Raw genomic sequence first — 41,534 nt, 5'->3', positions numbered from 1 at the left:
CCCGCCGGCGTGGCATTTCCAATGAGCAGGTCTGCATCCTGGTGGCGCGCGACCGTACGGGACAAACTCTCGATTTCGTCACCGGAAAAGGGGCGCTGACGAAGGCGCAGGTGCGCCATTATTTATTGCCCATGATCGACAAGGATATCCTGTTGCTCACCGATAGCCATGCCGCCTATCGCGCCTTTGCCAAGGAAGCGGGGATCAGCCACCAGGCCGTCAATGTGCGCGCAGGCATCCGCGTGCAGGGCGCCGCGCATGTACAGAACGTCAATGCATATCACAGCCGCCTGCGGGCATGGCTACGCCCCTTTCACGGCGTGGCGACGCGCTACCTGCCGAATTACCTGGGCTGGCGCTGGATACTGGACGCCGGGCGTATCCGGTCGCCGGAAACATTATTGAAGGCAACGCTAGGAGCATTCCCACATCTGATGGTGACATAGCCAATGAAAAAGGCCCCGCTGCATCGCTGCAGCGGGGCGCTTGCCGGCAAGAACCGGTTTTATTTTTCCAGCTGCGTGCGCACGCGGGCGATCGCTTCGCGTACCTGGCGTGGCGCGGTGCCGCCCACGTGGTCGCGCGCGGCAACGGAGCCTTCCAGGGTCAGCACCTCGAATACGTCTTCGCCGGTCAGCGGCGAAAACGCGCGCAGCTGCTCCAAAGACAGGTCGGCCAGGTCGCAGCCGGCATCGACGCAGGCGCGCACGGCCAGGGCCACCGCTTCATGGGCGTCGCGGAACGGCAAGCCTTTCTTGACCAGATAGTCGGCCAGGTCGGTCGCCGTGGCGTAGCCTTGCAGGGCCGCCGCGCGCATCGCTTCCGGTTTCACCGTGATGCCGCCGGCCATGTCGGCGAAGATGCGCAGGGTATCGATGACGGTATCGACGGTGTCGAACAGCGGTTCCTTGTCTTCCTGGTTGTCCTTGTTGTAGGCCAGCGGCTGGCCTTTCATCAGGGTCAAGAGGCCAATCAGGTGGCCGTAGACGCGGCCCGTCTTGCCACGCGCCAGTTCCGGCACGTCCGGGTTTTTCTTTTGCGGCATGATCGACGAGCCGGTGCAGAAGCGGTCGGCGATGTCGATGAAGCCGATGCGTGGGCTCATCCAGATCACCAGCTCTTCGGCCATGCGCGACACGTGCATCATCAGCACGGCGGAGGCGGCGCAAAATTCGATGGCGAAGTCGCGGTCCGAGACGGCGTCGAGCGAGTTGTGGCACACGTCGTCAAAGCCCAGCGTTTTTGCCACGCGCAGGCGGTCGATGGGGAAGGTGGTGCCGGCCAGGGCGGCGGCGCCCAGCGGCAGGCGGTTGACGCGCTTGCGGCAGTCGGCCATGCGCTCGGCGTCGCGGCCGAACATTTCGACATACGCCAGCATGTGGTGGCCGAAAGTGATCGGCTGGGCCACCTGCATGTGGGTGAAGCCCGGCATGATGGTGTCGGCATGCTGCTCGGCCAGGTCCGTCAGCGCGCTGCGCAACGTCGCCAGCAGGGCGCTGATGTCGTCGATGGCGGAACGCACGTACAGGCGGATGTCGGTGGCCACCTGGTCGTTGCGTGAACGGCCCGTGTGCAAGCGCTTGCCCGCATCGCCTACCAGTTCGGTCAGGCGTTTTTCGATATTCAGGTGGACATCTTCCAGGTCCAGCAGCCATTCGAACTGGCCGGCGGCGATTTCCTGCGAAATTTGCGCCATGCCGCGCTGGATTTCCGCGTAGTCGGCCGGGCTGATGATGGCTTGCGCATGCAGCATTTCCGCATGGGCCAGCGAACCTTCGATGTCGAACAGCGCCAGGCGCTTGTCAAAAAATACAGAAGCTGTGTAGCGCTTGACGAGGTCCGAGACCGGTTCGGAAAACCGGGCCGACCAGGCTTCGCCCTTTTTGGAGAATTGATCAGTCATGAAAGAAGTCCTTTAGTGTACGGCGATTATAAACAAGGTTGGCCGGCGGTAGGGCTTTTAGGGGTTTGCAGGGCGCTGAAATGGCCAGGAATGGGGCTGGCCAGCCTCAAATGCCACGCCGGGTGCCTGTTGTGCGTTTCATCGGGGCTTTTTGTATTCTGTCCCGCGAATCGTGCGTTTGGTCGCAATCCGATGGCGGTTCAGGGAGGATCGGCCTACAGTTCAATCATCGCAGCACACAACCACCCACTCACAGGACACCATCATGAACATCGCTAAAAACATGGAAGCCATCTTCGTTGCCATCATCGCCGTCGCCGCCGCCACCAGCCTGGCCACCGCTGCCGTGCCGAAGTTCCGCGCCGCGCCGGCCCCCATCGCCGCCAGCGCCGATCAAGCCACCATGCACACCGTGTACGTCAGCGCCAAGCGTTTGAGCGCCGAAGAAAAAGCTGCCCTGTAAGCGTGGCGATGGGATTGCAGGCAGTACAAGAAGCATCGGCAGCAAACAGCAACACCGCATCACGGACAGGCAGAACGGGCGGCGCCCCTGGTTCTCTCGAGCCCTGGTGACAGCCGCAGCAAAAAGGCCGATGATCGTGTTTTTCAACGATAGCAGGGCCAGCGCGATGTCACATTTGATGATCCGCACCGACAAGGCGGAACTCGACGTTCCAGCCATCCACCATTTTCTCAGCACGCAATCGACATGGGCCATCGGCATCCCGTTGGCTACCGTACAGCGCGCGATCGACCATTCGCTCTGCTTTGGCGGCACGCTGGACGGCCGTCAGGTGGCGTTCGCCCGCGTGGTCACCGACTACGCCACGTTTGCCTATCTGGTCGACGTGTATGTGCTGGAAGAATACCGCGGCCGTGGCTACAGCCAGCGCCTGATGGAGGCCGTGACGGCGCATCCCGGCTTGCAGGGCTTGCGCCGTTTCATGCTGGCCACCAGCACGGCGCATGATTTGTATGCGCGCTACGGCTTTACGGCGCCGCTCAGGCCGGAGACGCTGATGGAGCGGTATGTGCCGGATATCTACCAGCGTTGATTGCCTGAGCAGCTGGACCGGCGCTCACTGCCAGTGCATCAGGCAGGGCGGAATCAAGAGCAGCAGCGCCAGCACCAGGTAGATCAGCTGCAGCGGGATCATCCATTTGGCCCACGTGATCCAGGGCACGCGCGCCAGCGCCAGCACGCCGACGGTGATGCCGGACGTGGGGATCATCGGCGTGGTGAATTCGCCGAACTGGAAGGCCAGGATGGCCGTCTGGCGCGTCACGCCGACCAGGTCGGCCAGCGGCGCCATGATGGGCATGGTCAGCGCCGCCTGGCCGCTGCCCGAGTGGATGAAGAAGTTGATCACCGACTGCATGAAGAACATCTTTTGCGCGGCGAAGACGGGGCTCGACGAGGCCACCAGGGGCGTCAATGCATGCAGTATGGTGTCGATGATCTGCGCGTCGCGCGCCAGGATCATGGTGCCGCGCGCCAGCGCGATGACCAGCGCCACGCTGACCATGTCGCGCGCGCCCTGCACGAAGGAGGCGACCAGGCTGTCCATGTCGAGCCGGCCGACCAGGCCGACGATGATGGCCATCACCAGGAACAACGCGGCGATTTCATCGATGAACCAGTCGTACTTGACGACGCCGACGACCATCGTCAGCAAGGTCGCCATGAAGATCCACAGTACGGCGCGGTGCGTGCGCGTCATGCCGGCAAAGCTGTCCAGGTCCATCGAATGTTCGCTGCGCTTTTCGATATCGAGCAGGTAGGTCGGGCTTTTTTCCGGATGGCGCTTGATGCGCGCCGCATACCACATCAAAAACACGATGCTGACGGCAGTGGCGATGGCCCACACGATCAGGCGGTAGCCGATGCCGGAAAAGATCGGCACGCCGGCGATGCCCTGCGCAATGCCGACGTTGAACGGATTTAAAAAGGCGGCGGAAAAGCCCACCTGCGAGCCGATGAAGGGAATCGACACGCCCGTGATGGTGTCGTAGCCCAGGGCCAGGGCCAGCGGCACGAAGATCAGGATGAAGGGAATCGCTTCCTCGTTCATGCCGAAGGTGGCGCCGCCCAGCGAAAACATCGTAAAAAAGACGGGGATGATGGCGGCGCGCACGAAGCGCGAACTGGTGTGCGCCTTGGCGATGGCCTTGATCAGCGAATCGAAGGCTTCCGTTTTTTGCAGCACGGCGAAGGCGCCGCCGACGATCAGCACGAAGCCGATGATCAGGCTGGCGTCGACGAAGCCCTTGATGGGCGCCATCATCAGCGCGGCCAGTCCCTGCGGCTTGTTGGCTACGTAATGAAACGTGCCGGGGATGATCAGCTGCTTGCCGTTGACCAGCTGGGTGTCGAATTTCCCGCCCGGCACCAGCCAGGTCGCCAGGGCGATCATGGCCAGGATGGCGCACAGCAGGACGAAGGTATTGGGAAGCTTGAATGTTCTCATGGCGCTTTTTTGTGACATTTATTGGCTCAACAGGCTGCCGCCGCGGAAGGCGATGCTGCCTGCGACCTTGCCGACGTTCATGCCGCGCAGGACGTGGCGGTGGGCGCTGCGCGCAAAAAAGACACCGGCGACGGTGCAGCGCAAGGTCGTCGTCTCGCCGCTGACGGGGTCGATCAGGTCGGCCACCGCGTCGCCGGCGGCCAGCACGTCGCCCATTTCGCGCAGGTAGACCAGCACGCCGTGATGCGGCGCGAGAATCGGTTCCACGCCCGCCAGCGGCGTTGGCGTACATTGCGGCGCGGGCAGGTCGTCGCCGGCGCCGGCGATGTCCAGCACGCCCTCGATGGCGAGAAAGCGCAGCAGGGCGGCGGCGTCGCGTTCGGCCAGGGCGTAGCTCACCTCCACCTCGCCGCGCAGTTCGACGGTGGTCGACAGGCAGGCGGCGGGAATCGGATAGCGGCCGCCGAAGTGCGCGTCGAGATCCCACCACAAGCGGCTGCAGGCTTCGTCGAACGGCTCTTCGCCTGCCGCCAGTTCCAGCAGCACGGCGCGCGCACCCAGGAGCGCGGACAGGGGCGCGATCTGTGCCGCCAGCGGCGTGCCCGTATAGATGTGCAGGGCTGCCTCGTTATCGCAATGCAGGTCGAGCACGATGTCGGCGTCGATGGCCATGCCCAGCAGGGTTTTCTTCAGCGTCTCCGCATCCGTGCCCGGCCGCCAGGCGGCGACGGCGGCGCGCGCGTGCTCGCGTATCAGCGCCACGTTGGCTTGCGCATCCTGCCCCAGCTGGCCATCGAGCGTGGTTTTCAATTCATCAGCCACGTGGCGGTAGGCGCGGTTGAAGTTGATGCCGGTGGTCAGGTCGAAACGGCCGAACGGCGCGCCATGGATGGCTTGCGCCAGGCCGATCGGGTTGGCGGCCGGTACCAGGATGATTTCGCCGTGCACCTTGCCGGCCGCTTCCAGCGCCAGCAGTTCGCGGCGCAAAAATTGCGACACCAGCATGCCCGGTACCTCGTCCGCGTGCAGGGCCGCCTGGATGTAGACCTTCTTGCCGCTGCGGCTGGTGGCGGCCGCGCTGCCGAAGTGGAAGCTGCTCAATTGGCATGACATGCTGGCGTGCGCGGTGGAGATGGAATGCTGCTGTACTTGCATGGTGGGCGCCCCGAAAAGGTGCATGGTTGATGGATTCCGGTCGATTATGTAGCAATATTTTCACGAAGTAAATCAATGAAAATCCTTTTACAAATATTTGTTGAGTTTTCTTTTTGATATGAGTACAGTAAGTTCCAGCGACCCGATTTCCCCCTCCGCCAGTGATCAGCAGTGCCCAAGAATACAGGCCGCCAGTGATATGAGAGCATCCGCCAGTCCTGCCAGAAGCAGCGCCCCCACGCCACTTGCCACCTCGCTGGCGTCGCCCGATGCCGCCTTCGCGCAATCGCCGCTGGGGCAGGCGCTGATGCACGTGCTGGCCGGCGGCTCGGCTTCGCAGCGGCAGATCGCCGATTACCTGCTGCGCAACCAGATGCGCGTGACGGCGCTGGGCATCGAGGAACTGGCCGACAGCTGCCAGGTGTCGACGGCCACCATCAGTCGCTTCGCGCGCGATATCGGTCAGAAGAATTACTCGGCCATGCGCGGCGCCATGGCCGAAACCCTGCAATCGCTGCTGCAGCCGGTCGACAAACTGCGCCGCACGATAGAACGGCGCGCGCGCGCCACCTCGCCCATCACGGAAAGCCTGGAATATGCGGCCGCGAACATCGCCGCCACGTCCGATGCCCTGTCGCCGCCCGCCATGCTGGCCGTTGTGCGCCGCCTGACGCGCGCCAAGGTCGTGTACGTGATGGGTTTCGGCCTGTCGGCCAACCTGGCGGGCATGCTGGTGCAGCATCTGCAGCCGTTTTGCCCGCACGTGGTGGAAGTGGTGGGCATCGGCGGCTCGGAAGTGGCGGCCGGTCATCTGGTCAACCTGACGGCGCAGGACGTGCTCGTGGTGATCTCGTTCCCCCGCTACACGCTCGACTGCATCGGCCTGGCCAGCTTCGCGCGCGACCGCGGCGCCTGCATCGTGGCGCTCACCGACTCGCCCGCGTCGCCCCTGGGCGAACTGGCCGACCACGCGCTGTATGCGCAAAGCACGCATCCCGTCCTGCCCAGCAGCGCCAGCACGGCGCTGGCCATGATCGAGGCGCTGGCCGTGGCGCTGATGGTATCGAACAGGAAGAACGTAGAAAAAGCGGCCCGCTTGAGCGAAGTCATCTCCGCCTATCTGTATGGCGGCGAACATGGCGTGCAAGGCGCGCGGAAAACAGCTTCAAAGCAACGCAAGGCAGTCCCAAAATCATTATAAAAATCAGGCATCAACATCCGGGGAGAATGACAATGCAGATGAAAAAACAGGACGGCGGCTCCTTGCCGCGCGAATCGGTGCTGGCGCAAGGCGTGCGGCTGGCGCTGGGGGCCCTGAGCGTGTCGGCGGCGCTGGGCATGCTGGCCGGCGGCGCGCAGGCGCAAGAGCAGGGGCCGGATGTGGAGCCGGCGCCGAAAAAAATGCAGCGCGTGGAAATCACGGGGTCGGCCATCAAGCGGCTGGAGTCGGAGACGGCGCTGCCCGTGCAGATCATCACGCGGGCCGAGATCGAAAAGGCGGGCGTGACGACGGCGGCCGAGCTGATGGCGCGCGTCTCGGCCAACGTGGGCGGCCTGACCGATGGCGTCAGCATCAACGTGGGCGGCGACCAGCGCGGCTTCAACAGCGCCAACCTGCGCGGCGTGGGCACCTCGTCGACCCTGGTGCTGCTCAATGGCCGCCGCATGGCCAACTTTGCCTCGCCCGGCGACGATGCGGGCGTGGACCTCAATAACATTCCCGCCGCCGCCCTGCAGCGTGTGGAAGTGCTGCTCGACGGCGCCTCGGCCCTGTACGGCACGGACGCCATCGGCGGCGTCATCAATTTTATTACGCGCAAGGATTACCAGGGCGTGGAACTGAACGCCTACGGCAGCGGCACGCAGGAAGGCGGCGCCGGCAAGCGCACGGCCAGCATCACGGCCGGCACGGGCGACCTGGCCACGGATGGCTACAATATCTTTGCCGTGGTCGACCTGCAAAAAACCGACCGTCTGAGCACCTCGCAGCGCAAGTTCATTCCGCACCTGCAGGTGCCGGAACGCCTCGGCCATTTGCTGTCCAGTTACACCAGTCCGGCAAATATCCGCCTCTCCAGCGACCAGCGCGACTACCTGCAGGAGCAGGGCTTCCTGCTCAATGGCCAGCCGATCACGAATCGCCTGATTAATCTGTCGATTCCGGGCTGCAGCGGACCGGCCAATGTGTACCTGCCTGCCGGCACGGGCGGCGTCGATGCGTGTACCTATAACTACATGGGCGACACCGAGCTGTATCCGAAAACGGACAAGCAGAACCTGCTCACGCGCGGCGTCCTCAAATTGAACAACGATCACCAATTGTATGCGGAGGTGGCGCTGAGCCGCTCGCGCAGCTATTACGTGGGATCGACAGCGCGGCCGGATGGCGAAATCGACGCCAGCATGGTGCCGCAGCTGAACGCTGCCGGGTTGACCGGCACGCTGGCCCTGCGCATCCGCCTGAACGAAGCGGGCATGCGCACCAGCGAATTGACCAGCGAAAGCCAGCGTTACGTGGTGGGCGCCACCGGCACCGTGGGCGGCTGGGATTACGACGTGGGCTTGAATCACAGTGTCAATGTGGTCAGGGACAAGGACACGCACGGCTACCTCCTGGCAGACCAGCTACAAAAGGGCATCACGGATGGCACCATCAATCCCTTCGGCCCCTCCAGTGCGGCGGGCAAGGCGCTGCTCGAGAGCATCCAGGTCAACGACGAAGTGCGGCACGCGCGCGGCGTCATGGATGCGCTCGATTTCAAGGTGTCGCGTGCCTTGATGTCCATGGGCGGCGGCGACATGGCGTTGGCGGTGGGCGGCGAAGTGCGGCGCGAGCGCACGGATTTCCGGCCATCCGCATTGCTAATGAGCGGTAACATCACCAACGATGACGCGCCCGAAGGCGGCGTGGCCACCAGCGACAGCCGCAACGTGCAGGCCATCTATAGTGAATTGCTATTGCCGTTTAGCAAGCAATGGCAGGCGCAGCTGTCCGGCCGCTATGACCATTACCAGCAAGTGGGCGGCGCCCTCAGTCCGAAGATCGGCCTGACCTACATGCCCAGCAAGGAGGTGCTGCTGCGCGCCTCGGCCGGCAAGGGCTTCCGCGCGCCGTCGATGTCGGACCTGCATCGGCCCACTGTCTACAGCCAGACGGCGACCCTGCCTGATCCCGTGTACTGCGAAGCCGAGAACAACGACTACTCCGTCTGCGCCGACAACTGGCGTACGCGCCGCTACAGCAACGACAAGCTGAAACCGGAGCGCAGCCGCCAGTTCACGGCCGGCGTGGTGCTCGAGCCCGGCCAGCACTGGACCTTCAGTGCCGACTACTGGAACATCAGGCGCACGGATTTGATCAGCGAAATCGGCGACGACATCATCCTGTCCAACCTGTCCAAGTACGGCAATCTCGTACACCGCGACGAAGACAATGGAATCCGCTACATCGAGCTGCGCAAGGAAAACCGCGGTGCGCAAAAAGCCTCGGGCATCGATATCACGGCCGATCTGCATGGCGTGAAAACGGCGTGGGGACGCTTTGGCGGACATCTGAGCGGCACCTATGTGCTCGGCTCAAAAATCCAGACCAGCCCTGGCGATGTCTTCATCAGCAATCTGAACAAGTTCGTCACGGACGGCGTGGTGCAGCGCTGGCGCCATACGATCACCCTCGACTGGGACAATGGCCCGTATTCGGCCAGCCTGTCGAACACGTATTCGAGCGGCTACGATGACCAGAACTCGGCCATCAATACCGACGACGGCAGCGTGGTCAAGCCGAACCGCGTGAAGGCCTACACGCTGTGGGACATGTCGGGCGCGTATGCGGTCAGCCAGCAGTTCAAGCTGCGCGCCGGCATACAGAATCTGTTCAATACCAGTCCGCCATACTCGAACCAGGCATTTTTCTTCCTGTCCGGCTATGACCCCAGCTACGCCGACCCGCGCGGCCGGCGCTTCTACGCCAGCGCCAATTACAGCTTCAAGTAAAAAACTGGAGATACCGCAACAACGCTGTCATATGCGGCAAGTAGTATCGTAGTTCGATGCAGTTGGGTGGCAGGCAGCAGTTTTGGCAGCAAGGGCGCGCGCCGGTATCAACAAGTGCGCGCCCCTTTCCTTGTATTCGAAAGGCATCATGAAATTATTCTCAATCCGGTACCACACCTTTTGCGCCGCGCTGCTGTTCGCGCTGGCATTGTGCAGCTTCCATGCCGTGGCGGCGCCCGGCGGCAGCGCCATCGGCAGCGCGCCGCAGGGTACGCTCGTCATCATCGGCGGCGGCCTGCGCGCCGACAATGCCGAAGTGTGGCAGCGCATCGTCAAGTTGTCGGGCGGTCCGGGCGCGCGCATCGCCGTGCTGGCCTCGGCCGCGATGAACCCGGAAAAATCGGGTGAAAGCATCATCAGGAAGCTCAATCAATATGGCGCGGACGCCTTTTTCGTGCCGCTGGCCGTCAAGCTGGCCAATCGCGATTACCGCAAGGCGGCCGAAGATCCGGCCATCGTCACGCAGATCAAGTCGGCCACAGGCATCTATTTTGCCGGCGGCGACCAGGGGCGCATCACGCAAGCGTTGCTGCGCCCGGACGGCAGCCGCACGGCCGCGCTGGAAGCCATCTGGTCGGTCTACCGCAACGGCGGCGTGATCGCCGGTTCCAGCGCCGGCGCGGCCATCATGAGCACGACCATGTTCTACGATGCCAAACCCGTGCTCGACATGCTCAAGATGGGCGTCACGGATGGCCGCGAGATCGCGCCCGGACTGGGCTTCATCGGCAGCGACGTTTTTGTGGACCAGCATCTGCTGGTGCGCGGGCGCTTTGCGCGCATGATTCCCGTGATGCTGAAAAAAGGCTATCACCTGGGACTGGGTATCGATGAAAACAGCGCCATGGTGGTCGACGCCATGCGCGACGTGGAAGTGATCGGCTACAGCGGCGCCCTGCTGATCGACCTGTCGGGCGCCATCAGCGACCGCGGCGTGAAAAATTTCAATATCAGCAATGCTGCCATCAGCTATCTGGACCGGGGCGACAAATTCAACCTCGTCACGCGCGTGTTTACGCCCTCGCCGGACAAGGCCGACAACAAGCTCGATCCGAACCAGCCCGACATGCGCGAGCCCGTGTTTACCAACGATATCCTCGGCAACAACGCCGTGCTCGACCTGATGGGCAACCTGATCGACAACGCGCAGCAGGAAGCCATCGGCATCGCCTTCGGCAACCCGCGCGACCCGTACCCGGAGCTGGGCTTCGAGTTCCGCTTCAGTAAAACGGTCAACAGCGTCGGCTACAGCTCGACCGAGGCGGAAGCGTATTCGGTGCTCAAGCTGCGCCTCGACATCCGCCCCATCCAGCTGCGCCAGCCGCTGTACCGCTACAAGTAGCTTGCACTGGCGCGCCGCCAGCGCGGCCACGCGGCGATCGTCAGGGCCCGCAGCAGCCATTCGACGGGGCCATAGGCGTGGCCGCGCAGCCACCAGCGGCTCAGGGGCAGCTGCAGGCTGAAGATGATGACGGCCAGCGCCAGCGCGCCGAGCGGCGAGACGCTGCCCATCAAGCGCGCGCCATACGCGAGGAACAGCCAGGCGCAGACGGCTGACTGCAGCAGGTAGTTCGACAGGGCCATGCGGCCCGTATCGGCCAGCAGCGCAAACAGCGTGCCGTCGCGCAGCCGTTCGAACAGGGTCAGCGCGCATGCCAGGTAGGCGCCCGCCAGCAGCGGCGCGCTCGCCAGGCCCACGGCCAGTCCCGCCACCTGCCATGCCTGGCTCTCGCCATACACGGAGGTCCACGCATATACGGCGGCGCCGGGCAGGCCTGCCAGCGCGCCGGCCCACAGCAGGCGGCGGCGCAGCGGCAGATAGTCGGCCGCGTGCAGCAGCATCTCGCGCTTGCCGGCGGCCAGGCCGCACAGGAACATGGCCAGCGCGCACGGTGCCTGCACCAGCAGCAGGACGATCCAGATGTCGCTCAGTTCGCGCAAGTGCTGATTGACGACGGCGGCCGGCGTGGCGCGGTAGGCTGCCAGCGCCGTTGCCGCCTTTTGCGCCATCGCCACGGCGTTGTCCGCCGCGTCGCCCGCCGGCTGCAGGCTTTGCAGCCAGGCCATGCCTGCCCAGAACGCGGCGCAGACGGTGACGAGCACCAGGGCCAGGCACAGTGCCTGGCGTTCGCCGCAACGGTGCAGCGCCAGCAGCACGATGCCCAGCACGGCGTAGGTGGTCAGTATGTCGCCATGAAACAGGAACACGGCATGCAGGGCGCCGATCAGCCACAGGCCCGCCTGCCGGCGCAGCATGCGCGGCACGAACGGCGCATCGGCGCGCGCGGCCGCCTGCATCTGCAAGGTGAAGCTGTAGCCGAACAGGAAGGAAAACAGCAGGTAGAACTTGGTCTCGAACAGCAGCGCGACAAGAAAATGCGTAGCGTGGTCGACGCCGCCGTGAAAGGCGGGATCGGTCATGCCCAGACCGAACCACGGTGTGGCGAAGGCGCCGATATTGACGGCCAAAATGCCGAACAGGGCGCAGCCGCGCAGGGCGTCGACGTCGGCAATGCGCGCGGGCGGGGTTGGCATGGCGGCGCTCATGCCAGGGCAGGGCGCAGGAAGCGCGCCAGCAGCAGGTGCAAACTGGCGCGCTGCGCCAGCGGTGCATAATCGGGATCGACGGCGACCCGGTTGAAGATGCCGTCGATCAGCGCGGCGATCCAGCCAGCCGTTTGCGCGGCGTCCAGCGCGGCGTCGATCTGGCCTGCCGCCGCCGCCTCTGCCAGCAAGGTTTGCAGGCCGCCGCGCAGGCTGGCGTCGTTGCGCGCCACCCTGGCCGCGATGTCCGTGTCGCGCATCGCCTCGGCGGCAATGTCCAGCGCCAGTCCCGCAAAGTCCCCGTCGGCCGCCAGCGCCAGCACCAGGTCCATGAAGTCGAGCAGGGCGCCGTACGCATCGGCGCTGCCTTGCACGCCGGCGAAATAGGCGGCCGTCTCGCTGCCTTCCTGGTCGACGATGGCGGCGATGATGGCTTGCTTGGTGGGGAAATAGTGAAACAGGTTGCCAGGACTCATGCCCGCCTGCGTGCAGATGGCGGTGGTGCTGGTCTGGTGAAAGCCCTTGCGCGCGAAGCAGTGGCGCGCGGCGGCGAGAATGGCGTCGCGGCGGGCCGCGTGTTTATCGGGATCGATGGTGCGCATGGTGGTTGGCTGTCCTTTTGTTTAATCGACTAGTCAGTCTAATATAAGTGGATTGCGCGGCGCGGTCAAGCGGGGCGTGAAATGGATGCTTTGCAGTGCCGATTCCTGTCGCTACAATGTGCCGCACCGGATTTTTCCATGCCCGCCGCTGGCGCCGCTGTTTGTTCGGAAAACCGCTTCTTTTACCCGTTTTTCTACCGTGTTAGGAATGAGATGCAGCAGACCCCGATTCGATCCTTCCTGTGCGCGCTGGCGCTGGCCGCCGGCATCGTCCCTGCCGCGCAAGCGGCCAATGCTGCCCAGCCGGCCACCATGCGCCTCGATTACCAGCACAGCGGCAATGCGCTGGGCGAGCATTATGCGGTCGAGCGCGTGCTGGTCGAGCCCCTGCCATGGCCCGGTAACCTGGCGCGTCCCATCGATGACAGCAACCGCGGCAACAATATGCTGGAAGTGGTCGACATCAAGTCGGGCAAGGTGCTGTACTCGCGCGGCTTTTCCACCATCTTCGGCGAGTGGGCCAGCACCGACGAAGCGAAAACCACCACGCGCGCGTTTCAGGAATCCGTGCGCTTCCCGCAGCCCGAGCACCCCGTGCGCGTGCGCATCCTCAAGCGCGACGAGCGTGGCCTGTTTTCCATTGTGTGGAGCACCGACGTCGATCCTGCCGCGCAGGACGTGATCCGCAAGCAGCCGCCAGCGCCCGTCAAGCCGATCCCGATCCGTGTCGAAGGCCCCTCGTCCGAGAAGGTCGATCTCCTGATCATGGGCGATGGCTACACGGCCGCCGAAATGGGCAAGTTCGAAGCGACGGCGCGCAAATTGGCCGAGCACCTGTTTTCCGTCTCGCCATTTCGCGAGCGGGCCAAAGATTTCAACGTCTGGGCCATGGCCGCGCCGACGCAGGAATCGGGCGTGTCGCGTCCATCGACGGGCGTGCATCACGCCTCGCCGCTGGGCACGCGCTACGACATCTTCGGCAGCGAGCGCTATGTGCTGACGACGGACAACCGCGCGCTGCGCGACCTGGCGCAGTACGCGCCGTACGAATTCATCGAAATCCTCGTCAATAACGATACCTACGGCGGGGGCGGCATCTTCGGCCAGTTCAGCACGGCGGCAGCGAACAACGACTGGGCCAATTACCTGTTCGTGCATGAATTCGGCCACCATTTCGCCGGCCTGGCCGACGAGTACTACACTTCGCCCGTTGCCTACCAGTCGAACGGCGAGCGCCAGGAGCCGTGGGAGCCGAATGCCACGGCGCTGCGCGATCCGGCCAAGCTGAAATGGAAGAGCCACGTCAAGGCCGGCACGCCGCTGCCGACACCCTGGCCGAAGGAAGCGTACGACAGCCATGCGCGTGAATACCAGAAGCAGCGCGCCGCCCTGCGCGCGGCCAACCGCCCGGAAAGCGAGATGAGCGGCTTGTTCAAGGCCGACCTGGCGTACACGCAGCAGCTGTTCTCGAAGGCGCCGCAGCGCCATGCGGTGGGCGCCTTCGAAGGCGCGAACTATGAATCGTCCGGCTATTACCGGCCCGAGATGCAATGCATCATGTTCGACCGCAGCGAGACCTTCTGTTCCGTATGCCAGGATGGCATCAGCACCATCATCGACCTGTATTCGCGTCCCGCCACGGTGCCGGGAAAATAATGCCGTTCATATCGTTGGAATAAGCATGGCGGGCCATGTTGCATCGCAATAGCATGGCCCCCCGTTTCACCGTTTCCCGCCTTGCGCCGCGCGCCACGGCGCCGCGTAGTTTGTTTTTCAGGCAATTCCCCCTTCTTTTGCTCGGCCGCCTTTCTGTGCGCCAGCCCCGCGATATTATCAAATAAGCACCGCGATTCGATTGCTTGTCAATTAGTTCATTTAAATAATATTGATGTAGAATTTGATGTATATCAATGTTGCATCGCCGCAATCGCACTTATAGTTGACCTAGCTCAAAAACGATAAGCATGCGGACCGGACTCATCGCGAATCACGTATCTAAATGCTGTAGAGTAATTTTCGCCCTGTACCAGTTCCCCGAGAATGCACTGGTGCCGGCCTCGAATTTCAGTGACGGAAGCCGATTCATGAAGATGCAGACCCCCGCGCCTGACGCGTGCAATACCCTCCATCCCCACACACCGATTGCCTTGCCGTATGCGCGCGCCGGCGGCGTGACCCTGGCCATGAGCGCGGCCGCCACGCGTGCCGGCGCGGTGCGCTGCGTGCAGGCGGCCACGCCGTGGCCCGCCTTGCGTCCGGTCCAGGCATGACGGCCGGCTTGCACCCGCACTTGCCTTTGCAGGGCAAGCGTGGGCTGGTGGTGGGCATCGCCAATGCGCAAAGCATCGCCTGGGGCTGCGCCAGCGCGCTGCGCGCGGCCGGTGCCGAACTGGCCGTGACCTGGCTTAATGACAAGGCCAGAGCGCACGTGGAGCCGCTGGCGCAGCAAGTGCAGGCGGCCATCATGGCGCCGCTCGACGTGGCCGTGCCGGGTCAATTGGAGGCGCTGTTCGCGCAGATCGGACGGCAGTGGGGCACGCTCGATTTCGTCGTCCATTCCATTGCCTACGCGCCGAAACAGGATTTGCATGGCAGGGTCACGGACAGTTCGGCCGACGGTTTTGCGCAGGCGATGGATATCTCTTGTCACTCCTTCATGCGCATGGCGAAGCTGGCCGAACCCCTGATGCGGGACGGCGGCAGCCTGATGACCATGAGCTACCTGGGCGCCGAGGAAGTCATCGCCGACTACGGCCTGATGGGGCCCGTAAAGGCGGCGCTGGAAGCGTCGGTGCGCTACCTGGCCGCCGAACTGGGGCCGCAAGGCATCCGCGTCAACGCCATTTCGCCGGGCCCACTGGAGACGCGGGCCGCTTCCGGCATCGCCCATTTCGACCGCCTGATGGCCGACGCCATCGAACGCTCGCCCATGCGCCGCCTGGCCACCATCGAGGACGTGGGCGCGCTGTGCGCCTTCCTCGCCGGCGACGGCGCGCGCGCCATCACGGGCGGCACCCTGTATGTCGATGGCGGCTACAACATTCTGAATTGACTGGAAGAAGATGACCATGGCTGTTTCTACTTTGTCCAACCGCGCCAGGACGGCCGCGCTGGCCACCGCGCTGGCCCTGGCCGGCTGCGCCTCGCTGGCGCCGCCATATGCGCCGCCGCCGCTGCCCGTGGCGGCGCAGTATCCGGAAGCCGATCCGGCCGGCGCGCAGGCGCCCGACGTCGCCTGGCAAGCCTACTTTGCCGACCCGCGCCTGCAGGCGCTCATTGCGCAGGCGCTGGCCGGCAACCGCGACATCCGCATCGCTGCCCTGCGCGTGGAAGAAGCGCGCGCCGCGTATGGCATCCAGCGCGCGGAGCAATTCCCCACCATCGCGCTGGGCGCCTCCGGCAGCCGCGCGCGCGTGCCAGACGACTTGAGTCCGACGGGCCGCGCCATGACGAGCGCGCAGTACCAGGCGGGCTTGAACGTGAGCGCCTGGGAACTCGATTTCTGGGGCAGGGTGCGCAGCCTGAAGGACAGCGCGCTGCAAACCCTGCTGGCCAGCGACGAGGCGCGCCGCGCCGTCGGCGTGGCCCTGGTGGCGCAGGTGGCCAATGGCTACCTGGGCTTGTGCGAACTCGACGAGCGCGTGGAACTGGCGCGCGCCACGGTCGACAGCCGCGCCGAATCGCTGCGCATCTTCACGCGCCGCTTCGAGGTGGGGTCGATTTCCAAGCTGGACCTGACGCAGGTGGAAACCCTGCTCAGCCAGGCCCTGTCGCTGTCGGCACAGCTGGAGCAGGCGCGCGCCGTGCAGGCGCATGCGCTGGCCCAGCTGGTGGGCGGCCCCGTCGACCTGACGCCAGTGGCTGGCGAGGTGCGCCGCTTTGACGACGCCAGCGTGCTGCAGCCGCTGCATGCGGGCCTGCCTTCGGCCTTGCTGACGCAGCGTCCCGACCTGATCGCGGCCGAGCACCAGCTGCGCGCCGCGCAAGCCAATATCGGCGCCGCGCGCGCCGCCTTCTTCCCCACCATTTCGCTGACGGCGGCTTATGGCACGGCCAGCGCGGAATTGAGCGGCCTGTTCGACTCGGGCAGCGGCGCCTGGAATTTCGCGCCGCGCCTGGTACTGCCGATTTTTGACGCGGGCCGCATCCGCGCCAATATGGACCTGGCCGAGGTACGCCGCGACGTGGCCGTGGCCAATTATGAAAAGAGCGTGCAGGGCGCCTTCCGCGAAGTGGCCGACGCGCTGTCGAACCGGCGCTGGCTGGCGCTGCAGGTCGATATCGGCAAGACCACCTTGGCCGCGCAGAGCGAACGCGCGCGCCTGGCCAAGCTGCGCTACGACAATGGCGCCGCGCCCTACCTGGAAGTGCTCGATGCACAGCGCGACCTGCTGACGGTCGAGCAGCAGCTGGTGCAGACGCGCCGCGCGCTGCTGTCCAGCCAGGTCAGCCTGTACGCGGCCCTGGGCGGCGGCGCACCCGCACCCGCCGCCGCTTCCACCCACTAATTTGATCGCCCCGATACCATGAATGCTCAACTGAAGAAAAAACTCATCCCCGCGGCGCTCGTCGTGGCCGTTCTCGTGCTGGGCTACGTGGCCTGGCAAAAAATGCGCCCCACGGGCCCTGGCGAAGGTTTTGTCAGCGGCAATGGCCGCATCGAGGCGACGGAAGTCGACGTCGCCACCAAGCTGGCCGGCCGGGTCAAGGAGATCCTCGTGCGCGAGGGCGACTTCGTCAAGGCGGGCCAGCCGCTGGCCACCATGCAGGTCGACTCGCTGACGGCCCAGCGCGACGAGGCGCGCGCGCGCCAGCAGCAGGCGTCCGATGCCGTGGTCGGCGCGCAGGCGCAGGTGGCCGTGCGCGAAAGCGACAAGGCGGCCGCGCTGGCCATGGTGGCGCAGCGCGAAAGCGAACTCGATGCGGCCAGGCGCCGCCTGGCCCGTTCCGAAACCCTGTCGAAGGAAGGCGCTTCCTCGGTGCAGGAACTCGACGACGACCGCGCCCGCGTGCGCAGCGTGGCCGCCGCCCTGAATGCGGCCAAGGCGCAGGTGACGGCGGCGCAGGCGGCCATCGATGCGGCAAAAGCGCAGGTGGTCGGTTCGCGTTCCGCCGTCGTGGCCGCCGAGGCGACCACGGCGCGCATCGATTCCGACCTGGCCGATGGCCAGCTGACGGCGCCGCGCGACGGCCGCGTGCAATACCTGGTGGCGCAGCAGGGCGAAGTATTGGCCGGCGGCGGCAAGGTGCTCAACCTGGTCGACCTGTCGGACGTCTACATGACCTTCTTCCTGCCCGAGACGGCGGCCGGCAAGGTGGCGATGGGCGGCGAAGTGCGCCTCATCCTCGACGCGGCGCCCAATTACGTGATTCCCGCCACGATTTCGTTTGTCGCCGCCAGCGCGCAGTTTACGCCGAAGACGGTGGAAACGGCCAGCGAGCGCCAAAAACTGATGTTCCGCGTGAAGGCGCAGATCAGCCGCGAGCTGCTGCAAAAGCACCTGGCCCTGGTCAAAGTGGGTTTGCCCGGCGTGGCGTGGGTGCGCCTCGATGCGAAGCAGCCCTGGCCCGCTGAACTGACGGCGAAGGTTCCGCAGTGAGCATGGACGTGACTTCCTTTGTCGTCAGCATCAAGGGCGTCAGCCAGCATTACGGCAAGACGGTGGCGCTCGACGGCATCGACCTCGACGTGCCGGCCGGCCGCATGGTGGGGCTGATCGGCCCCGATGGCGTGGGCAAATCGAGCCTGCTGTCGCTGGTGGCCGGCGCGCGCGCCGTGCAGCAGGGCAGCGTGATGGCGCTGGGCGGCGACATGCGCGATGCGCGCCACCGCGACGACGTCTGCCCGCGCATCGCCTACATGCCGCAAGGCCTGGGCAAGAATCTGTATCCGACCCTGTCGGTCGAGGAAAACCTGCAGTTTTTCGCGCGCCTGTTCGGCCATGACGCGGCCGAGCGCCGTCGCCGCATCGACCAGCTGACCCGCAGCACGGGCTTGCAGCCCTTCCTCGCGCGCCCGGCGGGCAAGCTGTCGGGCGGCATGAAGCAGAAGCTGGGCCTGTGCTGCGCCCTGATCCACGATCCCGACCTGCTCATTCTCGATGAGCCGACCACCGGCGTCGATCCCCTGGCGCGCGCCCAGTTCTGGGACCTGATCGCCGGCATCCGCGTGCAGCGCCCGCAGATGAGCGTGATGGTGGCCACCGCCTACATGGACGAGGCGCAGCGCTTCGACTGGTTAGTCGCCATGGATGACGGCAAGGTGCTCGATACGGGCACGCCGGCCGAACTGCTGGCGCGCACCGAAAGCGGCAACCTGGAAGCGGCCTTCATCAAGCTGCTGCCCGAGGCCAAGCGCGCCGGCCACCAGCCCGTCGTGATCACGCCGCTGGACGCCGCCAGCGCGCAGGACGTCGCCATCGAGGCCAAAGACCTGACCATGCGCTTCGGCGATTTTACCGCCGTCGACCATGTGAATTTTCGCATCGGCCGCGGCGAGATCTTCGGTTTTCTCGGTTCGAACGGCTGCGGCAAATCGACCACCATGAAGATGCTCACGGGTCTGCTGCCGGCCACGGAAGGCAAGGCCTGGCTGTTCGGCAAGGAAGTCGATTCCAACGACATCGACACGCGCCGCAGGGTCGGCTACATGTCGCAGGCGTTTTCCCTGTACAGCGAACTGACGGTGCGCCAGAACCTGGTGCTGCACGCGCGCCTGTTCCACGTGCCGGAGGGCGAGATCCCGGCGAGGATCGACGAAATGGCGCAGCGCTTCGACTTGCGCGCCGTGATGGACGACTTGCCCGACAGCCTGCCGCTGGGCATACGCCAGCGGCTGTCGCTGGCCGTGGCCATGGTGCACAAGCCGGAAATGCTGATCCTCGACGAACCGACGTCCGGCGTCGACCCCATCGCGCGCGACAATTTCTGGCGCCTGATGATCGAACTGGCGCGGCGCGACCGCGTCACCATCTTCATTTCCACCCACTTCATGAACGAGGCCGAGCGCTGCGACCGCATCTCGCTGATGCACGCGGGTAAAGTGCTGGTCAGCGATGCGCCGGCCGAACTGGTGCGCAAGAAGGGCGCGCCGTCGCTGGAGGCGGCCTTCATCGCCTACCTGGAAGAGGCGGGCGGCGGCACGGCAGCGGCGGCGCAGGAAAGCGAAGCCGAAGCGCCCGTGCAGAAGGCTGAAGCGGCCGCACCGCAGCACCGCCGCAGCCGTTTCAGCGTGAGCCGCATGCTCAGCTACATGTGGCGCGAGGCGCTGGAATTGCGCCGCGACCCCGTGCGCCTGACCCTGGCGCTGGGCGGCTCCGTGCTGCTGCTGTTCGTCATCGGCTTCGGCATCAGTCTGGACGTCGAAGACTTGAGCTATGCGGTGCTCGACCACGACCAGACGACCCTGAGCCAGAATTACACGAACAACCTGGCCGGCTCGCGCTACTTCGTCGAGCGCCCGCCGTTGCGCGACTATGCCGATATCGACAAGCGCATGCGCAGCGGCGAACTGTCGCTGGCCATCGAGATCCCGCCCGGCTTCGCGCGCGACGTGCAGCGCGGCGCGCCGGCGCAGGTGGGCGCGTGGATCGACGGCGCCATGCCGATGCGCGCCGAAACCGTGCAGGGCTACGTGCAGGGCATGCATCAGCTGTGGCTGGCCGACCAGGCCTTGCACCGCTATGGCATCACGATGAGCAATCCCGTCGCCATCCAGACGCGCTACCGCTACAACCCGGACGTGAAAAGCCTGCCCGCCATGGTGCCGGCCGTGATTCCCCTGCTGCTGCTGATGCTGCCGGCCATGCTGGCGGCGCTGTCCGTGGTGCGCGAAAAGGAACTCGGCTCCATCATCAACCTGTACGTGACGCCCGTCACGCGCCTGGAATTTTTGCTCGGCAAGCAGGTGCCCTACGTCGTGCTGGCCATGTTCAACTTCGTCCTCATGGCCTTGCTGGCGGTCACCGCCTTCGGCGTGCCGATCAAGGGCAGCTTGCCGACCCTGATCGGCGCCACCTTCATCTTCAATATCTGCGCCACGGGCATCGGCCTGTTCGCCTCGACCTTTACGCGCAGCCAGATCGCGGCCCTGTTCGTGACCATGATCGGCACCATGATCCCTGCCATCCAGTTTTCCGGCCTGCTCAATCCCGTATCGTCGATGGAAGGCGTGGGCAAGGCCATCGGCCTGATGTACCCGGCCACGCACATGCTCAATATCAGCCGCGGCGTATTCAACAAGGCGCTGGGCTTCGGCGACCTGCACGCCTCGTTCTGGCCCCTGCTCGTCGCCATTCCCGTGATCCTCGGCGTGACGGTGGCGCTGCTGAAGAAACAGGAGAGCTGACATGCGCCATCTTGAAAACATCTACCGCCTGGGCGTGAAGGAAATCTGGAGCCTGATCCGCGATCCGATGATGCTGATCCTGATCCTCTACACGTTCACCCTGGCCATCTACGTGGCCGCCACGGCCAAGCCGGAAACCCTGCACATGGCCTCGATCGCCATCGTCGACGAGGATGGTTCGCCGCTGTCCGCGCGCATCGCCTCGGCCTTCTTCCCGCCCCAGTTCACGCCGCCGGCCATGATCAACCAGAGCCAGGTCGATGCGGGCCTCGACGCGGGCCGGTACACCTTCGTGCTGACGATCCCGCCCAAGCTGCAGGCCGACGTGCTGGGCGGGCGCCAGGCGGAACTGCAGCTGAACGTGGACGCCACGCGCATGAGCCAGGCCTTCAGCGGCAGCGGCTACATCCAGCAGATCGTCGCTGGCGAGATATCGGAATTCGCCAAGCGCTACCGGGGCGCAACCGTCTCGCCCGTGGAGCTGGTGATGCGCGCGCGCTTCAACCCGTCGCTGAGCCAGGCCTGGTTTGGCTCGCTGATGGAGCTCATCAACCAGGTGACGATGCTGTCGATCATTTTGACGGGCGCGGCGCTGATACGCGAGCGCGAACACGGCACCATCGAGCATTTGCTGGTGATGCCCGTGACGCCGGCCGAGATCATGCTGGGCAAGGTCTGGTCGATGGGCCTGGTGGTGCTGCTGGCCGCCGCCCTGTCGCTGAACCTGGTGGTGCGCGGCATGCTGCACGTGCCGATCGAAGGCTCGATCGCGCTGTTCCTGTGCGGCGCGGCCCTGCACCTGTTTGCCACCACCTCGATGGGCATTTTTCTGGCCACGGTGGCGCGCAGCATGCCGCAGTTCGGCATGCTCCTGATCCTCGTGCTGCTGCCGCTGCAGATGCTGTCGGGCGGCAGCACGCCGCGCGAAAGCATGCCCGAGCTGGTGCAGAACATCATGCTGATCGCCCCGACCACGCATTTCGTCGAATTGAGCCAGGCGATTCTGTACCGGGGTGCCGGCATCGACGTAGTGTGGAAACCGTTCCTGGCCTTGCTGGCCATCGGCACGGCCCTGTTTACCTTCGCGCTGGCGCGCTTTCGCAAGACCATCAGCCAGATGGCGTAGCCCCCGCGCCGGAATGGTCCGGCGTTTTTTGCATGAAAAGGATAGCCATGACAACCGAAGCTGCACCATTTTTCTCCACCGGCGGCTTGCCGTCCCTGGGCATGCTGGGCGATTATGCGCGCGACTCGTGGCAGCGCATCGTGCTGTACGCGGACGTGATGCGCCGGCGCGGCAACCAGTACCAGGAGCACCTGGCCGAGGAAGTGCCGAACGTGCTCGACTTCCCCGCCGAACTGGTGATGTCGGGCCTGGAGCTGGCGCGCCCCGTCAACTACGGCCTGGCGCGCATTTTGACGCCCGATGCGCCCGAACCTGAGCCATCGAAACGGCCGTTTGTCGTCGTCGATCCGCGCGCCGGCCACGGTCCCGGCATCGGCGGCTTCAAGGCCGAGAGCGAGATCGGCGTGGCCCTGCGCGCCGGCCATCCGTGCTACTTCATCGGCTTCCTGCCCGATCCCGTGCCGGGACAGACGGTGGAAGACGTGATGCATGCGGAGGCGGCCTTCCTGGAAAAAGTCATCGCCCTGCATCCGCTCAGCGAAGGCAAGCCCGTCGTCATCGGCAATTGCCAGGCGGGCTGGCAAATCCTCATGACGGCGGCCATGCGCCCGGAATTGTTCGGTCCCATCATCGTGGCCGGCGCGCCCGTGTCCTATTGGGCCGGCTGGCATGGCCGCAACCCGATGCGCTACGCGGGCGGGCTGATGGGCGGCAGCTGGGCCACGGCGCTGGCGGGCGACCTGGGCAACGGCCGTTTCGACGGCGCCAGCCTGGTGCAGAATTTCGAAAAGCTCAACCCGGCCAACACGCTGTGGAGCAAGCAGTACAACCTGTACGCGAACATCGATACGGAAGCGCCCCGCTACCTGGAATTTGAAAAATACTGGGGCGGTCACGTCTTCCTCAACGACGTCGAGATGCAGTACATCGTCGACAATCTGTTCATCGGCAACCGCCTGGCCACGGCCGAATTGATCACCTCCGACGGCGTGCGCCTGGACTTGCGCAATATCCGTTCGCCCATCGTCGTATTCTGCTCGAATGGCGACAACATCACGCCGCCGCCGCAGGCGCTGGGCTGGATCACGGACCTGTACCGCGACGACAAGGACGTGCTGATGCACGACCAGACCATCGTCTACGCCGTGCATGACAGCATCGGCCACCTGGGCATCTTCGTCTCGGCCAAGGTGGGGCACAAGGAACACCAGAAATTCGCCAGCAATATCGACCTGATCAACCTGCTGCCGGCCGGTATCTACGAAGCACGGATCGTCGACAAGACGCCCGACACGCCGAATGCCGACCTGGCCAGCGGCGATTATGTGCTGCAGGTCGAGCACCGCGGCATCGAGGACGTGCGCGCCATCGTGCAGCCTAGCGTGGAAAACGACCGCAAGTTCGCCGCCGCCGCGCGCGTGTCCGAGGTCAACCTGGCCCTGTACCGCACTTTCGCGCAGCCGTGGGTGCGCGCCATGGTCACGCCGCAGACCGCGCGCTTCCTGCAGCTTGCGCATCCGCTGCGCGTGTCGTACGAGCGCTGGACCGACCACAATCCGCTGGCCAGGCTGGTGGCCAAGGAGGCGGAAAAAGTGCGCGCCCACCGCCAGCCGGTATCGCCCGACAACCCGCTGCTGGCCATGCAGGAAGCCGTCTCCGGCGCCATCACGGCCGGTTTGAACGGCTGGCGCGACTGGCGCGATACTGTGCAGGAAACCACCTTCGACCTGGTGTACGGCTCGCCCCTGGTGCAGGCGCTGACGGGACAGTCCATCGGCGATGCTGCGCCGCCGCGCCCCCATCCCGGCATCTCGCCCGAGCATTGCGAATACGTGCGCTGCGAAACGCGCAAGATGGACGAGGACATGCAGCGCGGCGGCCTGGTGGAAGCGGCCGTGCGCGCGCTGTTCTACATCTACCGCTTCCGCATGATCGCCGACGAGCGCAGGGTCAACCTGGCCCTCAAATTGATCAAGCCGCAATACCGGCAGGAGGTCAGCATGGAGGAATTCCGCGGCATCGTGCGCCAGCAGGCGCGCCTGATGCTGCATGATTTCGATGCCGCCATCGCCGCCTTGCCGGCCTTGCTGTCGCGCGCCGATCCGGACGACATCGGCGCGCTGGCCGAATGGCTGCAGCAGGTGCTGCAGGTGCCCGAGCCGCCGACGCCGGACGAGGAAGCAAGCCTGCAGCAGATGCTGGACGTCTTCGACCGCGCAGTCAAGCAGCAGGCGCAGGCGCTGCCGCCGGACGCGCGCGCATCCCATGCCGGACCCAAAGCCAAACCGGCCAAACATATTACCTCTGCCTAGAAGACCACGATGACTACTACCCAAGACGATGATCTGCATATCGTGCGTAACCGCACCTTCGACCAGATCGCCATCGGCGATACCGCCAGCATCACGCGCACCCTGAGCATGGACGATATCGCCCTGTTCGCAGTGATGTCGGGCGATGACAACCCGCAGCACCTCGATACGGAATTTGCCGCCGCCACCCGCTACCAGGGCGTGATCGCGCACGGCATGTGGGGCGCTTCCCTCATATCCGCCGTGCTGGGCACGCGCCTGCCCGGCGCCGGCACCGTCTACACGGGCCAGACCCTGCGTTTTTTGCAACCCGTGCGCGTGGGCGATACCTTGGCCATCAGCGTCACCGTCACGGCGCGCGAGCCGCGCAGCCGCCACGTGACCCTGGCTTGCCGCTGCGTCAACCAGCATGGCGCCGTGGTGCTCGACGGCGAGGCGCAGGTGATCGCGCCGGCCGAGCAGATCGAGCGGGCGCGCGCCACCTTGCCCGAAGTGCGCCTGCATAACGGCGACGGCACGCGGCGCCTGCTCGAGCACGCACGTACGCTGGGGCCGATCCGGGTCGCCGTGATCCACCCCTGCGATGAACTGAGTCTGTCTGGCGCGCTGGACGCGCATGCGGCCGGCCTGATCACGCCCGTGCTGGTGGCGCCGCGCGCGCGCCTGGAAGCGGTGGCGGCCGAAGCGGGCCTTAGCCTGGCCGGCATCGCCATCGAGGACGTCGAGCATAGCCATGCTGCCGCCGCGCGCGGCGCCGAACTGGCGGGCAAGGGCGAAGTCGAGGCGCTGATGAAGGGCAGCCTGCATACGGACGAACTGATGTCGGCCGTGCTGTCGGCCAGCGCCGGCCTGCGCACCAAGCGCCGCATCAGCCACTGCTTCCTGATGCAGACGCCCGCCTATCCGCGCCCTTTCATCATCACGGATGCCGCCATCAATATCGCGCCCAACCTGGCCATGAAGGCCGACATCGTGCGCAACGCCATCGACCTGGCGCACGTGATCGGCGTGGCCTGCCCGCGCGTGGCCATCCTGGCCGCCGTGGAAACGGTGAATGCGGACATGCCGGCGACTTTGGACGCGGCCGCCCTGTGCAAGATGGCCGACCGCGGACAGATCACGGGCGCGATCCTCGACGGCCCGCTGGCTTTTGATAACGCCGTGTCGATCGCCGCCGCCACCGTCAAGGGCATCGTCTCGGAAGTGGCGGGCCGCGCCGACATCCTGCTGGTGCCAGACCTGGAAAGCGGCAACATGCTCGCCAAGCAGCTCGAGTACATGGGCGACGCGGACAGCGCCGGCATCGTGCTGGGCGCGAAGATCCCCGTCATCCTCACCAGCCGCGCCGATTCGCGCGCCAGCCGCATCGCCTCGTGCGCCATCGCCGTGATGCTGGCTAACCATTACCGGAGCACGCCGCCATGAACGCGCCAATCACCCACGCCGACGGTGCCTTGATCCTGGTGCTCAATTGCGGCTCGTCGAGCATCAAGTTCGCCCTGTTCGAGCAGGCGGGCGGCGTGCTGCCGCAGCAGGCGCAATGGAGCGGCAAGGTCGAAGGCATCGGCCGCGAAAGCGCCACCTACCGCGCCGGCGGCCTGCCGGCGGTGGCCTTGCAGCTGGACCCGGAGCAGCCGCATCACGCGGCCCTCGAATACATCCGCGCGCAAGTGGTGGCGCAGCTGGACGGGCGTGCGCTGCGCGCCGTGGCGCACCGCGTGGTGCATGGCGGCAGCAAGTACTTCGCCCCCGTGCGCATCGATTTCAAGGTATTGGCGGACCTGAAAAGCTATGTGCCGCTGGCGCCCCTGCACCAGCCGTTCGCGCTCGAGGCGATCGAGGTGCTGCTCACATCGCGGCCCGACATCACCCAGGTGGCGTGCTTCGACACCGCCTTCCATCACACGGTGCCGCAGGTCGAGCAGATGCTGGCCCTGCCTTACGATGCGTGGGAGCGGGGCTTGCGCCGCTATGGTTTCCACGGCCTGTCCTACGAATACCAGTCGCTGGTGCTGGAACAGCGTTTCGGCGCTGTCGCGCGCGGCAAGGTCATCGTGGCCCACCTGGGCAGCGGCGCCAGCCTGTGCGCCATGGACAATTTGCACAGCGTGGCCACCACCATGGGCTTTTCCGCGCTCGACGGCCTGATGATGGGCACGCGCTGCGGTTCGCTCGATCCTGGCGCCGTGATCTACCTGATGGAAATCGAAAAGCTGTCGCTGGAAAAAGTGGCGCATGTGCTGTACCACGAGTCGGGCTTGCTGGGCGTGTCCGGCGTGTCGGCCGACCCGCCGGTCTTGCTGGCGCAGCAGGACCGGCAGGATGCGACGGGCGAACGCATCCGCGCCGCGCTGGCTTTATATATCAGCCGCATCGTGCGCGAGATCGGCGCCCTGACGGCCGTGCTGGGGGGACTGGACATGCTGGTGTTTACGGCCGGTATCGGCGAACACAGCGCCGAATTGCGCCAGCGCATCTGCGCCGAGCTCGGTTTTATCGGCCCCGTGCTCGATGCCGACGCCAATGCGCGCAACGCCAGCCGTATCTCCACCGACGCCAGCCGCATCGTGGTGGGCGTGGAGCCGGCCAATGAAGAGTGGGTGGCGGCGCGCCACGCGGCCCTGGCCGTGGGCACATGAGGATCTGACGCGTCAGGCCGCGCTCGATGGGAAATTTGCCGATTTGCACATATTTCTCGTTGAGTGCGCTAACGCACTGTGTGGTTTGCCAGTTATCTTTACTATGAAGTCATGCCATTGCGCTACATCAAAAAACAGCGCGATGCCTGGCAAATTTTGAACATTTTGCCCGCCTTTAGTAAGAATAAAATTAAACCATATTGAAAGGTCTCATCATGAACAAATTACTCGCCGCACTGATCGCTACCCTGTTTGCTACCGCCGCCTTCGCTCAAACCGCGCCGGCCACGGAAGCTGTCGTGAAAGCCCAGGCTTCCGCGCAAAAAGACGTCAACAAGGCTGCCGCTTCGGAAGCCAAAGTCGATGCCAAGGCTGACGCCAATGTCGCCAAGGCCGAGATGAAGGCTGACGAAAAGAAAGCTGACGCCCATCACAAGGCGAACAAAACCAAAGCCAAGGCCCATGACAAAGTCGTCAACGCCGATGCGGAAGACAAGCTGAAAGCGGAAGCCAAGGCAGACAAAACCGATGCCAAGGCCGATGCGAAAGCCACCAAGGCTGCCGTAAAAGCGAACGCCAAGGTCGCCAAGGAAAAAGTGGAAGCGAATGCCGACAAAGCCCTCGCCGCCACCAAGACGGAAGAAGCCAAAGCCAAAGCCGACGCTGAAGTCAAGGCCGCCGCCGCCAAGTAATTCCCCGTTTGCGGGCCACGGCCCGCAAGCCAAAAAGACAGCTTCGGCTGTCTTTTTTTCGTCTGCCACTTTTTTCGGGCACCGCTTGCCAGTCTTGATCTGGCACAAATGCTCCTCTTTTCGCCGTGCCATAGTGAATTGGCAAACAGACGAAGGAGGCACCATGAGCACCGCTAAAACGAAAAAATTACCGGCCGCCGGTTCGGCCGAAGGAGCGCCGGCCATGCAGTCCATGCAGTCCATGCCGGTCGAGGGTGACGTGCATGCCGGTACTGATGCGGCGGGCGCCGACGCCATGCCGGGGCCGCGCCTGGGCATGTCGTACGCGGATCAGGCGGCGCTCGCGCAGGGCGCGGCCGCGGCGAACGGCGGCGACATGCCGGGCGGCGGCATGGGCGGCGACGGCGGCGGCCAGGGCGGCGGTACGCCGCAGGTGCGCACCTGCGCCACGATGGACGTGCATCGCCGCCTGCTGACGGAAGATCCATCGTATGCGAACATCCGCGCCGATATTGAAAACCAGGCTGGCATGTACGAGGGCGCCGGCGGCAGCGCCGGGCGTTCCGGCGTGACGCAGATACCGGTGGTCGTGCACGTGGTGTGGAATACGGCCGCGCAGAATATTTCGGATGCGCAGATCGCCAGCCAGATCGATGTGCTGAACCGTGACTTCCGGCGCGTCAATCCCGATGTCAACAGCACGCCGGCGCCGTTCCTGCCGCTGACGGCCGATGCGCGCGTGGAGTTCGCGCTGGCCACCATCGATCCGCATGGCGCGGCCACCAGCGGCATCGAGCGGCGCCAGACGACCGTGGCCTCGTTTGGCGCCGACGATGCCGTCAAATCGCAGGCGACGGGCGGCATGGATGCCTGGCCGGCCGACAGCTACCTGAATATCTGGGTGTGCCAGCTGGGCGGCGGCTTGCTCGGCTACGCGCAATTTCCCGGCGGCCCGGCCGCCACCGACGGCGTGGTGATCCTGCAATCGGCCTTCGGCACGACGGGCACGGCGGCGCCGCCGTTCCACCTGGGGCGCACGGCCACGCATGAAATCGGCCACTGGCTGAACCTGAACCATATCTGGGGCGACGACGGCACCGGCTGCTCGGGCACGGACAACGTGGCCGACACGCCGAACCAGGGCGGACCGAACACGGGCCAGCCTTCGTTCCCCCACATTTCCTGCAGCAACGGGCCGAATGGCGACATGTTCATGAACTACATGGATTACGTCGACGATCCCGCCATGTTCATGTTCACGGCGGGCCAGGTGGCGCGCATGCAGGCCTGTCTCGACGGTCCGCGCGCCAGCATCGGCACGGGGACGGGCGGCACGGGCGCCACGCCGCGCCAGAGTTCCTCACCCGTCGTGGCCTGGGGCGCGAACCGCCTCGACGTCTTCGTGCTGGGCACCGACCGCGCGCTGTACCACAAGGCCTGGAACGGCACGGCCTGGGCGCCGTCCGTCACCGGCTATGAAGGGCAGGGCGGCATTTGCACCAGTGCGCCGCAGGTGGTGTCGTGGGGGCCGAACCGGCTCGACGTGTTCGTCACGGGCACCGACAGCGGCTTGTTCCACAAGTGGTGGAACGGCACGGCGTGGGGTCCGTCCCTGACCGGTTACGAAGCGATGGGCGGGCTGTGCGTGGGCGACCCGCGCGCCGTGGCCTGGGGGCCGAACCGCCTCGACGTGTTTGTCGTCGGCACGGACCGCGGCCTGTATCACAAGTGGTGGAACGGGGCCGCCTGGGGGCCGTCGCTGACGGGCTACGAAGCCATGGGCGGCATCTGCCTGGGTCAGCCGGAAGCCGTGGCGTGGGGGCCGAACCGCCTCGACGTCTTCGTCATCGGCACGGACCGGGCGCTGTACCACAAGTGGTGGGACGGCACGGCCTGGGGACCGTCGCTGACGGGCTACGAGCGCCTGGGCGGCATTTGCACCTCGTCGCCGAAAGCGGTGGCGTGGGGGCCGAACCGGCTCGACGTCTTTGTCACGGGCACCGATGGCGCGCTGTACCACAAGTGGTGGGACGGCGCGAAATGGGGGCCTTCCAACGACGGCTTCGAACGGCTGGGCGGCATCTGCGTGGGCGAGGTGGAAGCCGTGTCGTGGGCGCCCAACCGGCTCGACCTGTTCGTCATCGGCACCGATAGCGCCCTGTACCACAAGGCGTGGAACGGCAGCGCCTGGACGCCGTCGCTGACGGGCTTTGAAAGCCTGGGCGGCGTGTGCACTTCGCGCCCGCGCGCCACGGCCTGGGCGGCGAACCGCCTCGACGTGTTTGTCACGGGCACGAATGGCGCCCTGTTCCACAAGGCCTGGAACGGCACGGCGTGGTCGCCTTCCGTGAGCGGCTATGAAAGCCTGGGCGGCGTGGTATCGTGTTTCTGACGTCAATGCGTCAATGCGTCAATGCGTGAAACGGGAGGCGGCATGCACGGCATGACAACGGCTTTGCCCAGCGGCAGCTGGACGCATTCCTTCGAGGAGGATGCAGACGGTATCGAGGTGTACCGGCCCACGGCCACCTTTGTCTTTCCTCCCAGCCGCAAGGGACGCAAGGTGCTGGAGTTTGGCCCGTCCGCCGGCGCCATGGCGCAAGGGGCGGCGACATTGACGTCCATGGCGCCCGGCCCCGACGACCGTCCCCGCGCCGGCCCCGTTGCCAAGCTGGTGCCCTTGGGCATGGGCCGCTATGCCCTGAGTGATGCTGGCGGGGCGCAGGACGTGATCGACATCGTCGAAGCGACGCCCGACGTGCTGCGCCTGGCGCGGCGTTAAGGCTGGCCGCGCAACTTGTGCGCGAGCGCCGTGCGGTTGCCCACGCCCAGTTTCTGGTAAATCGCATGCAACTGGTTGCGCACGGTGGCCGGCGACTTGCCCAGTTCCCTGGCGATGCTTTTATACGGCAAGCCTTCCGCCGCCATGGCCGCCACCAGCCGTTCTGCCGGCGTCAGGCGCTGCATGGCAGCCTGCCTGAAACGTTGTGTGTCATCCTTGCTCTCCTGTCCGTAAGCGGCATGCCGGTGGCATGCCTGCAGGGATAACGGGATCACGGCGCCTATCTGTAAAATTATTTTCTCTGCTGCCAGATGCGATGAACGAAAAAAAAGACAGGCGAACCTGTCTTTTCGTGTGGCTGGGTGGCGCTCAGCCGATGGCTGCCATGGAGACAGGCTTCAGCTTGGCCGCCAGCGCCTTGCCCTTCTTGGCGCGCTTGCCGAAGTGCTCGGCCAGGGCCGTGGCGCCCAGCGACGCATCCTGAGGTTTCGAGGCCCGGCCGATGCCCGAGACCACCACGCCGCGCTGCGTGATCGGCTGCACGGCCAGCAGCTTGTCCTTGGCATCGAGGTCGATCAGCTTGACGCCGGTGCCGCCCTTGGACAGGGTTTTCATTTCATCGAGGCCGAACACCAGCAGGCGCGCGCCTTCCGTCAAACAGGCCAGGGCGCTGGCCGCCTCGGGGATGACTTTCGGCGCCAAAGGCACGTCGCCATCGTCCAGGGTGATGAAGGCCTTGCCGCCTTTCAGACGGCTCGTCATGTCGCCCGCCTTGGCGATGAAGCCGTAGCCGGCGCTCGACGCCAGCAGCAAATTGGTGGCGCCATTGCCCGCAAAGTAATGGAGGATGCGCACGGCGTTGCCCGGCGTGCCGCCGCTCAGGTCGCACAAGGTCGTGATCGGCACGCCGTCGCCGCGCGCGTTGGGCAGCGCCGAGACGGGCACCGAGTAGATCTTGCCGTTGTTGCCAAATCCCAGCAGGGTGTCGACCGTGCGGCACTCGAAGGCGCCATGCAGGCTGTCGCCCGCCTTGAAGGTGAACTGCGCCGCATCGTGGCCGATGCCGGTACGCGCGCGCACCCAGCCTTTTTCCGAGATGATGACGGTGACCGGCTCATCGACCACTTTTTGCTCGGCCACGGCTTTCTGCGCTTCCTCGATCAGGGTACGGCGCGCGTCGCCGAACTGCTTGGCATCCGCTTCGATTTCGCGGATGATGGCGCGCTTCATCGAGCCCGGGTTGTCGAGCAGGTCCTGCAGCGATTTTTCTTCCTTGCGCAGCTCGGCCAGTTCCTGCTGGATCTTGATCGTTTCCAGGCGCGCCAGCTGGCGCAAACGGATTTCCAGGATATCGTCGGCCTGGCGCTCGGACAGTTTGAACGCCTCGATCAGGGCCGCTTTCGGCTCATCCGAATTGCGGATGATCTGGATCACCTTGTCGATATTGAGCAGGATCGCTTCGCGTCCTTCCAGGATATGGATGCGGTCCTTGACCTTGCCCAGTTTGTAGCCGGTGCGGCGCGTGACGGTCTCGAAACGGAAATCGATCCACTCGCGCAGGATGTCGCCCAGGCCTTTCTGGCGCGGACGGCCGTCGCCGCCTATCATCACCAGGTTGATTGAGGTCGACGATTCCAGCGACGTATGCGCCAGCAGCATCAGCATGAATTCCGTCTGGTCCTGGTTTTTCGACTTCGGCTCGAACACGAGGCGCACGGGCGCGGCGCGGCCCGATTCGTCGCGGATGGTGTCGAGCGAATTGAGGATCAGCGCCTTCAGGGCCACCTGGTCCGGCGACAGCGCCTTCTTGCCCAGCTTGATCTTCGGATTGGTCAGTTCCTCGATTTCTTCCAGCACCTTTTGCGAGGAGGTGCCCGGCGGCAGTTCCGTCACGACGGCTTGCCACTGGCCGCGCGCCAGTTCCTCGATCTTCCAGCGCGCGCGCACTTTCATGCTGCCACGGCCGCTCGCGTACATGTCGGCGATCTGCGAGGGCGGCGTGATGATCTGCCCGCCGCCGGGGAAGTCGGGGCCGGGCATGATGGCCATCAGCTCGGCGTGCGTCATCTTCGGATCGCGGATCATGGCGACGGCCGCTTTCGCCACTTCGGCCAGGTTGTGCGACGGGATTTCCGTCGCCAGGCCCACGGCGATGCCGGAGGCGCCATTGAGCAGCACCATCGGCAGGCGCGCCGGCAGCAGCTTCGGTTCTTCCGTCGAACCGTCGTAGTTGGGCTGGAAGTCCACCGTGCCCATGCCGATTTCATCCATCAGCAGCTTGGCGATCGGCGTCAGACGCGCTTCCGTGTAACGCATGGCCGCGGCGCCGTCGCCGTCGCGCGAGCCGAAGTTGCCCTGGCCGTCGATCAGCGGGTAGCGCAAGGAAAAATCCTGCGCCATGCGCACCAGCGCGTCGTACACGGACTGGTCGCCGTGCGGATGCAATTTACCCAGCACGTCGCCGACCACGGCCGCCGATTTGCGCGGCTTGGCCGTGGAATTCAAGCCCAGCTCATTCATCGCATACAGGATGCGGCGCTGCACGGGTTTCTGGCCGTCGCACACGTCGGGCAGGGCGCGGCCCTTGACGACGGAGATGGCGTAATCGAGATAGGCGCGCTCGGCAAAGGTGGACAGGGTCAGCGCTTCGCCGTCGAATACCGGTTCATCCGGCTCGATCGGCTCAGGCTGGGCATCGTCAAATAAATTGGTTTGTGTGGACATGGCGCTTGTTTCGGTGTTAAGTGGTTGCGGTTGAATTCATGGGGGCGATTATGACAGCCCGGATTTGGAAAAGGATTTGCCGTAGGTCTTGTAGATGTAGCACATGGTGAAATACAGCACGGCCAGGGCCAGCTCCACGCTGTTGTGCATCATCTGCATGGCGCGGATGGCCGGGGCCTGGCCGGCCAGCACGACGCTGGCGAGGGACGGCACCAGCACCACCGGCCAGATCGTCTTCCATTTGAAATCGGTGGGGGAAAACAGCAGGCCGGCGCACGACCAGGCATACAGCGCGGCGCCCACGAGGGCGGCCGGCAGCTGCTGCACATACAGCAAGGACAGCAGGCCCGCACAGCCGATCAGCCATGCCGCGCGCAGGCGGGGCAAAAGCGCCTCCGGCCAGCCGCAATCGCCATACAGGCCGGTGGCGCTGCGCAGGGCCAGCGCCGCCAGGCAAAACATCATCGGCATGGCGTCGCCGATGGCCAGCGCCGACTGGCCCTTGCCGCTCATGAACATGGCGGCAAACAGCGACATGCCCAGAACCAGGAGCAGCAGCATGCCATGCAGCAGCTGGCGGTTCATCGCATACGCGAGCAGGGCCGACGCGCACAAGCCGGCCGCAGTGACGAGGCGCACGGTGTCGCTGCGTTCGGGCAGGAACAGCATCAGCGTCAGCAGCAGATAGGGCGCGATCCAGCCCAGCTGCCGCAAGCCGGGCCGCTGCCACAGCACGGGCAGGCGGTCCTGCAGCGCTTCCTGCAGCGAATCCAGGCGCGCGAACAGGGGCGCCGGCCAGCGCAAGGCATGCATGGCCAGCAGAGTAAAGGCCAGCGCCTGGAAACCGAGCAGGCTGGCATAGGCGGCCGCGTCGCCGAGCTTGAAGCCGGCCGCATCGAGCACGCCCGCGAGCATGAAGTGCAGCACGAAGCCCAGGCCGCCCGACGCGAGCGCCGTCTGCTTGAAGTAGCGTTTGCCATGCACGGCGTGTTCCCACTGCTCGAACAGGTCCGTATCGAGCTTGTAGGCCAGCATCTCGCCATGCTGCCAGCGTATCGCGTGCAGCAGTTCGCGCAGCTGCAGCGTGAATTTTTGGTCGAACAGCTGGCGCGCATAGGCGCTTGGTGCCTGCTGCGACATGATGCAGTCCAGGCCGGGGTAGCTGTCGCGGTTGTCGCTGAAATGGGCGAACGAGCGGTCCGCCCGGTAGCGCTGCACGGCACTGCGCACCAGGTCCGCATGGCTGCGCGCCAGGTAGGAAAAGTCGTGGTCCCAGCCCAGCTGCTCGAACAGGGCCTGACGCAGCGCCAGGTCATAGCCGGCGCTGGCGCAATAGCGCAGCGCGCACAGCTCGAATTCCTCGCGCACGTCGAGGTTGAGCAATTCTTCGCGCTCGAGGAAACCGGGCAGCAGGGCGGCCGCGTTGCGGCGCCGCGACTGCTCCAGGAATGCATGCCACAGGCTGATGGCTTCCTGCACCGGATCGATGGCGACCACGCCCCATAGTTCCGGCGGCGGTGCCTGGTCCTGGGCGATGACGCCCCACAGTTCCGCAGGTGCTTCTTGTGCGGGCTCGTCGATGACGCCCCACAGGTCGGCCGGTTCCATGGGCGGCGCTTCTGGCGCTTGCGCCACCGCCGCTTCGGCCGCTTGCGCTTCCGGCAGTTCATCAGCAAACAGGTGCGCATGGCGCAGCGCGTATTCATACGCTTCGCGCAGCTCCTGGAAGGCGGCCGGATCGTCTTCGGGCCGCGTCACCTTCAGGCGCTTCGCATACGCGCGCTTGAGGGCGCGCTCGTCGCCGGTCGGCTCCGTGCCCAGGATCTCCCACAGGCCGCGCTGGCCGTTGTGCATGCCGCCGTCCATTTACAGGAAGCTCTCGCTCTCGACCTGGCGCAACACCTCGTCGAGCGCCTGGCGCGCCTTGCGGATGGTGGCCGGGTCCTGCGTTTCCAGCGCGGCCTGGAAATTGGCCGTGTGCGCCGCGAGGTACTGGCGCACGTCGCCCAGCGACTGTTCGTACAGGCGGTCGGCGCGCGTGACGAGGGTGCGGTTTTCCATCTGCTCGCGCGGGTGGATCTTCAGGTCGGCCAGTTCCGCAAAGCGCTGCTCGATCTGTTCCGGCGTCATCACGCCCGCGTTGTCGCTGATGATCATCTTGTGGCGTTCCTGCGTGGCCAGCACCGTCACTTCCGCTTCCAGCACGCCGCTGACGTCGTAGGTGAAGCGCACGTCGATGCCGATCTCGCCCGCCTTTTTCGCGGGGATCGGGAAGCTGATCTTGCCGAGGAAGACGTTGTCGGCCACCAGGCGCGACTCGCCCTGGAAGATCGCCACGTTGATTTCCTTCTGGTTGTCGTGGATGGTGGTGATGTTTTCCGTGCGCGAGACGGGTACCACGGAGTTGCGCTCGATGATGGGCAGGTAATGCCCGCCCTCATACTGGTTCGCGCCGACCTGGCGCGAAATCGAAATGCCCAGCGAATACGGCGCCACGTCCGTCATGACCACTTCGTCGAGGGCCGCGTCGCGCATCTTCAGGCCCGCCTGCACGGCGGCGCCCAGCGCCACGGCTTCGTCCGGGTCCAGGTGGATGGCGGGGAAGCGGCCGAACATGCGCGAGACCAGTTTACGTACCAGCGGCATACGCGTGGCGCCGCCGGCCAGCACCACTTCATTCAATTCCGCCGCGCGGATGGTGGCGTCGCGCAGCGCCCGTTCCACGGGCAGGCGCAGGCGTGCCAGCAGCGGCTCGCACAATTGCGCCAGCTTGTCTTCGCCGATCTCCCAGCTGTATTCCTTGTCCTGGTAGCGCGTGGCCATGCGCACGGACGGCTGGTCCGACAGCAATCGCTTGACGCGCTCGGCTTCGTCGCGCAGCAGCTGCTGCTGGCGCGGGTCGAGCAGGCGGCTGCCGACGGCGTCGCGCAGGCCGCTGCCTTCCATGAAAGCGTCGACCAGCACGGTGACGAAGTCTTCGCCGCCCAAAAAATTGTCGCCGGCCGAGGCGCGCACTTCCATCACGCCTTCGAACAGTTCCAGGATCGACACGTCGAACGTGCCGCCGCCCAGGTCGAAGACGAGGAATTTGCTTTCCTGTTCCTTGTCGCGGATGCCGTAGGCCAGCGCGGCTGCCGTCGGCTCGTTGAGCAGGCGCTCCACGCGCAGGCCCGCCAGCTGGCCGGCGATGCGCGTGGCCTTGCGCTGCGCATCGCTGAAATACGCGGGCACGGTGATGATGGCTTCCTCGACCTTGTGGCCCAGGAAGGCTTCGGCATCTTCCTTCAGCGCGCGCAGCACCATCGACGACAGTTCTTCCGGGCGGAATTGCTGCGTGCCGAGGGTGATCTTCTTTTCGCTGCCCATGTAGCGCTTGAAGACGGCCGCCGTCAGCTGCGGGTGCGTCTGCAGCCGTTCGCGCGCGGCGCGGCCCACCAGCACGGTGCCGTCGTCGTCGATGCTCACGCACGACGGCGTCAGGTGTTCACCGAGCGCATTCGGGATGATGGAAGCCTTGCCGTCGCGCCAGATGGCGACCAGGCTGTTGGTGGTGCCCAGGTCGATGCCGATGATCATCAGATATCCGCCTCCGCCTCATTGCCGTGTTCCTCGATCCAGGCGCGGCGTCCTGCCGCCTCGCCCTTGCCCATCAACATATTGAAGCGCAAGGCCGAGGCCATGTGGTCGATTTCACCAAGCGTGACGGGCAGCAAACGGCGCGTGTCCGGATTCATCGTCGTTTCCCACAGCTGCTCGGCGTTCATTTCGCCCAGGCCCTTGAAGCGCGAGATCGACCAGGCGCCCTGTTTCACGCCTTCCTTGCGCAGCTTGTCCTCGATGGCGACCAGCTCGCCGTCGTCGAGCGCATAGATTTTCTGCATCGGCTTCTTGCCGCGCGCCGGCGCGTCCACGCGGTACAAAGGCGGACGGGCGATGCAGATGTGGCCCTTGTTGATCAGGACGGGGAAGTGCTTGAAGAACAGGGTCAGCAGCAGTACCTGGATGTGCGAGCCGTCCACGTCCGCATCCGACAGGATGCAGATCTTGCCGTAGCGCAGGCCCGACAGGTCGGGCGAGTCGCCCACGCTGTGCGGGTCGACGCCGATGGCCACCGCAATGTCGTGGATCTCGTTATTGGCGAACAGGCGGTCGCGGTCCGTCTCCCACGAGTTCAGGACCTTGCCGCGCAGGGGCAGGATCGCCTGGAATTCCTTGTCGCGGCCCATCTTGGCCGAACCGCCCGCCGAGTCGCCCTCGACGAGGAACAGTTCATTGCGCGCGATGTCCGACGATTCGCAGTCGGTCAGCTTGCCCGGCAACACGGCCACGCCCGAGGATTTTTTCTTTTCCACTTTTTGCAGCGAGCGCTGGCGCGACTGCGCCTGCTTGATCACGAGCTCGGCCAGCTTCTTGCCATAGTCGACGTGCTGGTTCAGCCACAGTTCCAGCGGCGGCTTGGTGAAGGTCGATACGAGGCGCACGGCGTCGCGCGAATTGAGGCGTTCCTTGATCTGGCCCTGGAATTGCGGGTCCAGCACCTTGGCCGACAGCACGAACGATGCGCGCGCGAACACGTCTTCCGGCAGCAGCTTCACGCCTTTGGGCAGCAGCGAGTGCATTTCGACGAAGTTTTTCACGGCGCCGAACAGGCCGTCGCGCAAGCCCGATTCGTGCGTGCCGCCATTCGAGGTGGGAATCAGGTTGACATACGATTCGCGCACGATGGCGCCTTCTTCCGTCCACGCCACCACCCAGGCTGCGCCTTCGCCTTCGGCAAAGCCTTCCGAGTCCGGGCCCGCGTATTGCGCGCCTTCGAACAGGGGAATCAGGGTTTCGCCATTCGATACCTGCGCCAGCGTTTCGGTCAGGTAGCCGCGCAAGCCTTCCGCGTACTGCCAGGTCTGCGTATCGCCCGTCTTCGCGTTGGTCAGCGTGACGGTGACGCCCGGCAGCAGCACGGCTTTCGAGCGCAGCAGGCGTTGCAGCTCCGTTTGCGAGATGTTCGGCGAATCAAAGTATTTTGCATCGGGCCAGGCCGTGACGCGCGTGCCGGATTTCTTGCCGTCGCGCGGGGCGGGGCGGGAACTCAGGGGCTCGATCACGTCGCCGTTGGCAAACACCATGTGGTGCAAGCCGTTGCCGTCGCTTTCCTTGCGCCACACGGTGATTTCCAGGCGCGTCGACAGCGCATTGGTGACGGACACGCCAACGCCGTGCAAGCCGCCCGAGAACGCGTAGGCGCCGCCCGAACCCTTGTCGAACTTGCCGCCCGCGTGCAGCCGCGTAAACACGATTTCCACCGTCGGCACGCCTTCTTCCGGGTGCAGGCCGACGGGAATGCCGCGGCCATTGTCTTCGACGGTGATGCTGCCATCCGTGTTCTGCGTCACGGCGATATGCGTGCAATGACCGCCCAGCGCCTCGTCGGAGGCATTGTCGATCACTTCCTGAATGATGTGCAGCGGATTTTCAGTGCGGGTGTACATCCCCGGGCGCTGCTTGACGGGTTCCAGTCCTTTCAGGACACGGATGGATGATTCGCTGTAGTCGGATGCTGGTTTTTTAGTGGCCATACGTGTTCAAGCTAAGTAAAGACAGTGGTTGGAACGCCACGCCAGGGCACTGCGGGGCGCAATGACAGCGGCGGCGATAACTGTATGAATATACAGTATATCCCGTCCAGCGTCACTGGGGGAGGGCAGTGCGGCAGGCTTGGCGTCCTTGTGCGGACGCTCGCGCATTCTATCTTGTCCGGGGAGCAATAGCGCTACTCCAGGGCAACAACGGTGCGCCGCGCGCGTGGTTTTGCGCCAATTGTGATGGATTTTATGCGGTAAAGCCGCCTTTTTTACATCTTGTTTACAGCTGCCTTCCCAGTCTTTACGAATTTTTTAGACCCTTTTGGCTAATCTGCTCACTATCAAAACAAACCTGAATGAGGGTGGGAATGGATCTCGTGTATCTCGGCTTGATTGCCGTGTTTTTCGTCGTGGCGGCCGGCTTTGCCGTCGCCTGCGACAAATTAGGGAGCGTCAAATGAACGCGTTTTATGTGCTGGGCGCCGTCGTCTCGGCCGGCCTGCTCGTGTATTTGCTGGTGGCGCTGCTGAAGGCGGAGGAACTGTGATGACGACGCAATCGATACTGTTGTTGGTGGCCTTCCTGGCCGTGCTGCTGGCCGCCGGCTATCCGCTGGGCCTGTACATGGCCAGGGTGGCCGGCGATGGCCCCGTGCGCGGCCTGGGCTGGCTGCAAAAGCTGGAAAACCTGCTGTACCGCTGGTCCGGCCTTCCCGCCGACAAGGCCATGGGCTGGAAAAGCTATGCCATCGCCCTGATCGTATTCAATACCGTGGGCGCCGTCTTCGTCTACGGCCTGCAGCGCCTGCAGGGTTTCCTGCCCTTGAATCCCCAGGGTCTGGGCGCCGTCAGCCCCGATTCCTCGTTCAATACCACCGTCAGCTTCGTCGCCAACACCAACTGGCAGGGCTACGGCGGCGAACAGACCATGAGCTATCTGACGCAGATGCTGGGCATGGCCTGCCAGAACTTCTTTTCGGCGGCCACCGGCATCGCCGTGATCTTCGCGCTGGTGCGCGGCTTTGCCTCGCGCTCGGGCAAATCGATCGGCAATTTCTGGGTCGACCTGGTGCGCTCGACCCTGTACATCCTGCTGCCGCTGTCCCTGGCCCTGTCCGTCGTCTTCATGGGCGAAGGCATGATCCAGAATTTTTCCGCCTACAAGGAAGTGACCCTGCTCGATCACGTGGCGTATGAAACGCCGAAGGTGACGGCCGACGGCCAGCCCGTGCTGGACGCCGCCGGCAAACCCGTGATGGAAGCGCAAGTGGCGGCGACGCAGACGATCGCCATGGGCCCCGTCGCGTCGCAGGAGTCGATCAAGCTGCTGGGCACGAATGGCGGCGGCTTCTTCAATGCCAATTCCTCGCATCCGTACGAAAACCCGACCGTGCTGTCGAACTTCCTGCAGATGCTGGCCATCTTCATCATTCCCGCCGGCCTGTGCTTCACCTTCGGCCGCATGGTGGGCGACATGCGCCAGGGCTGGGCCGTGCTGGCCGCGATGACCCTGATCTTTGTCGTCATGACGGCCGGCGTGATGAGCGCCGAGCAGCAAGCCAATCCGGCGTTGCAGGCACTGGGCGTGGACCAGCAGGCCAGCAGCCTGCAATCGGGCGGCAATATGGAAGGCAAGGAAACGCGCTTCGGCATCAGCTCCTCGACCCTGTTCGCGGCGGTGACGACGGCCGCGTCGTGCGGTGCCGTCAATTCCATGCACGACTCCTACATGCCCCTGGGCGGCATGGTGCCGCTGCTGCTGATGCAGTTCGGCGAAGTGGTCTTCGGCGGCGTGGGCACGGGCCTGTACGGCATGCTGATGTTCGCCATCCTGGCCGTCTTCATCGCCGGCCTGATGATAGGCCGCACGCCTGAATACCTGGGCAAGAAAATCCAGGCGTATGAAATGAAGATGGTGTCGCTGGCCATCCTGATTACGCCAGCCCTCGTATTGACGGGCACGGCGATCGCCGTGATGGTCGAACCGGGCAAGATCGGCGTGGCCAATCCGGGCGCGCACGGTTTCTCCGAGATCCTGTACGCCTTCACGTCGGCGGCCAACAACAACGGCAGCGCGTTTGCGGGCCTGTCCGCCAACACGCCGTTCTACAACGTGATGCTGGCGATCGCCATGTGGTTCGGCCGCTTCGGCGTGATCGTGCCCGTGCTGGCGGTGGCCGGTTCGCTGGCGGCCAAGCAGCGCCTGTCGGCCAACGCCGGCACCATGCCCACGCACGGCCCCATGTTCATCGGCCTGCTGATCGGCGTCGTCGTGCTGGTTGGTGTATTGAATTACGTTCCCGCGCTGGCCCTGGGCCCGATCGTCGAACACCTGCAACTTTTCATCAAATAAGAGGCTACCATGTCACGCACAAGCCTGACTTTGTTCGATTCCGCACTGATTGGCCCCGCCATCGTCGATGCGTTCAAAAAACTCGACCCCCGCACGCAGTGGCGCAGCCCCGTGATGTTCGTCGTCTATGTCGGCAGCATCATCACGACCCTGCTGGCGACCCAGGCCGGGATCAGCGGTGGCCAGGGTGAAGCGCCGTTCGGCTTCATCGTCGCCGTCGCCGTGTGGCTGTGGTTTACCGTGCTGTTCGCGAACT

The 41,534-nt window shown here is 65.0% G+C and carries 32 protein-coding genes (1 of these 32 cut by a window edge); 22 read left to right on the top strand and 10 right to left on the bottom strand.

Translation table 11 applies throughout. The features are described 5' to 3' along the window. Positions 1 to 446, top strand: a 446-nt coding sequence (locus JAB8_RS04295; protein WP_139142941.1) for an IS1595 family transposase, incomplete at its 5' end; no start/stop codon positions are given. A 59-nt stretch (positions 447 to 505) separates the two neighbouring features. Here the strand turns inward: JAB8_RS04295 and argH are convergent. After that, on the bottom strand, positions 506 to 1,903 hold the full coding sequence (argH, locus tag JAB8_RS04290) for an argininosuccinate lyase (RefSeq protein WP_070288641.1): 1,398 nt from the start codon (positions 1,901 to 1,903) through the stop codon (positions 506 to 508). 265 nt (positions 1,904 to 2,168) lie between these two features. Here argH and JAB8_RS04285 point away from each other — a divergent pair, with 265 nt between their 5' ends. Next, on the top strand, positions 2,169 to 2,366 hold the full coding sequence (locus JAB8_RS04285; RefSeq protein ID WP_070288640.1) for a hypothetical protein: 198 nt from the start codon (positions 2,169 to 2,171) through the stop codon (positions 2,364 to 2,366). Positions 2,367 to 2,532: 166 nt separating this feature from the next. Beyond that, positions 2,533 to 2,958: a GNAT family N-acetyltransferase gene (locus tag JAB8_RS04280; RefSeq protein WP_070288648.1), complete on the top strand. Its 426-nt coding sequence runs from the start codon at positions 2,533 to 2,535 to the stop codon at positions 2,956 to 2,958. A gap of 24 nt (positions 2,959 to 2,982) precedes the next feature. On the opposite strand, the gene JAB8_RS04275 is transcribed toward JAB8_RS04280, so the two are convergent. Together JAB8_RS04275 and JAB8_RS04270 are read right to left on the bottom strand one after the other, a co-directional pair. Then, a complete protein-coding gene (locus tag JAB8_RS04275) occupies positions 2,983 to 4,371 on the bottom strand; it encodes a putative basic amino acid antiporter YfcC (protein ID WP_162995779.1) in 1,389 nt (462 codons plus the stop codon). Positions 4,372 to 4,389: 18 nt separating this feature from the next. After that, entirely contained in the window at positions 4,390 to 5,550 is a 1,161-nt protein-coding gene (locus tag JAB8_RS04270) for a succinylglutamate desuccinylase/aspartoacylase family protein (RefSeq protein ID WP_254679445.1), read from the bottom strand. Between the two features lie 175 nt (positions 5,551 to 5,725). Between JAB8_RS04270 and JAB8_RS04265 the strand changes: the two genes are divergently transcribed. The 3 genes from JAB8_RS04265 to JAB8_RS04255 all read left to right on the top strand — a co-directional run bounded on the left by JAB8_RS04265 (position 5,726) and on the right by JAB8_RS04255 (position 10,921). Then, entirely contained in the window at positions 5,726 to 6,727 is a 1,002-nt protein-coding gene (locus JAB8_RS04265; RefSeq protein WP_070288638.1) for a MurR/RpiR family transcriptional regulator, read from the top strand. A 32-nt stretch (positions 6,728 to 6,759) separates the two neighbouring features. Continuing rightward, entirely contained in the window at positions 6,760 to 9,519 is a 2,760-nt protein-coding gene (locus JAB8_RS04260) for a TonB-dependent receptor (protein ID WP_070288637.1), read from the top strand. 148 nt (positions 9,520 to 9,667) lie between these two features. Then, positions 9,668 to 10,921 carry a cyanophycinase gene (locus JAB8_RS04255; RefSeq protein ID WP_070224311.1) on the top strand — a complete coding sequence of 418 codons (1,254 nt, stop codon included), beginning with the start codon at positions 9,668 to 9,670 and terminating at the stop codon, positions 10,919 to 10,921. Here the strand turns inward: JAB8_RS04255 and JAB8_RS04250 are convergent. Both JAB8_RS04250 and JAB8_RS04245 read right to left on the bottom strand, forming a co-directional pair. Next, positions 10,912 to 12,114 (bottom strand): DUF418 domain-containing protein, encoded by a 1,203-nt coding sequence (locus JAB8_RS04250; RefSeq protein ID WP_254679444.1) that lies wholly within the window; start codon positions 12,112 to 12,114, stop codon positions 10,912 to 10,914. The genes JAB8_RS04255 and JAB8_RS04250 overlap by 10 nt on opposite strands. 8 nt (positions 12,115 to 12,122) lie before the next feature. Continuing rightward, entirely contained in the window at positions 12,123 to 12,725 is a 603-nt protein-coding gene (locus JAB8_RS04245; protein ID WP_070288635.1) for a TetR/AcrR family transcriptional regulator, read from the bottom strand. A 213-nt stretch (positions 12,726 to 12,938) separates the two neighbouring features. On the opposite strand from JAB8_RS04245, the gene JAB8_RS04240 reads away from it, so the two are divergent. From JAB8_RS04240 to JAB8_RS04180, 13 genes are all read left to right on the top strand, one after another. After that, positions 12,939 to 14,381: an IgA Peptidase M64 gene (locus tag JAB8_RS04240; RefSeq protein WP_070288634.1), complete on the top strand. Its 1,443-nt coding sequence runs from the start codon at positions 12,939 to 12,941 to the stop codon at positions 14,379 to 14,381. 428 nt (positions 14,382 to 14,809) lie between these two features. Beyond that, positions 14,810 to 14,995: a hypothetical protein gene (locus JAB8_RS04235; protein ID WP_070224279.1), complete on the top strand. Its 186-nt coding sequence runs from the start codon at positions 14,810 to 14,812 to the stop codon at positions 14,993 to 14,995. Continuing rightward, positions 14,992 to 15,777 carry an enoyl-ACP reductase FabI gene (gene fabI, locus JAB8_RS04230; RefSeq protein WP_070288633.1) on the top strand — a complete coding sequence of 262 codons (786 nt, stop codon included), beginning with the start codon at positions 14,992 to 14,994 and terminating at the stop codon, positions 15,775 to 15,777. Before JAB8_RS04235 ends, fabI begins: the two co-directional genes overlap by 4 nt. A 16-nt stretch (positions 15,778 to 15,793) precedes the next feature. Further along, positions 15,794 to 17,233 (top strand): efflux transporter outer membrane subunit, encoded by a 1,440-nt coding sequence (locus tag JAB8_RS04225; protein WP_139142940.1) that lies wholly within the window; start codon positions 15,794 to 15,796, stop codon positions 17,231 to 17,233. Positions 17,234 to 17,251: 18 nt separating this feature from the next. After that, complete coding sequence (locus tag JAB8_RS04220; protein ID WP_070224282.1) at positions 17,252 to 18,325, top strand: HlyD family efflux transporter periplasmic adaptor subunit; 1,074 nt, start codon at positions 17,252 to 17,254, stop codon at positions 18,323 to 18,325. A gap of 2 nt (positions 18,326 to 18,327) precedes the next feature. Next, positions 18,328 to 21,072 (top strand): ribosome-associated ATPase/putative transporter RbbA, encoded by a 2,745-nt coding sequence (rbbA, locus tag JAB8_RS04215; protein WP_070288631.1) that lies wholly within the window; start codon positions 18,328 to 18,330, stop codon positions 21,070 to 21,072. Between the two features lies 1 nt (position 21,073). After that, entirely contained in the window at positions 21,074 to 22,198 is a 1,125-nt protein-coding gene (locus JAB8_RS04210) for an ABC transporter permease (RefSeq protein WP_070224284.1), read from the top strand. Between the two features lie 101 nt (positions 22,199 to 22,299). Next, positions 22,300 to 24,510 carry a DUF3141 domain-containing protein gene (locus JAB8_RS04205; RefSeq protein WP_254679447.1) on the top strand — a complete coding sequence of 737 codons (2,211 nt, stop codon included), beginning with the start codon at positions 22,300 to 22,302 and terminating at the stop codon, positions 24,508 to 24,510. A gap of 9 nt (positions 24,511 to 24,519) precedes the next feature. Continuing rightward, entirely contained in the window at positions 24,520 to 25,935 is a 1,416-nt protein-coding gene (locus JAB8_RS04200) for a bifunctional enoyl-CoA hydratase/phosphate acetyltransferase (RefSeq protein ID WP_070224286.1), read from the top strand. Next, on the top strand, positions 25,932 to 27,149 hold the full coding sequence (locus tag JAB8_RS04195) for an acetate/propionate family kinase (protein ID WP_070288629.1): 1,218 nt from the start codon (positions 25,932 to 25,934) through the stop codon (positions 27,147 to 27,149). Before JAB8_RS04200 ends, JAB8_RS04195 begins: the two co-directional genes overlap by 4 nt. Positions 27,150 to 27,364: 215 nt before the next feature. Continuing rightward, positions 27,365 to 27,841, top strand: coding sequence for a hypothetical protein (locus JAB8_RS04190; RefSeq protein ID WP_070224288.1), 477 nt, complete (start codon positions 27,365 to 27,367; stop codon positions 27,839 to 27,841). Positions 27,842 to 28,004: 163 nt separating this feature from the next. Continuing rightward, positions 28,005 to 30,233, top strand: coding sequence for a M43 family zinc metalloprotease (locus tag JAB8_RS04185; RefSeq protein ID WP_217494200.1), 2,229 nt, complete (start codon positions 28,005 to 28,007; stop codon positions 30,231 to 30,233). Positions 30,234 to 30,275: 42 nt separating this feature from the next. Next, positions 30,276 to 30,623: a hypothetical protein gene (locus JAB8_RS04180; protein ID WP_070224289.1), complete on the top strand. Its 348-nt coding sequence runs from the start codon at positions 30,276 to 30,278 to the stop codon at positions 30,621 to 30,623. Here JAB8_RS04180 and JAB8_RS04175 read toward each other — a convergent pair. The 5 genes from JAB8_RS04175 to JAB8_RS04155 form a co-directional block, all read right to left on the bottom strand. Then, complete coding sequence (locus tag JAB8_RS04175; RefSeq protein WP_035822224.1) at positions 30,620 to 30,808, bottom strand: helix-turn-helix transcriptional regulator; 189 nt, start codon at positions 30,806 to 30,808, stop codon at positions 30,620 to 30,622. The genes JAB8_RS04180 and JAB8_RS04175 overlap by 4 nt on opposite strands. Before the next feature lie 184 nt (positions 30,809 to 30,992). After that, positions 30,993 to 33,347: a DNA topoisomerase IV subunit A gene (parC, locus tag JAB8_RS04170; RefSeq protein ID WP_070288627.1), complete on the bottom strand. Its 2,355-nt coding sequence runs from the start codon at positions 33,345 to 33,347 to the stop codon at positions 30,993 to 30,995. A gap of 48 nt (positions 33,348 to 33,395) precedes the next feature. Then, positions 33,396 to 35,201, bottom strand: coding sequence for a J domain-containing protein (locus JAB8_RS04165; RefSeq protein ID WP_139142939.1), 1,806 nt, complete (start codon positions 35,199 to 35,201; stop codon positions 33,396 to 33,398). 12 nt (positions 35,202 to 35,213) lie between these two features. Then, positions 35,214 to 36,923, bottom strand: a complete 1,710-nt coding sequence (locus JAB8_RS04160; RefSeq protein ID WP_070288625.1) for a molecular chaperone HscC — start codon at positions 36,921 to 36,923, stop codon at positions 35,214 to 35,216. Then, the gene (locus tag JAB8_RS04155; protein WP_070288624.1) at positions 36,923 to 38,920 is read right to left on the bottom strand and encodes a DNA topoisomerase IV subunit B; all 1,998 of its coding nucleotides are present in this window, start codon (positions 38,918 to 38,920) and stop codon (positions 36,923 to 36,925) included. The genes JAB8_RS04160 and JAB8_RS04155 overlap by 1 nt, the downstream gene beginning before the upstream one ends. A 463-nt stretch (positions 38,921 to 39,383) precedes the next feature. Between JAB8_RS04155 and kdpF the strand changes: the two genes are divergently transcribed. The 3 genes in view from kdpF to kdpB are tightly spaced (at most 9 nt apart) and all read left to right on the top strand, a layout consistent with a single transcriptional unit that may run on beyond the window. Then, positions 39,384 to 39,473 (top strand): K(+)-transporting ATPase subunit F, encoded by a 90-nt coding sequence (gene kdpF, locus JAB8_RS04150; protein ID WP_034746483.1) that lies wholly within the window; start codon positions 39,384 to 39,386, stop codon positions 39,471 to 39,473. Then, entirely contained in the window at positions 39,473 to 41,278 is a 1,806-nt protein-coding gene (gene kdpA / locus JAB8_RS04145) for a potassium-transporting ATPase subunit KdpA (protein WP_070288623.1), read from the top strand. The genes kdpF and kdpA overlap by 1 nt, the downstream gene beginning before the upstream one ends. Before the next feature lie 9 nt (positions 41,279 to 41,287). Next, positions 41,288 to 41,534: the start of a potassium-transporting ATPase subunit KdpB gene (gene kdpB, locus JAB8_RS04140; RefSeq protein ID WP_070288622.1), read on the top strand. 1,838 nt of this gene lie beyond the right edge of the window; 247 of the gene's 2,085 nt are visible here — the first part of the coding sequence; its start codon is at positions 41,288 to 41,290; the stop codon falls past the right edge of the window.

This window comes from Janthinobacterium sp. HH106 (assembly GCF_001758725.1).
Lineage (GTDB): Bacteria > Pseudomonadota > Gammaproteobacteria > Burkholderiales > Burkholderiaceae_D > Janthinobacterium.
The sequence above is the reverse complement of the archived record's forward strand: the minus strand, read 5'-3'. Positions and strand labels throughout refer to the sequence as shown.

Excerpts from the sequence above, each read along its gene's own strand:
- argH (WP_070288641.1), bottom strand. The coding sequence starts at position 1,903 with ATGACTGATCAATTCTCCAAAAAGGGCGAAGCCTGGTCGGCCCGGTTT.
- JAB8_RS04285 (WP_070288640.1), top strand. The coding sequence starts at position 2,169 with ATGAACATCGCTAAAAACATGGAAGCCATCTTCGTTGCCATCATCGCC.
- JAB8_RS04280 (WP_070288648.1), top strand. The coding sequence starts at position 2,533 with ATGTCACATTTGATGATCCGCACCGACAAGGCGGAACTCGACGTTCCA.
- JAB8_RS04275 (WP_162995779.1), bottom strand. The coding sequence starts at position 4,371 with ATGAGAACATTCAAGCTTCCCAATACCTTCGTCCTGCTGTGCGCCATC.
- JAB8_RS04270 (WP_254679445.1), bottom strand. The coding sequence starts at position 5,550 with ATGCACCTTTTCGGGGCGCCCACCATGCAAGTACAGCAGCATTCCATC.
- JAB8_RS04265 (WP_070288638.1), top strand. The coding sequence starts at position 5,726 with ATGAGAGCATCCGCCAGTCCTGCCAGAAGCAGCGCCCCCACGCCACTT.
- JAB8_RS04260 (WP_070288637.1), top strand. The coding sequence starts at position 6,760 with ATGCAGATGAAAAAACAGGACGGCGGCTCCTTGCCGCGCGAATCGGTG.
- JAB8_RS04255 (WP_070224311.1), top strand. The coding sequence starts at position 9,668 with ATGAAATTATTCTCAATCCGGTACCACACCTTTTGCGCCGCGCTGCTG.
- JAB8_RS04250 (WP_254679444.1), bottom strand. The coding sequence starts at position 12,114 with ATGCCAACCCCGCCCGCGCGCATTGCCGACGTCGACGCCCTGCGCGGC.
- JAB8_RS04245 (WP_070288635.1), bottom strand. The coding sequence starts at position 12,725 with ATGCGCACCATCGATCCCGATAAACACGCGGCCCGCCGCGACGCCATT.
- JAB8_RS04240 (WP_070288634.1), top strand. The coding sequence starts at position 12,939 with ATGCAGCAGACCCCGATTCGATCCTTCCTGTGCGCGCTGGCGCTGGCC.
- JAB8_RS04235 (WP_070224279.1), top strand. The coding sequence starts at position 14,810 with ATGAAGATGCAGACCCCCGCGCCTGACGCGTGCAATACCCTCCATCCC.
- fabI (WP_070288633.1), top strand. The coding sequence starts at position 14,992 with ATGACGGCCGGCTTGCACCCGCACTTGCCTTTGCAGGGCAAGCGTGGG.
- JAB8_RS04225 (WP_139142940.1), top strand. The coding sequence starts at position 15,794 with ATGGCTGTTTCTACTTTGTCCAACCGCGCCAGGACGGCCGCGCTGGCC.
- JAB8_RS04220 (WP_070224282.1), top strand. The coding sequence starts at position 17,252 with ATGAATGCTCAACTGAAGAAAAAACTCATCCCCGCGGCGCTCGTCGTG.
- rbbA (WP_070288631.1), top strand. The coding sequence starts at position 18,328 with ATGGACGTGACTTCCTTTGTCGTCAGCATCAAGGGCGTCAGCCAGCAT.
- JAB8_RS04210 (WP_070224284.1), top strand. The coding sequence starts at position 21,074 with ATGCGCCATCTTGAAAACATCTACCGCCTGGGCGTGAAGGAAATCTGG.
- JAB8_RS04205 (WP_254679447.1), top strand. The coding sequence starts at position 22,300 with ATGCTGGGCGATTATGCGCGCGACTCGTGGCAGCGCATCGTGCTGTAC.
- JAB8_RS04200 (WP_070224286.1), top strand. The coding sequence starts at position 24,520 with ATGACTACTACCCAAGACGATGATCTGCATATCGTGCGTAACCGCACC.
- JAB8_RS04195 (WP_070288629.1), top strand. The coding sequence starts at position 25,932 with ATGAACGCGCCAATCACCCACGCCGACGGTGCCTTGATCCTGGTGCTC.
- JAB8_RS04190 (WP_070224288.1), top strand. The coding sequence starts at position 27,365 with ATGAACAAATTACTCGCCGCACTGATCGCTACCCTGTTTGCTACCGCC.
- JAB8_RS04185 (WP_217494200.1), top strand. The coding sequence starts at position 28,005 with ATGAGCACCGCTAAAACGAAAAAATTACCGGCCGCCGGTTCGGCCGAA.
- JAB8_RS04180 (WP_070224289.1), top strand. The coding sequence starts at position 30,276 with ATGCACGGCATGACAACGGCTTTGCCCAGCGGCAGCTGGACGCATTCC.
- JAB8_RS04175 (WP_035822224.1), bottom strand. The coding sequence starts at position 30,808 with ATGCAGCGCCTGACGCCGGCAGAACGGCTGGTGGCGGCCATGGCGGCG.
- parC (WP_070288627.1), bottom strand. The coding sequence starts at position 33,347 with ATGTCCACACAAACCAATTTATTTGACGATGCCCAGCCTGAGCCGATC.
- JAB8_RS04165 (WP_139142939.1), bottom strand. The coding sequence starts at position 35,201 with ATGCACAACGGCCAGCGCGGCCTGTGGGAGATCCTGGGCACGGAGCCG.
- JAB8_RS04160 (WP_070288625.1), bottom strand. The coding sequence starts at position 36,923 with ATGATCATCGGCATCGACCTGGGCACCACCAACAGCCTGGTCGCCATC.
- JAB8_RS04155 (WP_070288624.1), bottom strand. The coding sequence starts at position 38,920 with ATGGCCACTAAAAAACCAGCATCCGACTACAGCGAATCATCCATCCGT.
- kdpF (WP_034746483.1), top strand. The coding sequence starts at position 39,384 with ATGAACGCGTTTTATGTGCTGGGCGCCGTCGTCTCGGCCGGCCTGCTC.
- kdpA (WP_070288623.1), top strand. The coding sequence starts at position 39,473 with ATGACGACGCAATCGATACTGTTGTTGGTGGCCTTCCTGGCCGTGCTG.